General features: G+C 72.2%; 55 protein-coding genes (1 of these 55 only partly in view). 27 read left to right on the top strand and 28 right to left on the bottom strand.

Annotated elements, in window-relative coordinates; all coding sequences use genetic code 11:
* Positions 1–20: 20 nt before the first annotated feature.
* Both ACFVS9_RS31075 and ACFVS9_RS31080 read right to left on the bottom strand, forming a co-directional pair.
* Positions 21–2,246: a flotillin family protein gene (locus ACFVS9_RS31075; RefSeq protein WP_389937772.1), complete on the bottom strand. Its 2,226-nt coding sequence runs from the start codon at positions 2,244–2,246 to the stop codon at positions 21–23.
* A 101-nt stretch (positions 2,247–2,347) separates the two neighbouring features.
* Positions 2,348–2,986, bottom strand: coding sequence for a hypothetical protein (locus ACFVS9_RS31080; RefSeq protein WP_389937776.1), 639 nt, complete (start codon positions 2,984–2,986; stop codon positions 2,348–2,350).
* Positions 2,987–3,268: 282 nt separating this feature from the next.
* Between ACFVS9_RS31080 and ACFVS9_RS31085 the strand changes: the two genes are divergently transcribed.
* Entirely contained in the window at positions 3,269–4,336 is a 1,068-nt protein-coding gene (locus ACFVS9_RS31085; protein ID WP_383113198.1) for a PucR family transcriptional regulator, read from the top strand.
* Between the two features lie 91 nt (positions 4,337–4,427).
* On the opposite strand, the gene ACFVS9_RS31090 is transcribed toward ACFVS9_RS31085, so the two are convergent.
* Positions 4,428–4,883 (bottom strand): tellurite resistance TerB family protein, encoded by a 456-nt coding sequence (locus tag ACFVS9_RS31090; RefSeq protein WP_383113199.1) that lies wholly within the window; start codon positions 4,881–4,883, stop codon positions 4,428–4,430.
* Between the two features lie 135 nt (positions 4,884–5,018).
* On the opposite strand from ACFVS9_RS31090, the gene ACFVS9_RS31095 reads away from it, so the two are divergent.
* Together ACFVS9_RS31095 and ACFVS9_RS31100 are read left to right on the top strand one after the other, a co-directional pair.
* The gene (locus ACFVS9_RS31095) at positions 5,019–5,513 is read left to right on the top strand and encodes a BlaI/MecI/CopY family transcriptional regulator (RefSeq protein ID WP_383113200.1); all 495 of its coding nucleotides are present in this window, start codon (positions 5,019–5,021) and stop codon (positions 5,511–5,513) included.
* Between the two features lie 11 nt (positions 5,514–5,524).
* Positions 5,525–6,478, top strand: a complete 954-nt coding sequence (locus tag ACFVS9_RS31100; protein WP_389937779.1) for a M56 family metallopeptidase — start codon at positions 5,525–5,527, stop codon at positions 6,476–6,478.
* Positions 6,479–6,491: 13 nt separating this feature from the next.
* On the opposite strand, the gene ACFVS9_RS31105 is transcribed toward ACFVS9_RS31100, so the two are convergent.
* The 5 genes from ACFVS9_RS31105 to ACFVS9_RS31125 form a co-directional block, all read right to left on the bottom strand.
* The gene (locus tag ACFVS9_RS31105) at positions 6,492–7,742 is read right to left on the bottom strand and encodes a cation:proton antiporter (protein ID WP_389937782.1); all 1,251 of its coding nucleotides are present in this window, start codon (positions 7,740–7,742) and stop codon (positions 6,492–6,494) included.
* A 2-nt stretch (positions 7,743–7,744) separates the two neighbouring features.
* Positions 7,745–8,215, bottom strand: coding sequence for a cation:proton antiporter regulatory subunit (locus tag ACFVS9_RS31110; RefSeq protein ID WP_277333057.1), 471 nt, complete (start codon positions 8,213–8,215; stop codon positions 7,745–7,747).
* A gap of 172 nt (positions 8,216–8,387) precedes the next feature.
* The gene (locus ACFVS9_RS31115) at positions 8,388–9,821 is read right to left on the bottom strand and encodes a flotillin family protein (RefSeq protein ID WP_389937785.1); all 1,434 of its coding nucleotides are present in this window, start codon (positions 9,819–9,821) and stop codon (positions 8,388–8,390) included.
* 84 nt (positions 9,822–9,905) lie between these two features.
* Positions 9,906–10,427 carry a hypothetical protein gene (locus ACFVS9_RS31120; protein ID WP_383113204.1) on the bottom strand — a complete coding sequence of 174 codons (522 nt, stop codon included), beginning with the start codon at positions 10,425–10,427 and terminating at the stop codon, positions 9,906–9,908.
* A 104-nt stretch (positions 10,428–10,531) separates the two neighbouring features.
* Positions 10,532–11,017: a peroxiredoxin gene (locus ACFVS9_RS31125; protein ID WP_383113205.1), complete on the bottom strand. Its 486-nt coding sequence runs from the start codon at positions 11,015–11,017 to the stop codon at positions 10,532–10,534.
* A 160-nt stretch (positions 11,018–11,177) separates the two neighbouring features.
* On the opposite strand from ACFVS9_RS31125, the gene ACFVS9_RS31130 reads away from it, so the two are divergent.
* From ACFVS9_RS31130 to ACFVS9_RS31140, 3 genes are all read left to right on the top strand, one after another.
* The gene (locus ACFVS9_RS31130; protein ID WP_383113206.1) at positions 11,178–11,921 is read left to right on the top strand and encodes an alpha/beta hydrolase; all 744 of its coding nucleotides are present in this window, start codon (positions 11,178–11,180) and stop codon (positions 11,919–11,921) included.
* 75 nt (positions 11,922–11,996) lie between these two features.
* Complete coding sequence (locus ACFVS9_RS31135) at positions 11,997–13,691, top strand: SpoIIE family protein phosphatase (RefSeq protein WP_389937789.1); 1,695 nt, start codon at positions 11,997–11,999, stop codon at positions 13,689–13,691.
* A 68-nt stretch (positions 13,692–13,759) separates the two neighbouring features.
* Positions 13,760–14,176, top strand: coding sequence for a hypothetical protein (locus ACFVS9_RS31140; protein ID WP_389937792.1), 417 nt, complete (start codon positions 13,760–13,762; stop codon positions 14,174–14,176).
* Positions 14,177–14,188: 12 nt separating this feature from the next.
* Here ACFVS9_RS31140 and ACFVS9_RS31145 read toward each other — a convergent pair whose 3' ends face one another.
* Together ACFVS9_RS31145 and ACFVS9_RS31150 are read right to left on the bottom strand one after the other, a co-directional pair.
* The gene (locus ACFVS9_RS31145) at positions 14,189–14,407 is read right to left on the bottom strand and encodes a hypothetical protein (protein WP_383113209.1); all 219 of its coding nucleotides are present in this window, start codon (positions 14,405–14,407) and stop codon (positions 14,189–14,191) included.
* A 126-nt stretch (positions 14,408–14,533) separates the two neighbouring features.
* Positions 14,534–15,118 (bottom strand): hypothetical protein, encoded by a 585-nt coding sequence (locus ACFVS9_RS31150; RefSeq protein ID WP_389937795.1) that lies wholly within the window; start codon positions 15,116–15,118, stop codon positions 14,534–14,536.
* Positions 15,119–15,461: 343 nt separating this feature from the next.
* On the opposite strand from ACFVS9_RS31150, the gene ACFVS9_RS31155 reads away from it, so the two are divergent.
* The 5 genes from ACFVS9_RS31155 (at position 15,462) to ACFVS9_RS31175 (ending at position 18,942) form a co-directional block, all read left to right on the top strand.
* The gene (locus ACFVS9_RS31155; protein WP_383113211.1) at positions 15,462–15,806 is read left to right on the top strand and encodes a MerR family transcriptional regulator; all 345 of its coding nucleotides are present in this window, start codon (positions 15,462–15,464) and stop codon (positions 15,804–15,806) included.
* 305 nt (positions 15,807–16,111) lie between these two features.
* Positions 16,112–16,315, top strand: coding sequence for a cold-shock protein (locus tag ACFVS9_RS31160; protein WP_356535786.1), 204 nt, complete (start codon positions 16,112–16,114; stop codon positions 16,313–16,315).
* A gap of 298 nt (positions 16,316–16,613) precedes the next feature.
* Positions 16,614–18,176 carry a DEAD/DEAH box helicase gene (locus ACFVS9_RS31165; protein WP_383113212.1) on the top strand — a complete coding sequence of 521 codons (1,563 nt, stop codon included), beginning with the start codon at positions 16,614–16,616 and terminating at the stop codon, positions 18,174–18,176.
* 64 nt (positions 18,177–18,240) lie between these two features.
* Entirely contained in the window at positions 18,241–18,549 is a 309-nt protein-coding gene (locus ACFVS9_RS31170; protein ID WP_389937799.1) for an SCO5918 family protein, read from the top strand.
* A 192-nt stretch (positions 18,550–18,741) separates the two neighbouring features.
* A complete protein-coding gene (locus ACFVS9_RS31175; protein ID WP_389937802.1) occupies positions 18,742–18,942 on the top strand; it encodes a hypothetical protein in 201 nt (66 codons plus the stop codon).
* 51 nt (positions 18,943–18,993) lie between these two features.
* On the opposite strand, the gene ACFVS9_RS31180 is transcribed toward ACFVS9_RS31175, so the two are convergent.
* Both ACFVS9_RS31180 and ACFVS9_RS31185 read right to left on the bottom strand, forming a co-directional pair.
* Positions 18,994–20,070, bottom strand: coding sequence for an acyltransferase family protein (locus ACFVS9_RS31180; protein WP_383113215.1), 1,077 nt, complete (start codon positions 20,068–20,070; stop codon positions 18,994–18,996).
* Positions 20,071–20,224: 154 nt separating this feature from the next.
* Positions 20,225–21,133, bottom strand: a complete 909-nt coding sequence (locus ACFVS9_RS31185; RefSeq protein WP_389937805.1) for a zinc-binding alcohol dehydrogenase family protein — start codon at positions 21,131–21,133, stop codon at positions 20,225–20,227.
* Positions 21,134–21,397: 264 nt separating this feature from the next.
* On the opposite strand from ACFVS9_RS31185, the gene ACFVS9_RS31190 reads away from it, so the two are divergent.
* Positions 21,398–22,162, top strand: a complete 765-nt coding sequence (locus tag ACFVS9_RS31190) for a glucose 1-dehydrogenase (protein WP_389937808.1) — start codon at positions 21,398–21,400, stop codon at positions 22,160–22,162.
* 26 nt (positions 22,163–22,188) lie between these two features.
* Here ACFVS9_RS31190 and ACFVS9_RS31195 read toward each other — a convergent pair whose 3' ends face one another.
* The gene (locus ACFVS9_RS31195) at positions 22,189–23,100 is read right to left on the bottom strand and encodes a ScbA/BarX family gamma-butyrolactone biosynthesis protein (RefSeq protein ID WP_383113218.1); all 912 of its coding nucleotides are present in this window, start codon (positions 23,098–23,100) and stop codon (positions 22,189–22,191) included.
* 105 nt (positions 23,101–23,205) lie between these two features.
* Here ACFVS9_RS31195 and ACFVS9_RS31200 point away from each other — a divergent pair, with 105 nt between their 5' ends.
* Both ACFVS9_RS31200 and ACFVS9_RS31205 read left to right on the top strand, forming a co-directional pair.
* Positions 23,206–23,850: a ScbR family autoregulator-binding transcription factor gene (locus tag ACFVS9_RS31200; RefSeq protein ID WP_383113219.1), complete on the top strand. Its 645-nt coding sequence runs from the start codon at positions 23,206–23,208 to the stop codon at positions 23,848–23,850.
* 92 nt (positions 23,851–23,942) lie between these two features.
* A complete protein-coding gene (locus ACFVS9_RS31205; RefSeq protein ID WP_383113220.1) occupies positions 23,943–24,677 on the top strand; it encodes a peptidoglycan recognition protein in 735 nt (244 codons plus the stop codon).
* An 18-nt stretch (positions 24,678–24,695) separates the two neighbouring features.
* Here ACFVS9_RS31205 and ACFVS9_RS31210 read toward each other — a convergent pair whose 3' ends face one another.
* Complete coding sequence (locus ACFVS9_RS31210) at positions 24,696–25,061, bottom strand: PH domain-containing protein (RefSeq protein ID WP_383113221.1); 366 nt, start codon at positions 25,059–25,061, stop codon at positions 24,696–24,698.
* Positions 25,062–25,186: 125 nt separating this feature from the next.
* Here ACFVS9_RS31210 and ACFVS9_RS31215 point away from each other — a divergent pair, with 125 nt between their 5' ends.
* The gene (locus ACFVS9_RS31215; RefSeq protein ID WP_389937813.1) at positions 25,187–26,023 is read left to right on the top strand and encodes a transglycosylase family protein; all 837 of its coding nucleotides are present in this window, start codon (positions 25,187–25,189) and stop codon (positions 26,021–26,023) included.
* 134 nt (positions 26,024–26,157) lie between these two features.
* On the opposite strand, the gene ACFVS9_RS31220 is transcribed toward ACFVS9_RS31215, so the two are convergent.
* Positions 26,158–26,376 (bottom strand): hypothetical protein, encoded by a 219-nt coding sequence (locus ACFVS9_RS31220; protein ID WP_383113223.1) that lies wholly within the window; start codon positions 26,374–26,376, stop codon positions 26,158–26,160.
* 175 nt (positions 26,377–26,551) lie between these two features.
* Here ACFVS9_RS31220 and ACFVS9_RS31225 point away from each other — a divergent pair, with 175 nt between their 5' ends.
* Both ACFVS9_RS31225 and ACFVS9_RS31230 read left to right on the top strand, forming a co-directional pair.
* Positions 26,552–27,313 (top strand): HAD family hydrolase, encoded by a 762-nt coding sequence (locus tag ACFVS9_RS31225; protein ID WP_383113224.1) that lies wholly within the window; start codon positions 26,552–26,554, stop codon positions 27,311–27,313.
* Positions 27,313–29,742 carry a glycoside hydrolase family 65 protein gene (locus ACFVS9_RS31230; RefSeq protein ID WP_383113225.1) on the top strand — a complete coding sequence of 810 codons (2,430 nt, stop codon included), beginning with the start codon at positions 27,313–27,315 and terminating at the stop codon, positions 29,740–29,742. The genes ACFVS9_RS31225 and ACFVS9_RS31230 overlap by 1 nt, the downstream gene beginning before the upstream one ends.
* Positions 29,743–29,881: 139 nt before the next feature.
* On the opposite strand, the gene ACFVS9_RS31235 is transcribed toward ACFVS9_RS31230, so the two are convergent.
* From ACFVS9_RS31235 to ACFVS9_RS31245, 3 genes are all read right to left on the bottom strand, one after another.
* Positions 29,882–30,559, bottom strand: a complete 678-nt coding sequence (locus tag ACFVS9_RS31235; protein WP_389937817.1) for a class E sortase — start codon at positions 30,557–30,559, stop codon at positions 29,882–29,884.
* Positions 30,560–30,719: 160 nt separating this feature from the next.
* On the bottom strand, positions 30,720–33,668 hold the full coding sequence (locus ACFVS9_RS31240; protein ID WP_389937820.1) for a trypsin-like peptidase domain-containing protein: 2,949 nt from the start codon (positions 33,666–33,668) through the stop codon (positions 30,720–30,722).
* Positions 33,658–33,969: a trypco2 family protein gene (locus ACFVS9_RS31245; protein WP_383113228.1), complete on the bottom strand. Its 312-nt coding sequence runs from the start codon at positions 33,967–33,969 to the stop codon at positions 33,658–33,660. The genes ACFVS9_RS31240 and ACFVS9_RS31245 overlap by 11 nt, the downstream gene beginning before the upstream one ends.
* 196 nt (positions 33,970–34,165) lie before the next feature.
* Here ACFVS9_RS31245 and ACFVS9_RS31250 point away from each other — a divergent pair, with 196 nt between their 5' ends.
* The 3 genes from ACFVS9_RS31250 (at position 34,166) to ACFVS9_RS31260 (ending at position 38,331) form a co-directional block, all read left to right on the top strand.
* Positions 34,166–35,740 carry an SMI1/KNR4 family protein gene (locus tag ACFVS9_RS31250; RefSeq protein WP_389937823.1) on the top strand — a complete coding sequence of 525 codons (1,575 nt, stop codon included), beginning with the start codon at positions 34,166–34,168 and terminating at the stop codon, positions 35,738–35,740.
* Positions 35,741–35,872: 132 nt separating this feature from the next.
* A complete protein-coding gene (locus ACFVS9_RS31255; RefSeq protein ID WP_389937826.1) occupies positions 35,873–36,829 on the top strand; it encodes an SMP-30/gluconolactonase/LRE family protein in 957 nt (318 codons plus the stop codon).
* Positions 36,830–37,119: 290 nt separating this feature from the next.
* Positions 37,120–38,331 carry a S8 family peptidase gene (locus tag ACFVS9_RS31260; RefSeq protein WP_383113231.1) on the top strand — a complete coding sequence of 404 codons (1,212 nt, stop codon included), beginning with the start codon at positions 37,120–37,122 and terminating at the stop codon, positions 38,329–38,331.
* A gap of 112 nt (positions 38,332–38,443) precedes the next feature.
* On the opposite strand, the gene ACFVS9_RS31265 is transcribed toward ACFVS9_RS31260, so the two are convergent.
* Both ACFVS9_RS31265 and ACFVS9_RS31270 read right to left on the bottom strand, forming a co-directional pair.
* Positions 38,444–39,190 (bottom strand): DUF1838 family protein, encoded by a 747-nt coding sequence (locus ACFVS9_RS31265; RefSeq protein ID WP_383113232.1) that lies wholly within the window; start codon positions 39,188–39,190, stop codon positions 38,444–38,446.
* Between the two features lie 213 nt (positions 39,191–39,403).
* Entirely contained in the window at positions 39,404–39,646 is a 243-nt protein-coding gene (locus ACFVS9_RS31270; RefSeq protein ID WP_383113233.1) for a hypothetical protein, read from the bottom strand.
* 1,128 nt (positions 39,647–40,774) lie between these two features.
* Here ACFVS9_RS31270 and ACFVS9_RS31275 point away from each other — a divergent pair.
* Positions 40,775–41,374 carry a hypothetical protein gene (locus tag ACFVS9_RS31275; protein ID WP_383113234.1) on the top strand — a complete coding sequence of 200 codons (600 nt, stop codon included), beginning with the start codon at positions 40,775–40,777 and terminating at the stop codon, positions 41,372–41,374.
* Between the two features lie 335 nt (positions 41,375–41,709).
* Positions 41,710–42,492 carry a polysaccharide deacetylase family protein gene (locus tag ACFVS9_RS31280; RefSeq protein ID WP_383113235.1) on the top strand — a complete coding sequence of 261 codons (783 nt, stop codon included), beginning with the start codon at positions 41,710–41,712 and terminating at the stop codon, positions 42,490–42,492.
* Between the two features lie 69 nt (positions 42,493–42,561).
* On the opposite strand, the gene ACFVS9_RS31285 is transcribed toward ACFVS9_RS31280, so the two are convergent.
* A complete protein-coding gene (locus ACFVS9_RS31285) occupies positions 42,562–43,611 on the bottom strand; it encodes a cytochrome P450 (protein ID WP_389937831.1) in 1,050 nt (349 codons plus the stop codon).
* Positions 43,612–43,737: 126 nt separating this feature from the next.
* The gene (locus ACFVS9_RS31290; protein WP_389937878.1) at positions 43,738–43,818 is read right to left on the bottom strand and encodes a tryptorubin family RiPP precursor; all 81 of its coding nucleotides are present in this window, start codon (positions 43,816–43,818) and stop codon (positions 43,738–43,740) included.
* Positions 43,819–44,209: 391 nt separating this feature from the next.
* Between ACFVS9_RS31290 and ACFVS9_RS31295 the strand changes: the two genes are divergently transcribed.
* The gene (locus tag ACFVS9_RS31295) at positions 44,210–46,621 is read left to right on the top strand and encodes a PA14 domain-containing protein (protein ID WP_389937834.1); all 2,412 of its coding nucleotides are present in this window, start codon (positions 44,210–44,212) and stop codon (positions 46,619–46,621) included.
* Positions 46,622–46,883: 262 nt separating this feature from the next.
* Here the strand turns inward: ACFVS9_RS31295 and ACFVS9_RS31300 are convergent, their stop codons facing one another.
* Entirely contained in the window at positions 46,884–47,717 is an 834-nt protein-coding gene (locus ACFVS9_RS31300) for a PIG-L family deacetylase (RefSeq protein ID WP_383113238.1), read from the bottom strand.
* A gap of 531 nt (positions 47,718–48,248) precedes the next feature.
* Between ACFVS9_RS31300 and ACFVS9_RS31305 the strand changes: the two genes are divergently transcribed.
* Positions 48,249–48,614 carry a DUF6193 family natural product biosynthesis protein gene (locus ACFVS9_RS31305; protein ID WP_389937837.1) on the top strand — a complete coding sequence of 122 codons (366 nt, stop codon included), beginning with the start codon at positions 48,249–48,251 and terminating at the stop codon, positions 48,612–48,614.
* A 232-nt stretch (positions 48,615–48,846) separates the two neighbouring features.
* Here the strand turns inward: ACFVS9_RS31305 and ACFVS9_RS31310 are convergent, their stop codons facing one another.
* Entirely contained in the window at positions 48,847–49,158 is a 312-nt protein-coding gene (locus ACFVS9_RS31310; protein WP_383113240.1) for an NIPSNAP family protein, read from the bottom strand.
* A gap of 213 nt (positions 49,159–49,371) precedes the next feature.
* Positions 49,372–49,767: a winged helix-turn-helix transcriptional regulator gene (locus ACFVS9_RS31315; protein ID WP_389937840.1), complete on the bottom strand. Its 396-nt coding sequence runs from the start codon at positions 49,765–49,767 to the stop codon at positions 49,372–49,374.
* A 158-nt stretch (positions 49,768–49,925) separates the two neighbouring features.
* On the opposite strand from ACFVS9_RS31315, the gene ACFVS9_RS31320 reads away from it, so the two are divergent.
* A complete protein-coding gene (locus ACFVS9_RS31320) occupies positions 49,926–50,657 on the top strand; it encodes an alpha/beta fold hydrolase (protein WP_389937843.1) in 732 nt (243 codons plus the stop codon).
* A gap of 529 nt (positions 50,658–51,186) precedes the next feature.
* Here the strand turns inward: ACFVS9_RS31320 and ACFVS9_RS31325 are convergent.
* Positions 51,187–51,510, bottom strand: coding sequence for a hypothetical protein (locus ACFVS9_RS31325; protein WP_383113243.1), 324 nt, complete (start codon positions 51,508–51,510; stop codon positions 51,187–51,189).
* Between the two features lie 290 nt (positions 51,511–51,800).
* Between ACFVS9_RS31325 and ACFVS9_RS31330 the strand changes: the two genes are divergently transcribed.
* Both ACFVS9_RS31330 and ACFVS9_RS31335 read left to right on the top strand, forming a co-directional pair.
* The gene (locus ACFVS9_RS31330; protein ID WP_389937846.1) at positions 51,801–52,532 is read left to right on the top strand and encodes an XRE family transcriptional regulator; all 732 of its coding nucleotides are present in this window, start codon (positions 51,801–51,803) and stop codon (positions 52,530–52,532) included.
* A gap of 322 nt (positions 52,533–52,854) precedes the next feature.
* Positions 52,855–53,076, top strand: coding sequence for a hypothetical protein (locus ACFVS9_RS31335; RefSeq protein WP_389937849.1), 222 nt, complete (start codon positions 52,855–52,857; stop codon positions 53,074–53,076).
* Positions 53,077–53,412: 336 nt separating this feature from the next.
* Here the strand turns inward: ACFVS9_RS31335 and ACFVS9_RS31340 are convergent, their stop codons facing one another.
* A complete protein-coding gene (locus tag ACFVS9_RS31340; RefSeq protein WP_389937852.1) occupies positions 53,413–53,751 on the bottom strand; it encodes a thioredoxin family protein in 339 nt (112 codons plus the stop codon).
* A 258-nt stretch (positions 53,752–54,009) separates the two neighbouring features.
* Positions 54,010–54,834 carry the 3' portion of a PucR family transcriptional regulator gene (locus tag ACFVS9_RS31345; RefSeq protein ID WP_389937855.1) on the bottom strand. Its footprint extends 315 nt past the window's final position, so the window shows 825 of its 1,140 coding nt (coding positions 316–1,140); the start codon falls outside the window, past its right edge; its stop codon occupies positions 54,010–54,012.

Raw genomic sequence — 54,834 nt, forward strand, 5'->3', positions numbered from 1 at the left:
CGCCGGAAGCCCGCACGGTCCTAGACGGCGGCCGAACCGTTGCGCGCGGACGGTGCCGGAACCACCCCGTTCACCGGCGGGGCCCCCGCCAGCGACGAGACCGTCATCCCCGCCAGCCCCAGCTCCTCCGCCGCGGCGAGCAGCTGCTTCACCTGCCCGGAGGCCGCCCCCGGCGACCGCATGAGCTGCGTCAGCAGGGCCGACACCGTCAGGTTCCGCAGGTCCCCCGAGGTCACGGACCCCAGCACCCGTGTCAGGTCGTCCGTGAACGTCCCCTGTCCGTCGAGCCACGGCCCGGCCAGCGTCCGCGCGGTCTTCGAGTTGTCCACGAACCCGTCCATGCTCTTCCCGAGCGAGACCGACGACACGATGCGGTCGAAGAAGACGGAGTCCCCGCCGACGATGTCGATGTCGGCGTTCTCCAGCCCCGTGGCGAGCACCGTGGCCTGCGCCTCGGCGACCTGGCGCCGCACCTCGAACTCCGCCAGCCTGATCTCCTTCTCCGCGGCCAGCCGCAGCCGGTACTCCTCGTGCCCGCGCGACGCGTCGTCGAGCGCCGCCATCGCGGCGGCCTTCTCGGTGAGACCCGCGGCCTCGGCCTTCAGCTTCTCGCCGATGACCGCCGCGTCGGCGGTCGCCTGGGCCTGCGTCCCCTCCGCGACCGCGAGGGCACCGAGGCGCGCACCCTCCGCCTCGGCCTTCAGCTTCTCGCCGATGACCGCCGCGTCGGCGGTCGCCCGGGCCTGCGTCCCCTCCGCGACCGCGAGGGCCTTCAGGCGCGCACCCTCGGCCTCGGCCCTGAGCCGGGCCTCCGTCGCCTGGGCCTCCGCGAGGCCGGTCTTCTCGATGACCTCGGCCTCCGCCTCCCGGACCTGGACCTCCGCGAGGCCCGCCGCGGCGCTCTCCGCCTGGATGCCTTCCGCCAGCCGCAGCTTCGCCCGCGCGTCGAGGTCGGCGGTCTTCAGCCGGGCGTCCGCCAGCGTGAGCTGCTCCGCCGCCCGGTGCACCGCGGCCGCCTCGGCGGCCTCCGCCGCCTTGATGTCCTTGACGAGCTTCTCCTGCGCCTCGGCCTCCGCCTCGATGATCAGGGACCTGCGGGTGCGCTCCGACTCCTCGACGGCCCGCAGCGTGAGGATCGACTCCTCCTGCTCGGCGACCGTGCGGTCCACCGCGATGCGCTCCCGGATCACGTCCGCGACCTCACGGCGCTCCGCCTCGACCTCCTTCGTCGCCGCGATGCGGTTCAGCTCGGTCTCGCGCTCGCGCCCGATGACCTCCAGCAGCCGGTCCTTCTCGATGCGCTCGTTCTCCACCGCGATGACCCGCTCACGGTTCTTCATCGCGACGGCGACCTCGCGGGCCTGGTTCTCCCGCTGGATGCCGAGCTGCTCCTCGGTGCGGATGAACGCGCTCTGCGCGCCGAACCGCTCCTCCTCCTGCACCCGGGCGGTGGCCGACTCCTCGCGGGCCCGCAGCGTCTCGACCTCGCGGCGCTGCTTGATCTCGGCCTCGGCCTGCCGGCGCTCCAGCTCCAGGATGGTCTCCCGGGCGTCCACGTCCTGCCGGGTGATCTCCTTCTGCTCGGTGCGCTGGAACTCGTTGGTCCGCACGTGCTCGATCGCCGTCAGCTCGGTGATCTTCCGGATGCCCTGCGCGTCCAGGATGTTGGCTCCGTCGAGCTGCGCCATCGGCGTCTGCTCCAGGAAGTCGATCGCGGCGTCGTCGAGGTGGTAGCCGTTCAGATCGGTGCCGATGACCCGGATGATCCGGTCCCGGAACTCCTCACGCTTGGTGTAGAGGTCCACGAAGTCCAGCTGCTTGCCCACGGTCTTCAGCGCCTCGGAGAACTTCGCGGCGAAGAACTCCTGGATGGCGGCCTTGTCGCTCGCCCGCTCGGTGCCGATGGCCTGCGCGACCTTGATGACGTCCTCGACCGTCTTGTTGACCCGGACGAAGAAGGTGATGTGGATGTCGGCGCGGATGTTGTCCTGGCAGATCAGGCCCTCGCGCCCGGTACGGCGGATCTCGATGGTCTTCACCGAGATGTCCATGGTCTCGGCCTTGTGCAGCACGGGCAGGACCACGGCACCGGTGAAGGTGACGTCGACCTTCTTGGTCTTGGAGATGATCAGCGCCTTCCCCTGCTCCACCTTGCGGAAGAGACGGGTGACGACGAAGGCCAGGGCGATGGTGATGAGCAGGACAACGGCGATGAGCACGCCGATGCCCAAGGAGATGGCATCCATGACAGTCCTTGGGGCTGGTGAGACGTACGAGAAGAGTGAGGCGCGCCCGTGTGACGGCACGCGGAACCACGGGCCCGGGGGCCCGGAAGTCTGAAGCCGGGTCAGACGGCCTTGCGCGGCAGCGGGCGCGGGGCGATCGCCGCGTCGTACGGCGAGACCCAGAAGAACTCGCCGTCCGCGTCGTAGGCGTAGAGGAGCCCGGTACTGCCGGAGGTGAACACGTCACCCGGCGCGGACGGCCCCTGCGGCTGCCGTACCTGCACGATGGCGGTCGATCCGTCGGCGGCCGCGACCTCGGCCTGGCCGAAGTCGGCGCTGACGGAACCCGTGCGGATCGTGCAGACCTGACCCACGAAGTCCTCACGCGATGGAGGAGGCTCCGCCGGGAAGTACCGGCGGAATCGGCGTACGAGCATGCGGACCACCCCCCAGGCGATCAGGAGCGCACCCGCCAGGACGGCGAGGTGGAGTACGGCCCGCGGCGTGCCGGTGGCTCCGCCGCGGAGCACCAGGACGGAGCCGGTCAGGCCGGCGAACCAGGAGACGGCGATGAACAGCGACACCGACACGGAGACGGGCACCCCGCCGAATCCGACCGCGTCGGTGTCCAGGTCGGTGTCGAAGGAGTCGTGCCCGGCGGCCCCGGCCAGCACCAGCAGCCAGAAGCAGATGACGACCACCAGGGCGGCGCCCAGGACGACGGCCGGGAAGGAGACCGCCGCGGAAAGGAATTCGGTCATCGTGCCCTGCCCCCGTCCCACCTGTCGCGTACGGCAGGCAGGGGCCGGGGCGCCGGCGCTGCGACACCGTGAACGGTCCCGCAGCAACCGGTTCTTTCCCCCGTGTTCCCCCGTAACCCCCGTACTTCCCCCGTGTGTTGCTGCACTGATCGTGCCAGTCGGGGCGGTCCTGGCGCATTGCCGGAATCCGGCAGGGTTCACGCGTCCGGCCTGCCGGGCACCGGCACCGGCTCCCGCGCGTTGGACGGTTGACATCGCTGTTCATGTACGGAGGAGTGCGCTGTGGCGGAGCCCGAGATCGACGAGAGGTTCCTCGGGGGTTATGCCCGCATTCTGGCCGAGGTCGCGGACACGGGCCGCCGGCTCACCCGGGACGAGCTGGAGACCCGGCGCACCCTGGGCCGTGAGGCCGCGGAGGCCGGACACCAGCTGCGGGCCCTGGTGCGGCGCCACCTCGCGGAGACCCGCTCCCACTGGCCCCGGACGGGGGCGGGGACGGCGCCCACCGATGCCGTGCTGAGCGCCGTGGAACAGGCGGTCGACGCCTTCGCCGAGGGCTTCGAGCGCGCGCAGCGCCTCACCGTGCGGCGGGAGGAGGCGGCACGGCGGGAGTTCATCGACGACCTGCTGTACGGGCGCAGTGACCTGGGCAGGCTCGCCGAGCGCGCCACCCGCTTCGGGCTGCGGCTGTCGCGCGCCCACGCCGTCGCGGTGGCGTCGGGCCCCGAGGCGTACACCGAGTCCGACGCGGTGCCCCGCAGCGTGGAGGCGGCGCTCCTCGCGCGCTTCAGCGGCCGGAAGATCCTGATCACGACGAAGGACGGGCGTCTGGTCTGCATAGCCCCCGGCAGCCAGCCGGACGTCCTGCGCTACTTCGCCAAGCAGGCCCACGCCGCGACCGACGGCCACCAGGTCGCGGTCGGCCGCCCGCACCGCGGTCCGGGCGGGGTGGTCCACTCCTACGACGAGGCGCTGGACGCCCTCGACCTGGCGCAGCGCATGGGACTCGACGACCCCGTGCTGTACGCCGCCGACCTGCTGGTCTACCCGGTGCTGACCAGGGACCGGCAGGCGATGGCCGACCTGGTGCGCAGCGAGCTCGGCCCGCTCAAGGAGGCCAGGGGCGGCCCCGAACCCCTGCTGCGGACGCTGTCCGAGTACTTCGACGCCGGGTGCGTGGCCGCCGAGACGGCGCGCCGGCTGTCGCTGAGCGTGCGCGCGCTGACGTACCGGCTGGAGCGGATACACCAGCTGACCGGATCCGACCCGTCCGACCCGATGCACCGTTACACGCTTCAGACGGCCGTGATCGGCGCCCGGCTGCTGGACTGGCCGGCGAAGGAGCTCTGACGTGCCCCCGGTGCGGGGAGGCGGTACGCCCCGGTGCTCCGCGGGGCGTGCGGTCCCTCGCTCGGGGCCGCACGTCCGCGCGGGCGGGTGCCTACAGGTCGAACTCGTGCGGCGGCAGGTCGAGTGCGAAGCACGCCTCGCGCACGACGGCCCGCTCCGACGCGTCGAAGTCGCCGTCGGCGCCGCCGATCACGATGCCGATCTGGATGACGGCACGCGCCTCGGCGGGCTTCTTCTTCGCCTTGGCGATCTCCTGGAGCACGCTGACCTTGCCGAAGGCGAAGTCCGCGGTCAGCTTGTCCACATAGGAGTTGAACCGGCGCTGAAGGTCGTCGGCCGGGAAGTTCTGCAGCACGTCGTTGGTGCCGATCAGCGTGGCGACGCGCTGCCGCTCGGACGGGTCGATGGAACCGTCGGCGGCGGAGACCAGGGCGCACATGGCCATGCTCGCGTCCCGGAACGCCCCGCTCTTCAGGTCGTTCTTCTTCGCCTCCAGCTGCGTCTGCATCGACGACGCGGATTCCTTGATCCGATCCCAAAGGGCCATGACGTCTCCATGTGTTGCGTTGCCTGTGATGCGCGAACGGATCGAACTCTACAACCGTGTAGAAGCACGGGGGGCGGTGATCGGCGGCACGGCGTCCGGCACGGCCGTTATCGGCCACTCAGTAGGATGCGGCGGATGAACAGGCCCACAGGTACGGACGGCGGCTCCCAGGACGGCCCGCGGCTGCCGCGGCGCGGCCAGGGACAGCTGGAGTCCCAGGTCCTGACCGTGCTGCGCTCGGCGGGCGGCCCGGCGACGGCCGGCTGGGTGCAGGAGCACCTCGACGGAGACCTCGCCTACACCACGGTGATCACGATCCTCTCCCGCCTCTACGCGAAGAAGGCCGTGACCCGCACCCGCCAGGGCCGTTCCTACGCGTGGACCCCGGCCTCCGACGAGGCGGGACTCGCTGCCCTGCGCATGCGCCGCGTGCTGGACGGGGAACACGACCGGGAGGCCGTCCTGGCCCGCTTCGTCTCCGCGCTGTCCCCCGGCGACGAGGCCAGGCTCCGCGCGCTGCTCTCCCGCGCGGACGACGACGGCCAGGACGGCACCGACGGCGGCCCGGACCGCACCGGGTGGCCCGACGACTCCGGCGGCCCCGACGACCGCGCCGCCCCGGAAGGCTGAGAGCCACCACGATGGGCGTCTTCGTCTACCTGCCACTCGTCCTGCCGCTGACCGCGCTGCCCATGGCGCGCCTCGCCGAACAGCATCTGCACCCCAGGAGCGCCACGCTCGTGCTGGCGGCCGTCGGTTCGACGCTGGCCCTGTGCAGCACGCTCTGCCTGGCCCTGCTCATGGTGGTGGGCACGGCCCAGCTCCCCGGCAACCCGCTGCCCGACGGCTGGTCGGACCCCGAGGTGCGCGAGGCGGTGCCGTACGAGCACAAGGCCGGCCAGATCGCGATCGGCGTCCTCGCCGGGGTGCTGGCGGCCTGCGGCAGCACCCTGCTGCGGCACACCAGGACCCGGGCCCGCGCCGCCGACGCGCTGCGGTACGCCACCCGCCACGGCGCCTCGGGGGACATCGCGCTGGTCCCGTCCCCCGACCCGTACGCGTACGCCCTCCCGGGGCGGCGGGGGCGGGACGGCCGGGTCGTCGTCTCGACGGCGATGATGGACTGCCTGGACGACCGCGAACGGCGCGCGCTGGTCGCCCACGAGCGGGCGCACCTGGCCGGCCGCCACCACCGCTATCTGCTGATGACCCAGCTCGCGGCCCGCGCCAACCCGTTCCTGCTGCCCCTGCGCACGGCGGTGGCGTACAGCACCGAACGCTGGGCGGACGAGGAGGCGGCGTACGCGGTCGGCAGCCGCCGGGTGGTCGCCACGGCGGTCGGCAAGGCGGCCCTGTTCTCGCACCGCGGCCGGGGGCCCGCCGTGCTCCCGGCCTTCGCGGCGCCGGGCCCCGTGCCCCGCCGGGTGGCGGCGCTGCTCGACTCCGGGCCCCCGGCCGGGCCCTGGCCCCGGGTCTCCGCCCATCTGGCCGTGGCGGCGGTGACCGCGACGGTGGGGACGGCCGCGTCGGCGCTGTCGTCGCTCAACGCGACGGTGACGCTCGTCGGCATCCTCCACGCGGCCACCCCGCTCTGACCGGCCGCCCGCGTCAGTCGGACTCGCGCCCGGCGTGCTCCGGCGTGAGGTCGTCGTGCGACGGCATCGGCCGCTCGTCCGCGGCGGCGGCGGGCTTCTTGCCCCGGCCGGCCAGGACCGCCTGGAGCTTCGACGCCACCGGTTCCGTCCACCGGGCGGTGAGGGGACCGACGATCACCAGGATCAGCACGTACGCGGTCGCGATGGGACCGATCCGCGGTTCCGTCGCCACGGCCAGACCGGCGATGACGATGGAGAACTCGCCGCGCGCGACGAGCGTGCCGCCCGCGCGCCAGCGGCCCCGCGGCCCGATCCCGGCCCGCCGGGACGCGTACCAGCCGGTGCCGATCTTCGTGAAGACCGTGACGATCGCCAGCAGCGCCGCCGGAAGCAGCACGGGCGGGATCTCCGCCGGATCGGTGGACAGGCCGAAGAAGACGAAGAACACCGCGGCGAACAGGTCCCGCAGCGGCGTCAGCAGCTTGCGGGCGCCCTCCGCGACCTCGCCGGACAGGGCGATGCCCACCAGGAACGCGCCCACGGCCGCGGACACCTGGAGCTGCTGGGCGACCCCGGCCACCAGGACCGTCAGCCCGAGGACGACGAGGAGCAGCATCTCCGGGTTGTCCGAGGACACCGCGCGGCTGATGAGCCTGCCGTGGCGCAGCGCCAGGTACAGCACGAACCCGACGGTGCCGAGCGCGATCAGCAGGGCGATGCTGCCGCCGGCCAGGCCGACGCCGGCCAGCATCGCGGTGAGCAGCGGCAGGTAGACGGCCATCGCGAGGTCCTCGATGACGAGGACACCGAGGATGACGGGCGTCTCACGGTTGCCGAGCCGGCCCATGTCGGTCATGACCTTCGCGATCACGCCGGACGACGAGATCCAGGTGACGCCGGCGAGCGCGACGGCGCCCACCGGCCCCCAGCCGAGCATCAGGCCGGCCGCCGCGCCCGGTGTCGCGTTGAGCACGAAGTCCACCGCCCCGGACGGGTACTGCGTCTTGAGGCTGGTGACGAGTTCCGAGGCGCTGTACTCCAGCCCCAGGAGGAGCAGCAGGAGGATGACACCGATCTCCGCCCCGATGGCGGTGAACTCCTCACTGGCCCCGAGCGGCAGCAGACCGCCCTCCCCGAACGCGAGCCCGGCCAGCAGGTAGAGCGGGATGGGCGAGAGCCCTATCCGCCCGGCGAATCTTCCGATGATGCCGAGCCCCAGGATGACGGAACCCAGCTCCACCAGCAGTGCAGTCGTGTCGTGCACGGTCAGCCCTCCGCAATGATCTCGGAGAGCGTGTCGACGCCCTCACGCGTTCCTACAACTACGAGCGTGTCCCCGATGGCCAGCCGGAAGTCCGGACCCGGCGACGGATGCGCGCTGTGCGTGCGCAGCACCGCCACGATCGAGGCCCCGGTCCGCGTCCGCGCCCGGGTGTCCCCGAGCAGCCGGCCGCCGTACGGGGAGCGGGTGCCGAGCGGGATGTGCTCGGTGACGAGGTCGATGCCCTCGGTCCGCACGGCGTCGATCGGGGCCGCGTCGATGAGGTGCGCGAGCCCGGTGGCCTCCGTGGTGGTCAGGGGTACGGAGAGCAGGCACGAATCTGGGTCGTCCTTCTCGTAGAACCCCAGGAACCGCCGGCCGTCGTGATGTACGACGACGGAGATGTGCTGCCCCGACTCCGTGGTGTAGTCGTACTGGACACCGACTCCGGGCAGTGACGTGCGGTGGGTTCCCATGGCTTCCTCCCGAGGAGCGCGCGGTGGCTGGACGACGCTTTTGATCATCTCTTTAGCTGCTCATTACCCTAACGGGCGTACCTGTCCGGCCGCCGGGGGCGGCGGGACAGGAGCGGACATGGGTGTGCCCGGCCGGTGAACGACCATCGGCCGGGCACGGGGTGGTGCGTGGTCAGTCCCTGATCTCGATCTTCTCGCCGTCGGCCGCGGGGGAGGGGGCCGCGGGTGCGGTGCCCTCCGTCCTGCCCTGGAGGTTCTTGAGCAGCGCGCCCAGGTCGACGCCCGTGGTGGAGTTGAGGAGTTCCAGTCCCTGGGCCACGTTGTCGGTCACCGTGCGCGAGAGCCGGCTGGCTCCGTCCGTCGAGATGACCGTCATCTTGTCGATGGCGCTCAGCGGCTCGGCCGCCTTGGCCACGACCTGCGGGAGCACCTCGACCAGCATCTGGAGCACGGCCGCGTCGCCGTACTGCGCGAAGGCGTCGGCCTTCTTCTGCATGGCCTCGGCCTCGGCCGCGCCCCTCGCGGCGATGGCGGCGGCCTCGGACTCACCCTCGATGCGTACGGCGTCGGCGAGGGCCGAGCGGTGCAGCTTCTCGCCCTGACCGGTGAGGCGGGAGCGCTCCGCGTCGGCCTCCGCCTCCTTCACCTGGGCGATGCGGCGGGCCTCGGCCTCCTGCTCGGCCCGGTAGCGGGCGGCGTCCGCGGGCTTGCGGACCTTGGTGTCGAGCTCGCGGTCGGTCAGGGCCGCCTGGCGTTCGGCGACCTTCTCCTGCTCGGTGAGGACCTCCTGCTGGCGGGCCGCCTCGGCGAGGGGGCCGGCGGCGTTGGCCTTGGCCGCGGCGGCCTCGGTCTCGGCCTTGATCTCGGCCTGCTTCAGGTAGAACGTCCGCTCGGCGACGGCGATCTCCTCGGCCGCCTTCAGACGGGCCTGCTCGGAGGCGCGCCGGGCGATGGCCTCGGCGATGTCGGCCTCCTGCTTGGCGCGGGCGGCCTCGGGACGGCCGAGGTCCTCGAGGTAGGAGCCCTCGGTGGTGATGTCCTGGATCTGGAAGGCGTCCAGGATGAGGCCCTGGCCGGAGAGGCTGGCCTCGGCCTCCTCGGCGACCTGCCCGGCGAACGCGGCCCGGTCGCGGATGATGTCCTCGACGGACATGCGGCCGACGATGGCGCGCAGAGCTCCGGAGAGCACTTCCTGCGTGAAGCCGACGATGCCGTCCTGCTGCTGGAGGAAGCGCTGCGCGGCGGCGCGGATCGCGTCCTCGCTGCCGCCGACCTTGACGATCGCGACGCCTTCGAGGTTGGACTTCACGCCGCGCAGGGTGACGGCGCCGCGCACGGCGACGGGGATGTGCCGGCTGGAGAGGTCCAGGGTGAACTTCTGCTGGACGAACGGCACGACGAAGACGCCGCCGCCGACGACGACCTTCTGGCCGCTGTTGTCGATGCTGGTGCGGCCGGTCACCGGGTCGGTCGACTTCTTGCCGCGGCGGCCCGTGATGATGAAGGCCTGGCTGGGGCCCGCGACCTTGTACCGGGTGATCACGGCCAGGGCCAGGAGCACGAGGAGTACGACGACTCCGACGACGGCGATCACTACTGGACTCATGAGAGGTGTCCCCCTTGCCCTCCCGGTGGGACGGCGGTGTCTTCGGCTGTACGGGTTTCGGACAGACGTATGGCTCTGTGGTGGTCAGCGCTCGACGGGGCGGACCGTGACCGAGGTGGTCGAGAGCGTGGCCTCCACCCAGATCTCGGCGCCGCGCTCGACCGGTACGGCGCTCTTCGCGGCGAACTTCACGGTCTGGCCCGCGAGCCGCAGCAGGACCTCGCCGTAGCCGTCGGCCGGGATCGGCGTGACGACGGACCCCGAGGTGCCGACGAGGTCCTCACCCCGTGGCGTGGCCGCGGTCTGGTCCCGCATCAGGGCCTGGCTGAGCTTCCATGTCAGCCAGGCCGCGACGACACCCGCCGCGGCTCCGGCGGCGACGGCCACCGGGGTGCCCACGTGCGTGGTGCCGAGGACGATCGCCCCGCCGAAGCCCAGCATGGAGAGGAAGCCGGCGATCACGGGCAGGGAGAGCAGACCGTCGAAGAAACCGTTCAGCAGCCCGCCGAGGGCGTCGCCGAGCACCCCTTCGAGGATCCCGTCGAAGATCAGGGAGAGGACGAGAAGGACGATTCCCGCGATGCCCAGACCGAGAAGTACGGTCATGTGATCACTCCCCCCGGTGTTCGGATCCCCCGGTACGCTCCGTCGAACTGGCTGAATGGTCGCATACGGCGCACACCGGGGGCACTGCCGGAGTCCGGCAGTCTTCAGGCCGTTTCGATGCCGGAAAGATGCCCGGCGAGCGTGTCGACCGACTGGAACGTGGCGCCGACCAGGGCGACGTGCTTCCACCGGAGCACGCCGTCCGGCCCGATCAGGAAGACGGAACGGCGCACGCCGATGCCGGGGGCCGCGACCCCGTAGGCCCGGGCGGTCTCCCGTCCCGCGTCGACCAGCAGGGGCATGCGCAGCTCACGGCCGCGGGCGAAGGACTCGTGGCTGTCCAGCCCCTGCGGGCTGATCCCCCACACCTCGGCGTCGAGCCCCTCGAAGGTCTCCAGGCCCGAGGAGTAGGAGCAGAGCTGCCTGGTGCAGACCGCCGTGTTGTCGCCGGGGTAGAACGCGAGGACGACGGCCCGTCCGCGCGCGGCGGAGAGCGTGTAGTCCCGGCGCTGGAAGGTGCCGTCGGCGAGTACGCCGCCGGGCAGGGTGAAGTCCGGTGCGGGCAGGCCGGTCGTGGGTGCTGACGCCATGTCGGTGACTCCTCTGGTGCTGTGCGGGAAGGGGCCGTGCCTCGGGCGGTCGACCGCACTTTCCACGCATCGACACGTTCGACCCATCCGTACCCAGTCCGGCACCGAATATGGAAGGAGTGCGCGGGCACCGGCCCGGCATCCCGATCAGGAGGTACGTGTGGCCGAAACACCGCCGTCGGCAGCGGTGCTCATCCTCCACGGCGGCTACGAGACGGGGCTGGCCGCGCCGGCGCCCGGCGCGCTGAACCTGCCCGGTCTGCGCATGCTGCCCTTCGCGCGCGTGGTCGCCCGCGCGGTGCGCGGGGACCCGGGTGTGCGCGTGCGGCGGGTCCGCTACACCCACCGCGGCTGGAACGGCTCCCGCGAGGACCCGCTGCACGACACCCTGCGCGCGCTGGACGAGCTGCGGCACGAGGCGGGCGACATCCCGGTCGTCCTCCTCGGCCACTCCATGGGAGCCCGTGCGGCCCTGCACGCCGCCGGGCACCCGCTGGTCCGCTCGGTGGTGGGCCTCGCCCCGTGGTGCCCGCCCGGCGATCCGGTGACACAGCTCGCGGGGCGCGACATCGTCCTGCTGCACAGCACCCGGGACCGGGTGACGAGCCCCCTCGCGTCCCAGTCGCTCACGGCCAGGGCACGCAGGGCGGGCGCCCGCACCTGCCTGGTGACGATCCCGGGCAGCGACCACGCGATGATCCGCCGGGCCCCGGCCTGGCACCACCTGGCGGGGCTGCTGGTGACGGGCCTGCTGGGGCTGTCCCCGGTGCCCGGCCGGGTCGAGGAGGCGTTCGGCCTTCCGCCCGGGGCGGCGGCCTCCGAGGGCACGGTGTCGCTGGACGGGCTCGACGCCGGAGCACGGCGTCCGCAGAGATGCGGGGCGGTGCGGGGCGGCAGAGGATGAGGCTCCGGGTGCGCGCCGGCCCGTGGGGGCGGACCGGCCCCCACCCGCCGGGCACGTATCCCTCTGGAGGCTCTGTTGCAGGCCGAAGAGCACGCCGATCCGTCACCCGTCGACAGGGCGGCACTCGCCGCCCTCGTCGGCGCCAGCCCGGCCGGGGTGGCGGTGTTCGACGAGGACCTGCGCTACGTCTACGTGAACCGGGCACTCGAACGGCTCAACGGGGTGCCCGCCGCCGCGCACCTGGGCCGGACCATCGCCGAGGTGCTGCCCGAGGTCGACGTACGGCTGGACGCCCTGCGCCAGGTGCTGGCCGACGGGCGGCCCCGCGAGCTCACCACCAGCGGGCAGACCTGGGCGGACTCCGCCGTGAAGCGGCGCTACTGGCGCGGCGCCTGCCACCGCCTCCAGGAACGGGGACGGGTACGGGGCGTGGTCGTGATCGCCCAGGAGATCACGGCCACCCACGACGAGCAGGAGGAACTGCTGCGGGCCAGGAGCTATCTGACGCTCCTGGACAACGCGGCGTCGAGCATCGGAACGACGCTCGACGCCGGGGCCACCTGCCAGGAACTCGCCGACTTCGTGGTGCCCGTGATGGCCGACGTGGCCGTCGTCGAGATGATCCCGCAGGACGACGGGCGCCCCCGGCGCGACCTGCCGCCCGGAGTGCTGCGCCTGCGGCGGGCCGGCATGGCCACCGTCCCGGAACTCGCCGACGCGCTGGCCCGGTTCGGCGGTCCGGGCGAGGACATCGACTACCAGGAGGACGCGGCCGTGCCCCGCTGCCTGGCCGCCGACGAACCGGTCGTCGAGAACCTGTACGGCGACGAGCAGCTGAGCCGGGCGGCACCCACCCCCGAACGCGTCGCCGCCTACCGCGCCATCGGACTGCACTCGGCCGTCGTCGTCCCGCTCACCGCGCGGGGCCGCCCGCTGGGGGCGCTCAGCCTGCTGCGGGCCGGGGACTCGCCGCCCTTCACCGAAGGGCTGGACGTCGTCGTCGCCCGGACGCTCGCCGGCCGCGCCGCCGTGGACGTGGACCACGCGCAGCGCTACACCCATGAGCACCGCGTCGCCCGGGAGCTCCAGCGGTCCCTGCTCTCCGAGCCGCGCGGGCCGAACGACGGCATCGAGATCGCGTCCCTCTACCTTCCCGCGGGCGAGGGGGCGCTGGTCGGCGGCGACTGGTTCGACGCCATCCCGCTCCAGGGCGGACGCCACCTCAAGGTGATGGGCGACGTGATGGGCCACGGGGTCGAAGCGGCCGTCGCCATGAGCAACTACCGCTCGATGCTGCGCATCATGGCCGAGGACGACCAGCCGCCGCACCGCATCCTGGAGCGCCTCGACAAGGCGGTGGAGCAGTCCGGGCTGGACCGCGCGGCGACCTGCCTGGTCGCGGTCGTCGACCGGCGTGAGGGTGTCTGCGAGGTGGCCAGCGCGGGCCATCCGCCGCCGGTGCTCATCGACCCGGGCGCGTCCGGGGCACGGGTGGCACCGGTGCTGGTGGGGCCGCCGCTGGGCACGGGCCTGGGCGGCTACCGGACGACGGTGGTGCCGTGCGGTCCGGGGACGGTGCTGTTCATGTACACCGACGGGCTGGTGGAGCGCCGGGGCGAGGACATCGACCTCTCGATCGAGCGGCTCACGCGGCTCACCCTGCCGGCCGGCGGACGGCTGGAGGACCTGCTGGAGGAGGTCGTGGACCGCTTCGCGGACACGGCCGAGGACGACATCGCGGTCCTCGTCTCGCGGAGCCGCGGGTACTGAACCGCTCCCCGCGCGCGGGAGCGCGCGGGCCGGCGCCGTCGTCGGTGGCGGCTGCGAGGATGCGCGGCATGGAACCTCTGCTCCTCACCGACATCGAGGCCGCCGTCCGCGACAGCTGGGGCCCGGACACGGCCACGCCCGCGCACCGGCCGCACTGGGATCCGGGGAATCCGGCCCGCGACCAGTGCGGGGTCACCGCCCTCGTGCTCAACGACCTGCTGGGCGGTGAGCTGATCCGGGGCGAGGTGCGGGTCGACGGCGAGCGGGTGGACTTCCACTGGTGGAACCGGCTGGGCCCGGCCCTGGAGATCGACCTGACCCGGGAGCAGTTCGCCCCGCACGAGATCGTGTCCGGCGGTGTGGTCATCGAGCGGCCGGCCGAGATCGTACGGCTCCGCGAGGAGTACGAGCTGCTCGGTGCCCGGGTGCGGGAGAGGCTGCGGACACGGGCCGGGGAGCGGGCCGGGGCGGTCCCGGCCCCCTGACCGGCGGCCCGCTCAGGGGGTCCGCGGCCGGGAGCGCCCGCGCAGCCTGCGCAGGACGAGCAGGGCGGAGGTGACCAGCGGCAGCAGCCCCGCCAGGGTGTTCGCGGTGGTCAGCTTGTCCTGGGTGCCTCTGGCCCGGCGCATCTGCTTGAGGGTGCGCACCACCGCGAGGGCGCTGCTGCCCAGGCTCAGGATCAGGCCGACTCTGGAGTTCGCGGGTTTCCTCGGCATCTGCGTGCCTCCCGGTGACATCGCCGCGTGGCCCCTCGTCCCACGTAACCGGCTCCCGGACGGGCCCGCAATCGGGGCCGTCCGGGGTGTCCGTGCGACGGGAGCGGGCCGCGCGGTCCCGGCGGGTCAGACGAAGAGGAAGCCGGCCGCCGTCGCGGCCCCGGCGGCGGCCCCCGCGACCGTCTGGGCCACCGAGTGGTAACGCAGCGCGACCCTGGACCAGCACACGGCCAGGGCGGGAACACCCGCGCACAGCCACCACGGGGAGTGGACGACGCTGAGCAGGGCGACCACCGCAGAGGCGACCGCCGAGTCGACCGAGATCTTCCAGAACGTGTTGACCGCGAGGAGCACGGTCGTCATGACCCACAGCGAGATCATCGCGATCAGGATGCCGACGGGGGCGTGTCCCAGGACCATGATCAGCACACCGGTGCCGATCGAGCCCAGGATCACCAGGAAGATGGGCGCCCGCTGGGTCCGGTCCACCACGTGGCGGTCGCCCCAGGTGCCGCGCCCGCGCTCCCACTCGATGTAACCGGCGGGGACGAGGCCCGCGCACAGGGCGCCGAGGAAGCCCCAGGGGAGCCCGGTCCAGTCACCCGCGGAGGCCAGCCCGACGGCGAGCATGCCGACGAGCAGCACGTTGCGGGGCTGTAGGACGTCCGTGACCGCGCGGGCCGCCGTGGTGGTCCTGTCCGTGTCGCTCATGCCGTGTGCTTCCTGGTCGCGCGTACCGCGCGGGCAGGGGCCGGCGTCGGCGGCCGCGCGTGAATGTAGCCCTTCACGACGGGGGATGCGTGAAGGGCTACGCGTGCAGTATGACCGTTCGCCGGTCCGCGGACAACTGACCGGTCGGTCAGCCCTGTTGGGCCGGCCGTGTCGCCGCGGCCGGCCCCGGCCGGACACGGTGCGGCGGGGCCGGGCGTCCGGGCGACGCCGGGGGCGGAGGAAACCTGTTCCGGCGGCAATAGACATGACCTATCCGTACGCCTAGGGTTTCTCGTGCAGCCAGGCCATATCAGTGGCCCGGTGCGCAGCAGAAGAGGTGCAGATGCCCCCGGAGTCCCCGTCGCATGCCACGGACCGTCTCGACGACGACGACTACCCCGCGTACACGATGGGGCGGGCCGCCGAGATGATCGGTGCGACGCCAGGCTTCCTCAGGGCCATCGGCGAGGCCCGCCTGATCACCCCGCTGCGCTCCGAGGGCGGGCACCGGCGCTACTCGCGCTACCAGCTCCGCATCGCCGCGCGGGCCCGCGAGCTGGTCGACGGCGGCACACCGATCGAGGCCGCCTGCCGCATCGTGATCCTGGAGGACCAGCTCGAAGAGGCGCTGCGCCTCAACGAGGAACTGCGCAGGCCCGGCGCGGGCCGCGGCGGAGCCGATTCCTGACCGGTGCGCGGGCGCATATCTGTTTCGGCGGGCACAGAAATGCGCGTAATGAGCGGTGAGGGTTTATGTCCTGCGCGGTGGAGCGACGGCGTAGTGATATGACGTACAGCTCACTTGTGCCCGAATCGTGCTACGGTTGATCTCAGTTGCAGTTGTGGTTCCCAAAACTTCAAGTGCACTCGCCGGTTTCACTCCGGCGGGCGCACTTTTGTATTTCCGGTCTCTTCCGGTCGGGGCAATCATTTGCGGCGACGTAGGGCTCGCACGGTGTGAGCCCACGGGCAACGCCCCGAAGGAGATATGACATGGCTACCGGCACCGTGAAGTGGTTCAACGCGGAAAAGGGTTTCGGCTTCATCGAGCAGGAGGGTGGCGGCGCTGACGTCTTCGCCCACTACTCGAACATCGCCGCCACGGGCTTCCGCGAGCTGCAGGAGGGCCAGAAGGTGAACTTCGACGTCACGCAGGGTCAGAAGGGCCCGCAGGCCGAGAACATCACCCCCGCCTGATCGCTCAGGAGTACGACAAGCTGGGGCCCGCACCTTGGGGTGCGGGCCCCAGCTCGTTGCGTTTTTCCCGGCCGTGCCGTGGCCGGTGCACCGAGAAGTAATTCCCGGCGTGTACGGGTCACGGTACGGCGGTCATTTGCAGTCATATGGAGTGCCGAATTCGACCGGTCAACCCGGCGGACGGACTTCGTTCTTCATTATTTCACCGGCTCGTTCTTGCGATTCTTGGCGCCGTACATGGCTGCAGCCGCCCGGAAAGAATCCCTCGATACGTGCCATTCGAGGGAAGGGTTCAGCATTGAACCGCGATCGCACATCTCGCACGAACGACCGATTTTCCCGGACGCGCTCCGGCGGATCCGCCGGCAGCCGGACCGCCAACGGATTCCGCTCGGCGGGGTCCGGCGGCCGGCCCGGCGCGCAGGGCCGCTCCGGCGGGCCGAAGCGCTCCGGCGGCCACGGCCGCCGCTCCTCCGCCGTCACGGGTGAGTTCGCCCTGCCGGTGACCATCACCCCCGCTCTCCCGGCCGCCGAGGCCTTCGCGGACCTGGACATGCCGGAGCCCCTGCTGGCGGCGCTGGCCGCCGAGGGCGTGTCCGTGCCGTTCCCGATCCAGGCGGCCACCCTGCCGAACTCGCTCGCCGGACGGGACGTCCTGGGCCGTGGCCGCACCGGGTCGGGCAAGACGCTCGCCTTCGGCCTCGCCCTGCTCGCCCGTACCGCGGGCAACCGCGCCGACGCGCGCCGCCCGCTGGCCCTGGTCCTCGTCCCCACCCGGGAACTGGCCCAGCAGGTCACCGACGCGCTCACCCCCTACGCCCGGTCCCTCAGGCTCCGGCTGGCCACGGTCGTCGGCGGCATGTCGATCGGCCGTCAGGCCAGCGCGCTGCGCGGCGGCGCCGAAGTCGTGGTGGCCACCCCGGGCCGGCTCAAGGACCTCATCGAGCGTGGCGACTGCAAGCTCGACCGGGTCGCCATCACCGTCCTCGACGAGGCCGACCAGATGGCCGACATGGGCTTCATGCCCCAGGTCACCGAGCTGCTGGACCAGGTCGGACCCGAGGGCCAGCGCATGCTGTTCTCGGCCACCCTGGACCGCAACGTCGACCTGCTGGTCCGCCGCTACCTGCACGACCCGGTCGTCCACTCGGTGGACCCGGCCGCCGGCGCGGTGACGACGATGGAGCACCACGTGCTCTACGTCCAGGGCGCCGACAAGTACGCCACGACCACCGAGATCGCGGCCCGGGAGGGCCGGGTGATCATGTTCCTGGACACCAAGCACGCGGTGGACAAGCTGACCGACCACCTGCTGCACAGCGGTGTGCGGGCGGCCGCGCTGCACGGCGGCAAGTCGCAGCCGCAGCGCACCCGCACCCTGGACCGGTTCAAGACCGGCCACGTCACGGTCCTGGTCGCCACGAACGTCGCCGCCCGCGGCATCCACGTCGACAACCTCGACCTCGTCGTCAACGTCGACCCGCCGAGCGACCACAAGGACTACCTGCACCGCGGCGGCCGTACGGCGCGCGCCGGTGAGTCCGGCAGCGTCGTCACGCTCGTGCTGCCCAACCAGCGCCGCGAGATGACCCGGCTCATGGCCGACGCGGGGATCACCCCGCAGGTCGCCCAGGTCCGCTCCGGCGAGGCCGAGCTGCACCGCATCACGGGGGCCCAGGCGCCCTCGGGCGTGCCCGTGACGATCAGCTCGCCGGTGGCGGAGCGCGGCAAGGGCGGCGGGTCCGGTCCCCGTGGCCGGCGCGGCGCGCGGCCGGGCCAGGGGCGCCGCTCCAACGCCAACACGGCGACGCCCGAGGCGCGTGCCGCCGCGGCGCAGCGCCGGGCCAACAAGGCCGCGTAGTCCCCCGGCCGGGACTCCCGGCCGGTTCCCTTCCCGCCTTCCCCGACGATCTTGACGAGGCACCATGCGCTGTGTCATCGCCCGTTTCCCCTTCGACCTCTTCAAGAACGAGGTGGAGGAATCGATGAAGGGCGTCAAGCCCGAACCCGTCACCGGTGACGCGGTGGTCATCAGCCGCCGTGTCTACCCGGTCAAGCAGGTGGGCGAGATCATCACCCGCCAGGACCGGCGGGACTTCACCGCCGGCGAGGTGACCCGGGCGCTGACGCGTCTCGGTTTCACCTGCCGGCCGGCGGAGGTGCCCGCCCCCGCGGCGCCCCTCAGCCCGCTGGAGAACGCGTCCGCCCTGCTCGGAACGCCCGGCGACGTCTGATCCCGCCGCACAGCCCCGCACACCGCACCCCCGAGGCCCGTCCGGCCCGGGGGTGCGGTGCGCCGGGGCCGGAACGTCTGTAACAGTTCCCCGCCCGGGGCTCGTGTCCGCGCCGTCCCCCGCGCCCGTGCCGGGAAGATCGTTCCGGTGCGGGCCGTGCGGGCCGTGCGGCCGGCGAGAGGACGGGACGACATGAGGAACAGGCTGACCGTGCTCGGTGCGGCCGTGCTGGCGTCGGTGCTTCCGGCCGGGGCGGCCCAGGCCGACGAGACCCACACCGGCTCGCACAACGGGCCGCAGGTGGCGCTGATCGCGACGGGGCAGGTCGACGATCCGCTGGAGGACGTCCTGGAGCACGCCACGGTCCTCGGCACGACGCACGTCATCGGCTGAGCCCCGGCACGGGGCACGCCGGCGCACGGGGCCGAGGCCGCGGTCCGGGCGTCAGGAGGCCGGTACAGGCTTCCTGGCCCGGTCGAGCCGGGGCTCCACTGCGTACCGGAACACCCGTCGGACGGGCGGGGTGCACAGGACCGTGACCATGACGGCCGCGACGACGGACACCAGGACGCGGCCCGGCGGGGTGGAGACGACGGCCGCGTCGAAGAGGCCGAGCTTGACCGCGCCCTTGATGAGGAAGCCGTGCAGCAGGTAGCCGTAGAGCGTGCCCGCGCCCAGCGCGGTCATCCACAGCCTGCGGTTCGGCACCCAGGCGAGGAAGCAGGCGCTGAGCACCAGTGCGCAGCCGAACAGGAACAGGGTCACCAGGGCTCCCGACCAGGCGGGCGAACCGAGCTGCTCGGCGCCGTACCGGCGGAAGAACCACGAGGTCGTGGTGCGCGGCACCGCCCAGTAGGCGGCCGCCAGGGCCACCAGGCAGAGCGGCACGGACGCGACGCGCACGGCGCGGCGCCGTACGAAGTCGAAGTGGGCGGGGCGCAGTTGGAGGCCCAGGACGTAGTACGGCAGGAACTGAAGGATCCGCTGGAGCTGGAGGTCCCCGCCGATGTTGCTGGTCACCGCCCCCATGGCCGCGATCACCAGGGCCACCGCGACGGGCCACCGGACGGTCTGCCAGAAGGGGGTCGTGAGGCGCCAGAGGAACAGCGCGGGCAGGAACCACAGCAGCCAGTAGGGGGTGAGGGGGCTGAGGGGGAACTGCGGGGAGCCGGTGAGGCGTTCGAAGACGGTGTAGGCGATCTCGAATACGGCGTAGGGCACCACCAGGCCGGTGACGAGCTTCCACACCCGGTCGGAGCGCAGTTCGAGGCCGCGGGAGAAGTATCCGGCGATGATGATGAAGACCGGCATGTGGAAGGTGTAGACGAACGTGTAGAACGTCTCCACCACGCGCCCGCTGCCGGGCAGGGGTTCCCAGGAGTGCCCCACCGCGACGAGGACGATGGCCAGGTACTTCGCGTTGTCGAAGAACGGGTCACGGCCGGGGCGGGCCGACGGGGTGACCGGCTTTCCGTCCCCTGCGGCGTCCGGCCCCGTGGGGCGTGAGGTCAGCGAGGGCATCCGGACACCCTAAGGGCTCTCCGGCGGTCCCCGTCGGGCACGGTGCGGCCCCGCGAGGCGCGGTCACGGAGCGCGCGAGCCCGGCGGGCGCGCGTCCGGCGCCCCGCCGCACCCCGCCCCCGGGGCGCGGCCGGCAGGGCCTCCGGCGCCCTGCTCAGGGGGTCAGGACCAGCTTTCCGGTCGTACGGCGCGCGAGCAGGTCCTCGTGGGCGCGGCGGGCGTCGGTGAGCGGGTAGCTGCTGCCGGTCACGGGCTTGAGGCGGCCCTCGGCGGTCAGGGCGAAGAGCTCCTTGAGCGGGCCGCCGACCGCGCCGGGAGCGCTGAGGGCGGGGCGCAGCCAGAACCCGACGACGGAGGCGTTGAGGCGGCCGAGGCGGGCCGGGTCGACCGGGGTGAAGCCGGTGCGGGCGGAGTTGCCGTAGGTCACCAGCCGGCCGAAGGACGCCAGGGAGTCCAGTGCCCGGTCGAAGAGCTCGCCTCCGACGGCGTCCAGGACGACGTCGGCCTTCCGCGCGAGGGGGTAGGAGACCACCGCGTCCGCGCCCAGGTCCAGGGCGAGCCTTTCCTTGGCCGGGGTGGACGCCTGGGCGAGGACCCGGCCCGCCCCGAACTCCCGGGCCAGCTGGACGGCGAGGCTGCCGACGCCGCCCGCCGCCGAGTGCACGACGACGCTCTCGCCCTCGCGCAGCCGTGCGGAGGACCGCAGCAGGTGCCACGCGGTCAGCCCCTGCACCATCAGGGCGAGTGCCCGGGCGGCGTCGAGGTCCTCGGGGATCTCCAGGACGGCGGACTCCTTGGCGGTCACCTGTTCCGCGTACCCGTGCGAGACCCGGGCCAGCACCCGCCTGCCGTCCGGGGTGCGGCCCACGACCTCGCTGCCCGGGACGTGGGGCAGGGCGTCCGCGCCGAGGTAGGAGCCGTCCACCTGATGGGTGTCGGCGAAGTTCACCCCCGCGGCCTCGACGGTGAGGAGCAGCTCCCCGGGGCCGGGCACCGGAGCGGGCAGTTCCACGGGGCGCAGGACTTCGGGACCACCGAAGCGGTCGAACTGGATGGCGAGCATGCCGCACGGTACCGCGCGAGCCCCCGCGGGCACCCGGGGTCCCGCCTTCCGGTGTCGGTCTTTTTGTGAGGACCAGGGCAAAAACAGTACAAACGGTTTGTTATGGCTGTGACTCTGCGTCCGGGGCCGGGGGCATGGAAGGGGCAGCCGCTGCCGTAACGCCCGGCCCGCCCGCACGCACCGCAGCCGCGGCGCGTTCCGGCAGGACCGCGCGGTCGGGAATCAGCCGTGGTCAGGGCCCTGGTGGCCTGCCAGACTGCGGCCATGAGCGATCTTCTCCACGACAGAGTCGTCCTGATCACCGGGGCGAGCAGCGGTATCGGTGCGGCGGCGGCCCGGGTGTTCTCCGCGGAAGGCGCGACGGTCGTCCTGGCCGCGCGCAGGGAGGACCGACTGGCCTCGCTGGTAGCGGAATTGACGGACAAGGGGGCTCAAGCCTCCTATGTCGTCTGCGACGTCACGGTGGCGGAGGACGCGGCCCGGGCCGTCGGCTTCGCGGTCGACACGTACGGCCGGCTGGACTCGGCCTTCAACAACGCGGGCCTCGGCGGCGACCGGACCCCTCTGCACCTCATGGGGGACGACGTCTACGACGCGGTCATGGAGGTGAACGTGCGCGGCGTCTGGAACTGCCTCCGGCACGAGATCGCGGCCATGCTGCCGAACTCCGGGGGCTGCTCGATCGTGAACAACAGCAGTGTGGGCGGGCTGGTGGCCATACCGGCGGCCGCGCCCTACATAGCCGCCAAGCACGCGGTCGTCGGGCTGACGCGGGCCGCCGCGGACGAGTACGCCCAACAGGGCATAAGGATCAACGCCGTCGCGCCGGGCACCACCCGCAGCGAGATCACGGCGGACTGGTTCGGACGCAACCCGGGTCTGGAGGAGATGGTCAACAGCCGTACCCCGCAGGGACGTACGGCCGAGCCCGAGGAGGTCGCCCACGCGGTGGCCTGGCTGCTCAGCGACCGCTGCCCCTTCCTCACGGGAACGGTCCTCCCGGTCGACGGCGGCTTCGTCAACCAGTAGGAGAATCCCGGCCCCCGGGCCCCGTCCTAGCCGCGGGGGCCGCTCAGCCGGCCCCGGAAGACCGTTTCTTCATCCTGCGTCGCCGTGACCAGGACCGAGGTCTCACCGGGGGCGGCGGGCAGGATCTCCGCCTCGATCCAGCAGGGCCGGTCGAACTCGGCGTACCGCTCGAACGCGCTGGTGACGGTGGTCGCTTCGAAGGAGTCGGGGTACACGGCGGCGTTGGCGGCCTGGTGGGCGGCCTCCATCAGGACGAGCCCCGGGACGTGGTCGACCGGGTGGTCGTACAGCACCGTGTTGTCCACGTCGTTGCGCAGTCGCCAGTGGAGCGGACGGTCGCCGGGGGCCAGGACGACATCGGCCGGGGCGGGCCGTCCGACGGTGCGGGGTTCGACCGGAGCGGGCAGCGGCCAGGCGTTCCAGTCGACCGCGAGGTGGTCGCCGCGCAGCCTGCGGTAGGCGCGTGGAGAGATCCAGCCGAACTCGGAGTCGGCTCTGGCCATCATGGTGCCGCCCTGGTGGACACGGACGTCCATACCGAGTGAACTGACGGTCCGGCCACGCTTCTTGGGCTCGGTGACCGACACCTCGACGGTGAGGTCGCCGGATCCCCCGGGAGGCACGGCGAACCCGGGAGTGACGGTGAAGTCGAAGTAGTGCAGCAGGGTTTGATCGGAGAGAGGGACGCCGTACGCCGCGTGCGCGATGACCAGGCCGCTCTGCCGGATGGTCTGGGTGAGCACCCGGGGGTCGTACGGGAGCCCGGAAAGAGGTGCGGGCCATCTCGCGGAGAGCGAGAACTCGCCATCTTCCCGTCTTCGCCATGCGGTCAGGAACACCATGTCGGAACGTCCCAGGTGGACGTACTCCTTAGGGACCCCGTGCAGGTCCTCCGCCGTGGTGTGCGGCGGGTGCGGAACAGCAGGTATGTCGGGCACGGCCCTCCCGGACATGGCGCAAAATGGTCATTACGGCGCTGATATGATACCGGTTCACCGGTACTTTTTGAAGAAGCGTCAGGCCACGTTCAAGGGGAGCGCGAGTTGGCACGACAGCAACGGGCGATCCGCACGCGCAGAATCTTCCTGGAAGCCGCGGCAGAGGTGTTCGACGAGCACGGCTACGACGCCGCGACGATCGCCGCGATCCTCGACCGGGCCGGCCTGACGAGGGGCGCCCTCTACTTCCACTTCACGTCGAAGGAGGAGCTGGCCCGCGGTGTCCTCCAGGAGGCGGTGACCTCGGACGGGGTCACCCCGCAGACCTTCAAGCTCCAGGAATGGGTGGACATAGCCCTCCTGCTCGCCTACCGGCTGCCCAGGGAACCCCTGCTCAGCGCCTCGATCAGGCTCTCCGTCGACCCACGGGCGCGCGGACTCTTCGGCACCCGCTGGCCGGACTGGATCGCCCTCGGCACGGAGATCCTCACCGAGGCGAAGGAGCGCGGCGAGCTCCTTCCGCACGTCGATCCGGGCGCCACGTCCCGGCTCTTCGTGGGGGCGTGGACCGGGGTCCAGCTGGTGACCGAGTCCATGGCCGAGCCGCCCGACCTGGTGGCGGAGATCTCCGCCCTCTTCGAGCTCATCCTCCCCAACAACGCGGTCCCGGGCGTGCTCGCCCGGCTCGACACCTCCCCGCACCGCGCGGCACGCATCATCGAACAGCAGCGGGCGGTCGCCGTTTCCTGACCGCCGGGGGCGGCCGCGGACCGCGCTGCCGGGCGTCACCCGATCGGGCGCCGGTGCCTGCGAAGGGGCTGGTCGGCGCGCATGGTGGCCCTATGTGGCTTCGCCGAACAGCCGTGTGCGCCATGGTCGTGCCGCTGGCCTTCCTGGTGCTCAGGGACGCGCCGGTGCGGCCGGCCACGCCCGACGGCGCGACGGCGGAGCGGGCGGCGCCGGCCGGGGTCCCGCGGCCCGCGATCGTCAGCCGGGCGCAGTGGCACGCGGACGAGAACCTCGTCAGGGAGGACGCGGTGTACACGGGGGCGGTGAAGGCCGTCTTCGTCCACCACACCGGCCACACCAACGGATACGACTGCGCCGACGCCCCGGAGATGCTCCGGGCGATGGAGCGGACCCACGTCCAGGGCGAGGGCTGGGACGACATCGGCTACAACTTCGTCGTCGACCGCTGCGGGACCATCTACGAGGGCCGGGCGGGCGGGGTCGGGCGCTCGGTGCGCGGGGCCCACACCACCGGGTTCAACGCGCACAGTGTGGGGATCGCGGCCCTCGGCACCTTCGACGCCGGTGTGCCGGTGCCGAAGGCGCTCATCGAGGGGATCGCGAAGGTCGGCGCCTGGAAGCTGGACCGGAGCATCGACCCGCGCGGCATCGTGCGGATGGTCTCGACGAACGGCGAGAGCCGCTACAAGCGCGGCGAGGTGGTCTACCTCCACGCGGTGGCGGGCCACCGCGACACCTATCAGACGTACTGTCCCGGCGAGGCGCTCTACGCCCGACTCCCCGCGATCCGGGCCGAGATGGCCGGACTGCGGGACCGCGCGCGCTGACCGGGCGCCCCTGGCCGGCTACCGGGCGACGTACTGGGTGAGGACGGCCTGCACCTCGTAGATGTCGACGCCCTTGGTGAACGTCTTCTGGATCGGGGTGGAGGAACCGGAAAGCCAGATCTTGAGCTCGGCGTCCAGATCGAAGGTTCCCGCGGTCTCCACCGCGAAGTGCGTGATGCTCCGGTACGGAATGGAGTGGTACTCCACCTTCTTGCCGGTGATCCCCTGCTTGTCGATGAGGACGAGCCTGCGGTCGGTGAACAGGATCGTGTCGCGGATCAGCAGGTACGCGGCGTGCACCTGCTCGCCCGGCCCGAGCAGACGCGCGTAGTCACGCTGCGCAGCGGCCGGATCGACGGTGTGCGCGTTACCGAACAGTGCCATGGGAGACCCTCCACCCGAGTGAATGTGCGGACGTCGGACGCGTCGAAGCCCGAAGAAAAGAATATCGGCGGCTTATCTGTTCGTGCCCTCGCACATTCCCGGAGCACAGCGGAGGAAATACCGTCATGCCGGCATCACCCCTCGCCAAGCGGCCCGTCGAATCGGTGCTCGCCCTTCTGCTCGTCCTCCTGAGCGTGCTCGGCCTCGCGGGCCGCGCCGCCGCCGCCCCCGCCCAGGCCCCCGCCAAGGCCCCCGCCCGGACGGTGCCGGCCCTGGCCGCCCCCGCCCGGGCCGCCGTCGCGCCGACCGTCACGGCGGTCACCACGGGCACGGACTGGGACCGCATCGCCGAGTGCGAGAGCAGCGGCCGCTGGAACACGAACACCGGCAACGGCTACCACGGCGGACTTCAGTTCGCACCCTCGACCTGGAAGGCCTACGGCGGCGGACAGTACGCACCCCGCGCCGACCTCGCCACCCGGTCCGAGCAGATCGCCGTCGGTGAACGCGTCGCCCGCTCGCAGGGCATGGGCGCCTGGCCCACCTGCGGCCGCCTCGGCGCGAGCGGTACGTCGCACTCCTCCTCCGGGAAGCACTCCTCGTCGGGTGACAGCGCGCAGAGCGCCCCCCAGCGCCAGTCGTCCGGCGGCTCGGGCAACGGTTCCTCCGGCAGCTCGTCCTCCGGCAGCTCGTCCTCCGGCGGTTCCCCGTCCGGCGCCTCCTCGTCCGGCACCTCCGTCTCCGGCAGCGCGAACGACGACGACAGCACCGTGACGCACCACTCCGAGGACCTCGTCGACGCGGACACCTACGTCGTCCAGCCGGGGGACTGCCTGTCGGTGATCGCCGAGCGCGCGGACGTGTCCGGTGGCTGGCACGCGCTGTACGAGATGAACCGTGACGTCCTGGACCAGGGTCCGCACCTCATCTTCCCCGGTCAGCGCCTTCAGCTGAAGGCCTGAGCATCCGGGCTCCCCGGATCCCCGCCCCCCTGAACGCCTGAACGCGAACGTCCGAACCGCGACGGTCCGAGGAGTGACGAGCAGTGTCCCCCCAAGCCCCGCCGGTCCACACCGGCCACGGTGCCGGCCCCCGCTCAGCGGCTGACGGAGCCCGCGCCCCGCGCGCCGGACGCCTTCCCGGAATCGGCCTCGTAGCGGCGGCACTCAGGGTGGTGACACGGCCCGGGACCCCACTGCGGGACGAAGATGCCGAGAGTCTTGTGCCGCGCCAGCACGGTCGCGACGGGCTGCTCGCAGGCCGGGCACACGTACTCCGCCGTCCGCCGGCCGGTCTGACGCTCGGTTCTGGTCATGCTTTTACGGTAGTACCGAAAGGCGCATCAAGGAATATCACAGACTTTTCACCGGAGCTCGCGCCCGAGCCGGTTCCGGGCGCCGGGGGACCCGCGCCCGAGCCACGAGGGGCGGTCCCGGCCGGAACCTGGTGCCATGGAGCGGGGGACGCCTCGACGAAGGGACCACCCGGTCATGGCACGCGCACCGTCACCGGCCGCAGTCCTGCTCTCCGTGCACGCCGTCGTCTTCGACACCGACGGGGTGATCACCGACTCCGCTCCGGCACACGCCGCGGCCTGGAAACTCGCGTTCGACGCCTGTCTCGCCTCCTACGACGGCCAGCCGCCCTTCGACGAGGCGGAGGACTACCGGCGCCATGTCGACGGCAGATCACGCCGGGACGGTGCGGCGGCCTTCCTGGAGTCCAGGGGCATCGACCTCCCCGAGGGACGCCCCGACGACCCCCCGGGCACCGGGACGGTGTGGGCCGTCGCCGCACGCAAGGACGAGGCGTTCACGCGGAGCCTGCGCACCGAACCGATCGCGGTGTGGCCGGGGACGGTCCGCCTCCTGCGGGTACTGCACGACGCGCGGGTGCCGCTCGCCGCCGCGTCCGCGTCCCGGCACGCGACCGAGCTGCTGGCGGGTGCGGGGCTGCTGGACCTGTTCACGGCGGTGGTCGACGGCAACGAGGCGCGCCGCCTGGAACTGCCCGGCAAACCCGACCCCGCGCTGTTCACCGAGGCGGCACGGCGCCTGGGGGTCCCGGTCGGGGAGACCGCCGTGGTGGAGGACGCGCTGGCCGGGGTGGAAGCGGGCCGTAGGGGCGGCTTCGGACTGGTCGTCGGCGTGGACCGGTCGGACAGCCCCGAGGGTGCCGGGGACCTGCGCCGCCACGGCGCGGACCTCGTGGTGGCCGATCCGGGGGACCTGCTGATCACCGGGGAGGACTGATGCCGCGTGGCTGGACCTGGGCGTACGAGGGGTACGAGCCGGAGAAGGAGCGTCTGCGCGAGGCGCTGTGCACCCTCGGCAACGGCTACTTCGCCACCCGGGGAGCCGCGCCCGAGACCCCTGCGGGAGGGACGCACTACCCGGGTACGTACGTGGCGGGCTGCTACAACCGGCTGACCTCCTCCGTCCAGGGACGCCAGGTCGAGAACGAGGACATGGTCAACCTCCCGGACTGGCTGCCGCTGCGCTACCGCATCCGCCCCGGCGGCACGCGGCCCGGTCCGTGGCTGACCCCCGACCACGTCTTCCTCGTCGACCACCGGCAGTCGCTGGACCTGCGGGGCGGGACGCTGACCCGCCGCTCGGTGTACGAGGACGGGGCAGGGCGCCGGCTCACGGTGGAGCAGGAACGCCTGGTGCACATGGGCGATCCCCATCTCGCCGCGCTGCACACGGTGTTCAGCGTGGAAGGGTGGTCGGGCGAGCTGGAGGTGGAGGCGGGGATCGACGGTGACGTCCGCAACCGCGGCGTCGCGCGCTACAGCGAACTGGCCGACCGGCACCTGACCGGCTGGGAGACCGGCACGGAGCCGGGCTCCATGGTGTGGCTGCGCTGCCGCACGGTGGAGTCGGACATCGGCGTCGCCCTCGCCGCACGCACCGTGGCCTCCTGCGGCCCGGAACACGACGGTGACCACCGGGCCGAACCGGAGCAGCTGCCCCGGGCGGTGCACCAGACGCTGCTGCTTCCGGTCGCCCCGGGCTGCGGCGCCGTCGTCGACAAGACGGTGGGCCTCTACACCTCCCGCGACCCGGCGATCGGCAGCCCGCTGCGGGCCGCCGTGTCCGCGGTGGGCGCGGCCCCGGCGTACGCGCGGCTGCTGGCCTCGCACCGCCGGGCCTGGGCGGACCTGTGGCAGCAGGTGAAGCTGGAGGTGCCGGGGGAGCCCGGGCGCATCCTGCGGCTGCACCTCTTCCACGTCCTCCAGACGCTCTCCCCGCACACCGCGGAACTCGATGTCGGGGTGCCGGCCAGGGGCCTGCACGGCGAGGCGTACCGGGGGCACGTCTTCTGGGACGAACTGTTCGTCCTGCCCTTCCTCAACCTCCATCTCCCTGAGGTGTCCCGGGGGTTGCTCGACTACCGCCACCGCCGGCTCCCCGCGGCGTGCGCGGCCGCCCGTGCGGCGGGCAGGGCGGGGGCGATGTACCCGTGGCAGAGCGCCGACGAGGGGCGTGAGGAGACCCAGGAGGTCCACCTCAACCCGCGTTCGGGGCGCTGGCTGCCGGACCGCTCCCGTCTTCAGCACCACGTCGGCTCGGCGGTGGCGTACAACGTGTGGCAGTACTGCCAGGCCACCGGGGACACCGAGTACCTGTACTCCAAGGGCGCCGAGATGCTGATGCAGATCGCCCGCTTCTGGGCGGACAGCGCCGAGTGGGACGACTCCCTGGGGCGGTACCGCATCCGGGGCGTCGTCGGGCCCGACGAGTACCACGACGCCTACCCGGACTCCGCGACGGCGGGGCTCGACGACAACACGTACACCAACGTCACGGCGGCCTGGGTGCTGGCACGGGCCGGGGAGCTCTGCCGTGACCTGCCCGGGAGCCGGTGCCGGCAGCTCCTCGAGCGGATCCGGATGGACCCGGCGGAGATGGAGCGCTGGGACGACGTCTCCCGGCGGCTGTACGTGCCCCACCACCAGGGCGTCATCAGCCAGTTCGCCGGATACGGAGACCTGGAGGAGCTGGACTGGGAGGGGTACCGGGAGCGGTACGGCGACATCCGGCGGCTCGACCGGATCCTGGAGGCGGAGGACGACACGGTCAACCGCTACCAGGCGTCCAAGCAGGCCGACGTGCTGATGCTCGGCTACCTCTTCTCCCCGAAGGAACTCGCCGCGCTGTTCCGCCGGCTGGGCCACGGGCTCGACGACGAGGCATGGCGGGCCACCGTCGACTACTACGTGCGCCGCACCAGCCACGGCTCCACCCTCAGCTCCCTCGTCCACGCCTGGGTGCTGGCCAGGGTGCACCGCGACGACGCCTGGGCGTACTGCGAGGAGGCGCTGATCGGCGACGTGGCCGACATCCAGGGCGGGACGACCGAGGAGGGCATCCACCTGGGCGCCATGGCGGGCACCCTCGACTTCGTGCAGCGCGGGATGACGGGGCTGGAGACCCGCGACGACGCCCTGTGGCTCGCTCCGGCCACACTGCCCCAGCTCTCCAAGTTCCGGATGCGGCTGCGTTTCCGGCGGCACTGGGACGTGGACCTGCGCCTTCGCGCGGAGCGGCTGCGGATCGCCGTGCCGGACTCGGGGCGGCCGGGCGTCCGGGTCAGGCTGGACGGCAGCGCGTACGTCGTCGACCCGGGCACGGCACGGTGGCTGGAGCTGCCGACGGACATGCCCGGGGGATCGTGAACGTCCGCTTTCCGTCCGCCTGGTGAGGCCGTCGATCCCGTACCGGGCTTCCGGGGCGCCCTGTTCACACCGGTCCGGCCGTCCGGACCGGTGCGGCGGGCCGGTTGGCACCGTGCCGCGCACGCGGACCGGTCCGGGTTCAGGCCGGGCGGGAGGAGACCAGCACGCCCACCTTGTCGATGCGGTGCTCGGGATTGTGGTGGGCGTCGCGCCAGAAGTTGCCCGCCGCGTCGTCCTCCGGGGTGGCGCAGGTGGAGAGCGTGATCATCGCCCGGGACGGCCTCTCGCCCGGCTTGCCCGGCACCTCGGCCCGCTGCTCGGCGAGCGAGCGCACGGACCGGAAGGACGTCCGCCGGGTGCCGGTGATCCGGTACTCGTACACCGTGCCGCCCTCCGTGACGAGGACCGTGCCGCCCCGGGCCAGCGACGGCAGGTCGCGGAGCGGGCCTCCGGCGAAGATCCGGTGGGCCGTCACCAGGTAGTTCCCGGTCAGGCCCGGGCCGACGCCGCCGTGCGGGCCGTAGGGGCTGGCGGCCACACCGCGGTCCTGGACACGGGTCCCCGGCCCGTCGTCCGTCGTCCCCCGGTACGGGACGACGGGCAGGTCCTTCACGCCGATCGACGGGACGGTGAGCTCGGCCGTCTCCGTACGCGGAGTGGTCCGGCCGGACGGGAGTCCGGTGGCCGGAGCGGACGCCGCCACGGCGGGGGCAGGCGCGGCGGCGTCCGCCGCGGCCGGTCCCGCTGCCACGAGCAGGACGGCGGCCGCGCTCGTGAGGGCTCGGGAAACGCCTCGGAGTCTGTGGGAAGGGTGCATGGCGGGATCCGGATCACTGGCCTGTGGTGCCTGGGGCGGGCCGTGCAGCGCGGCCCGCACCCCTCCAGTACACCACCGCTCACCCGATCGCGTCGGGTGCGCCGGGAGCTCCGCCAGGGGGAGCGGTGACCGTTCCCGCGGGGCGGCCGCCCGCGCCGCCTCAGGCTCCGCGCAGGCGGTCCGCCTCCTCGACGAGCCAGGCCGGCCGGACCATCTCGACGTTGCGTCCGGTGGCTCCGGCGGCCCGCACCAGCGCGTCGGCCGCCGCCCCGGGGTCGGGCTCCGGCCGTGCGAGCGCCGTGGCCGCCTCGGCGAGCGCCTGCGCGGCGGCGGTCTCCGCCGCTCCGGCGATCCGCAGCGAGACGGCCGCGCGCTCGGCCGCCTCGGCCGCGGGTGCGTACTGTCCCCCGGCCCAGTGGACCCAGGCGGTGTTGTAGAGGCAGACGCCCTCGGTACGCGGGTTCTCCATCTGGGACGCCGCGCGCAGCGCCCCTTCGAGGGGTTCCAGCGCCTCCGCCGGGCGGCCCAGCGCGAGCAGGGCCACCCCCTTGGCGTTCAGCGCGTAGTCGGTGGCCTCCTGGATGCCCGCCTCCCGGTAGGCCAGCACCGCCTTCTCGCCCGCCTCGACGGTCTCCTCCCAGCGGCCCAGCGTCAGCAGGGCCGTGAAGCGGGCGTTGTACGAACGGGCTTCGGTGAGCATGTCCCCGGACGTACGGGCGAGCGCGTGCAGCCGGTCCGCGCCCGCCAGCGCCGCTTTGCCGTCGCCCAGGGTGCTGTGGGCGAGGCTGACGTCCAGGAGGGCGTGCACCTCGGCCTCCGTGTCGCCGTTCTCCCGGGCGAGGTCACCGGCCCGGGACAGCGGCTCCATGGCGTCCTCCAGCCGGCCGAGCTGCCGCCGGGCGTCGCCCAGGCCGAACAGGGCCCTCTGCAGGGCCTGCCGGTCCCCGAGGTCCTCGGCCAGAGCGGCCGCCTCGGTGAACAGGGCTTCCGCGTCGGCCAGCGGGCCGCCGCTGAGGCGGGCCTGCCCGAAGCTGACGAGGTGCGCGAGGCGGGCACTGTCTTCGGTCACGTGGTCCTCCAGCGTCAGATGCATCGAGAGGGCGGCGAGCACCGAGCCGTGCCAGACCAGCCACTCACTGATCGTGCCGAGTACGCGGGCCGCGCCGTTCATGTCCCCGGCGCGCACCAGGTGGTCGAAGGCCCGCCGGTGCGTCCGGACGTCGTCCAGGTCCTTCCAGTCCTGGCGCGGTGGGGCGGTGCGCGCGTACCAGGCGGCGGCGCGGCGCTCCACGGCCGGCCGCCCCAGGGAACCTTCCCGTGGCATGGCCCCGTACGCGAGATCGGCGTCCATCGGGTGCAGCGCGAAGGTCCTGCTGGCACGGTCCACCGAGAGCATGCGCGTCCGCAGCAGCCCCGACAGGACGGGGCCGACGGCCAGGCCGGGGTCGAGCCCCGCCACGACCCACTCGACCGCCTCCCGGGGCACGGGCGTACGGAGCACGGCCAGGACGTTCAGCACGGTGCGGCCGTCGGGGCCGAGCCGCCGGTAGCGGTCCTGGGCGAGGCCCGCGACCACGTCGCCGCGCAGCGCGAAGTCCTCCAGGACCTCCCGCAGCGTGGGCAGGGTCAGCATGTCGTCCGCCATGACGCCCACGAGCAGCTCCAGTGCGCGCGGGACGCCGTGCACATGGACGGCCGCCTCCAGCAGCTCCTCGTCGGACAGGTTCCCCACGCCGATGCTGCCGTCCTGGTCGAGTTCGCGCAGGAGCGCGACGGACTCGGCGGGCGGCAGCCCGTCGGACAGCTCCACCTCCACCGCGAAACGGCGCAGCTCCGGTGCGAGGCGCGGCGGGATTCCGGAGGTGGCCAGCAGCCGGGGGGTGGACCGGGTGCGGAACAGGCAGTCCAGGAACACGGCGAGTTCGTCCTCCGGGTCGAGGCCGCCGTCGTCCTGGAGCCGGTCGTCCAGGTCGTCCATCAGGATGACGAACAGGTCGTCGCGCATCGCCGCGAACAGCTCACCGATCTTGTCCCGCAGCGGCCGCTCCGTGGCCCAGACCTCCAGCAGCCGTCCTCTCTCGTCGCCGCCCAGGGCCTCGGCACAGTCGAAGTAGAGGCGTTCCAGGGAGACGCCCGACGTACGGGTGCTGAGGTTGACCAGGCCCCGGGGCAGCGGCGCCCTCGGCCGACCTGGCCACTCCCCCTGCTCCAGCGTCTCCATGACCTTCGCCGCGACGGAGCTCTTGCCCATGCCCCGGCGGCCGGTGACGGTCACCATGCGGACCGCGGGATCGGCCAGGTGGCGGCCGATGGCGTCCCGTACCTCGACCCGGTCCTTGAACAGTTCGAGGCCGTGGGCGACCGGGAGCCCGACGGCCCTGGAGGCGGGGCCGCCGGAACGGCCCGCGCCGGGCAGCGCCTCCGGGTCGTCGACGGCGAGCAGCCGCGCCAGTTCGGCCCGCCGGGGCGCGGAGACCCGGGCCAGGACGTGGTCGATCCGGGCCGCGGTGAGCCGGGCCATGCCCTCCCCCCGGTGGTGCTCGGCGACCACGCCGACGACGCGGCTCCCCGACCACACGGCGGCGCCCGACATCCCCGACCACGGCGAGACCTCGGGGTCGGGGTCCGCGGCGGCCGCCCGCACCGTGATCTCCAGGGTGCCGGTGCGCAGATTGGACAGCGCCGCGACGGTCCCGTCCGCCTGGTGCAGCTCCCGGAACTGCCGTCCGTCGGCCCCCCGCCGCCGCTTCCACAGCGGGAATCCGGCCGCGTGCACCGCGACGACGGCGTGACGGTCGTCGTCCACCCGCCCGAACGGCACGGGGCGTACGGCGGCCACGCCCTGCGGGGGAGCGAAGGCCAGCACCGCCACATCGGTCCCCTCGTCCGACCAGGCCACCTCCGCCGCCGCCGACCACTGCCCGGGCCGGTCGGCGTCGAAGCGCACCTGTACGCCGCCGGCTCCGGCCACCACGTGCCGTGCGGTCAGCACCACCGTGTCGCCGACCCGGTAGCCGGAACCGCGCCGCCGCCCGCCGGCGGCCGTGGTGACGATGATCTCCGCGATGCGGTGCGGGTCCAGGCCGCCCGTCGCCCGGTCAGTCCTCACCGAGCAGCTCGTCCCCGGAGATCAGCGCCATCCGGTCCGGGGCGTCCGCCCGCACCGGTTGCAGGGTCAGGGTGAGGCGCTGGGTGACCGCGGACGAACGCTTCGCCGCCGCGCCGGCGTCGAGCACCCAGAACCGCACCTTCACCCCCGGCTCCACGCTCCGCTCCACGCCCACCGTCAGCTCCAGCTCGACCCGCTCCGCCTTGAAGCGCAGACCGGAGTCCTCCCCTTCGGTCATGGCACGGCTCAGCTCCTGACGCAGCTGCACGATCATGTCCGCCAGCTCGACCGCATCGTTCACAACCAGATCCCCCACAGACTCGTTCGCCAACTACCCTTGGAACAGGCCCACATCATCACGCACGAGCCCCCTGGGACGTCCAGCCGGCGGAGCTCCCGCGGGTCCGGGCCGCTCCGGGCCGGCCCGGAGGCGATGGGTGCGGTGCGCCGGCCGGGGTGATCGGCCGCACCGGAGACGGCGGGCAGGGGAGCGGAGCATGGTGGAACAGCGGGTGCGGGCCGTCGTCGAGGTGCTGGCGGCGAAGGCGCCCGCCGGCTGGTCCCAGGCGGTGCTGCACTGCCGGGCCGACCGGGGCGGCATGTCACTGGCCGGCGGCTACCTCCGCGCGGACGGCTCCCCGGGCGTGTCTCTGCCGCGGTTCCACCCGGAGCTCCGGGCGCTGACGGCGGCCCTGTCCGAGGACCGCGGCCGGGAGGCCCTCAGCCTCGAACTGCGGACGCGGCCGTCGGGGGAGTACCGGCTCGTCGTCTGCGAGGACGCCGTCCACCGGGTGACCGGTTCGGGCAGCGGGTTCCGGGTGGTGCTGGACCCCGCCGCCCGGCTGTCCCGGCCCGGCGCGCGCCAGGAGGCCGGTACGGCCGGACCGGCGGGCGACCCGGAGCTGGCCGTGGCCAGGTTCCGCGCCTACATGGAGCGGCGTGCCGCCGTCCTCGGGCACCCCGAGAAGCTTCCCCCGCCCGCCTCCGCGGCCGCGATCGACGAGGCCGAACGACGTCTCGGCAGGCGCCTGCCCGAGGACCTGAGGGCGCTGTACGCGCTGGCGGACGGCGACCGCACCGGCCCCCGTCCCGGCTACCTGTTCCAGGGCAGCACCTGGCTCCCGCTGGAACACCTCGTCACGGCGAGCACCGCCTACGGGGCCGCCGAACAGCCCTGGGCCGGCTGGGGCCTCGAATGGGACGCCGTGATCCTCGACGCGGACCCCGCCGAGACCGTCCGGCGTTGCGGAGGGCACCCCGGCTGGCTGCGCTTCGCCTCCGGGGAGGACGGCAACTACCTGGCCGTGGACATGGCTCCGGCCCGGCACGGCCGGCCGGGACAGATCATCCGCACCGGCCGCGACCACGACGGCGGGCCGGTCCACGTCGCCGATTCGGTCACCTCCCTCCTGGGCCGCTACCTGGAGTTGCTGGACCAGGGGGCGTACGAGAAGGGGGAGGGCCACCTGCGGGTGCGCGAGCCGGGCCGCGCCCGGGGCCACCGGGAGATCATCGGCAGCGTCCCCGAGCAGGTCCCGGAGGCTCTCCAGGCCGTCCACATCAACGACGCCGACGGCCCCGTCGACCTCCGGCCCCTCACCGCGGCCCGCGGCCTGCGCAGCATCCACCTCAACCGCTCCAGCACCGCCGACCTGACACCCCTGCGTGAACTGCCGGTCGAGTCGCTGCGCGTCACCCTCGACGGGGGCAGCGGTCTGGCCCCGCTGGCGGGCCACCCGCACCTCGCGTCCCTCGGCCTCGTCACGGCCGGTCCGGTCGATCTGACCCCGCTGCGCACCGTCCCCCGCCTGCACGGTCTCGACCTCTCGGAGGCCGGGGCGCCCGATCCGGCCGTCCTGTCCGAACTCCACGGCCTCCGCTACCTCTCGCTGACCCGGAGCCAGTGGGACACGCTGCTGGACGCGGGCGGCGCGCCACCCGGCCTCGCCGCCGCCCGCGTGACCGACACCGGCTCCACCCTCGACGAGGCCCTGGCCTGGTCGGCGCGCCTCGGCCTCGACACCGCCCACGCCTTCCGGCTCACCGGCTCCGTGGAGACCGGCGGAGGGTGACGCGCGGGACGGAAGGCGGGGTCGAACGGCTGTCCCCGGCACACCCGGTCAGCACTTGATCTCCCGCCGTGCCGTCCCGCAGTCTGCGGCGGACGCCGAAGCGTTCGGTGTCCGCCGAAGGGATGGATGTCCATGACCAGCGAGCACCCCGGCCTCTACGAGAGCTTCGACGACCGCTTCCGCGAGGGGCGGTGCGCGAGCGGCGACGACGCCGTCGAGGTCCTGTACACCGGCTGCCGCTGGGCGGAGGGCCCCGTCTACGTGCCGGCCTGGCGGCAGCTGGTCTGGAGCGACATCCCGAACGACCGGCTGCTGCGCTGGGACGAGGAGACCGGCGCGGTGAGCGTCTTCCGCCGTGCGGCGGGGCACACCAACGGCAACACCCTGGACCGTGAGGGGCGGCTCATCACCTGCGAGCAGGGCAACCGGCGGGTGACGCGGACCGAACACGACGGCACGGTGACGGTGGTGGCCGACCGCTGGCAGGGCAGGCGTCTGAACAGCCCGAACGACGCGACGGTGAAGTCCGACGGCTCGATCTGGTTCTCCGACCCGGACTTCGGTATCACCAGCGACTACGAGGGCCACCGCGCGGAGAGCGAGATCGGCTCGAACAACGTCTACCGCGCCGATCCGTCCACCGGTGAGGTGCGCCTGGTCGCCGACTGCTTCGGCGCGCCGAACGGGCTGGTCTTCTCGGCGGACGAACGGAGGCTGTTCGTCTCCGACACGGGGGCGGGCCTCGTCCGGGTCTTCGACGTACGGGACGACGGAACGCTGTCGGACGGCGCGGTGTTCGCCGAGGCCGGGGCCCGCGAGGCCGCCCGGTTCGACAACATCCGTTTCGACGACGCGGGGCGGCTCTGGGTGGCCGCCATGGACGACGGGGTGCACTGCTACGACCCGGACGGCACGCTGATCGGCCGGCTCGTCGTGCCCGAGACGGTCGCCAACATCTCCTGGGGCGGCGTGAAACGCAACCGCCTCTTCCTCACGGCCGGGACCAGCCTCTACTCGGTCGTCATGGGTGTCACGGGGACCCACCCGACCGGTCCGGGGCGCAGGCCCTGGCTGGACACCGCCCGCTGAACCGGGCCCGGGACGGCGGTGGCCGGTCCCCGGCTGTCGTGCGTGCGGCCGTACCTGACGGAGGGTGAGGCCGCGCCGGGATCGTGGACCCCGTGCGAAGCGCGTGTTGCCGTGTGTGACGCCGGATGGACGCGCCGTCAACAGTATGGCGCGACCATGACAGCCTGCGGGGTTTCCTTGCCCGGCCCGGACACCCCACGCCATCGTCGGACGCGGCGTACGAACCCCGTACGCCGCATCCCCCGGCGCGTCGGACCCCTGGCGCGCCACCGTTCGAGGAGGACCTCTCGATGGCAGCAGTGCGCAACACCAAGAGGCGGATCGCCACGGCGATCGCGGCCGCCACGACCGTGGCGCTGGCGGTCGGCGCCGGTGCGGCCTTACCCGCCCAGGCGGCCCAGCCCGAGGGCAGAGTCCTGCACGCCGGTGCGGCCGAGGCGGTGCCCGGGAGCTACATCGTCACGCTGGAGCCGACCGCCGGGTTCAAGGCCTCCGCGGCACGCGGCAAGCAGCTGATAGCCGATCACGGGGGCACGGTCACACGCACCTACACGTCGGCGCTGAACGGCTACGCCGCGAAGCTCAGCGGCACCGAGGCCAAGCGGCTCGCCGCCGACCCGGCGGTCGCCTCGGTCGAGCAGGACCAGAAGGTCCACTCGACGGCCACCCAGACGAGCGCGCCCTGGGGCCTCGACCGCATCGACCAGGCCGGCCTCCCGCTGAGCGGCACGTACACCTACCCGGACACGGCCGGCGGCGGCGCGACCGTGTACATCCTCGACACCGGCGTGCGCATCACGCACCAGGAGATCGCCGGACGCGCCTCCTACGGCTACGACTTCGTCGACAACGACAGCACCGCCCAGGACGGCGCGGGCCACGGCACGCACGTCGCCACCACCGTCGCCGGAAGCACCTACGGCGTGGCGAAGAAGGCGAAGATCGTCGCGGTGCGGGTGCTCGGCAACGACGGCTCCGGCACCACCGCGGGGGTCATCGCCGGTGTCGACTGGATCACCGCCAACCACGTCGCCTCCTCGGTCGCCAACGTCTCGCTCGGCGGCGGGGCCAGCACCACGCTGGACAACGCGGTGCGCCGGTCGATCGAGTCCGGGGTCACCTACTCCATCGCGGCCGGCAACGCGGGGGCCCTGGCCTCCTCCTACTCGCCGGCCCGGGTGACCACCGCCCTCACGGTGGGTGCCACGACCAGGACCGACGCGAGGGCCTCCTACTCGAACTACGGCCCCGCCGTGGACATCTTCGCGCCCGGCTCCGACATCACGGCCGGCTGGAACACCTCGGACAGCGCGACCTACACCGGCAGCGGCACCTCGTTCGCCGCCCCGCACGTCTCCGGCGCCGCGGCGGTCTACCTGACGAGCCACCCGGGCGCCTCCCCGGCGACGGTGGCCTCGGCACTGGTGAACGGCGCCACCTCCGGCGTCCTCACCGGCATCGGAACCGGCTCGCCGAACAAGCTCCTCAAGCTCGTCCCGTAGTCCTCTCCCCACCGGTCCCTCACCGCGGGACGGCCGGGGGCACGTACGGGGCGATCCCCCGTACGTGCCCCCGGCCCACGCCGTTCCGGGCGCGCCCGGAACGGCCACCGGGTCACCGCGGCGGGTTGAGCCTGCGGAAGTACGTCCAGCTGGTCTCGTTCGGCTCGCTCCACCGCTCCGGGGCGTGGGCGAACTCCGGCTGGTGGTCCGCGATGTAGGCGCGGGTGCGCTCCGGGACCTCGGCGTACGAGGCGAGCTTGCGGCCCCGGCAGTGGAAGGTGAGCCCACCGGGCCGCTGACCTCGGGCCATCCACGGGAGCCACGGGGACATGCGGGTCCAGGACATGGTGGCCGGGACGCTCGGAGCCGGACCGGCCAGATCGGCGCGGGCGGCGAAGAACTGGAAGAGCTCCAGCGCCTCGTACGTGTCGCCGGCCGAGTGGTCGGGGTACTGGGCCACCGGCAGGGGCGAGGGGTAGGCGAGCGGGATCTCCAGGCTGAAGCAGACCTGGCCGCCCAGCTCGGTCGTCGGGACCGGGAAGGGGCGCCACTTCTGGTTCGCCGGGTCGTTCCACACGTGCGTCACGGGCAGGTCCTGCCAGGTCTCCAGGATCTCGCGCGTGGCGGGGTCGAGGTAGAAGGCGGCCTCACGGGTGAGCAACCGGTAGGCGTCCGGGCCTGCTTCGGGGTCCTGGACCAGACGTGCGACGTTGAGTCCCTCGAAGCCGAAGACGCGCCGGTAGGGCTCGTCCGGCGCCCAGGAGTACACGTCTCCCGACCACCAGTACGTGACCTCCTCGCCGTCGAGCGAGGCGCGGGTGCGTGCGAGGGAACGGAGCAGCTCTGCGGGTGTCGTCATACCGACCACTGTGCGCCCGCCACCACCCCCGCCGGGCGGAGAACGCTCCGGGCGGTGCCCCACGGGCCTCCGCCGGGCCTCCGCGGTGGGCGCGCTCCACCGCGGAGGCCGGGTGGCCGGCCGCGAAGGGGTACGCCGGGAAGGCGCGGCCCCTGGCCTCCGGGAAAGGCCGTCGGCCTCCCCCGGAGGGGGCCCCGCACGCGCGGCGGGGGCTCAGCTCGCGTAGAAGGGGGTCAGCTCGTAGGTGTGGGGCTCCGAGCCCACCATGCACGCGTAGTCCACGATCACGCCGTCGCTCTTCAGGGCCTTGCCCCAGGCGCCGCAGTCGTCAAGGGTGCCGACGCCCTTGATGTCCTCACCCTGCCTGACATCCGCCTGGGCCGCTCCGGCGGCGATACCGGTGAGCGCCAGGACACCGACGCCGACAACCGCGGCCTTCTTGAGGGTCGTGAGCATTTTTCGCTTCCTTTCGCCTGGGGGCACGCACGCCATGGGCGTACGGCCACTGGGTGGAGACGGACGCGGTACTCCACGCGAACCGTCCTGCCGCCCCGGCCCGCGATGGCCTGGAGGCCGGGGGGACGACGCAGGTGATACGCCTCGCACCCGGCACGGCCGTGGATGCAGACCGCACAAAGCACTGGTGCGCACCGGAGGTTGTCCGGGCTCCCGTCATCTGATCACACCTGCAACGGCCGTCCCAAGCGTCATGGCGCCCTGTTACACGGACCTGACGAACCCCGGAAGTGGGGGTTACCCAGGGTGTTCCCACCGGGCGTCGGCGGGCCGGGGCGGACGTGCGCGTCGCCGTGCTTGCAGATGTCACCGGCGAAGACGGACGGTCTCCGTGGCGGTCCGCCTGCCGCCGGGAGCGCCCCGTCCGCCGGGCCGGACGGCGGGACCGGCGCTCCGGGGGCGGAGGGGCGATCGGGTCGCCGTCCGGCCCGAGGAGGCGGCCCCTCGCCCCGACGGCGGGCCGCACCGGCGGTCCGCCCTTTCCCGGTTTCCGGATTTGCATTTCGTACGCCTCTGAATTCGAAACGTACGTTCTCCGATGTTCCGCACGCCGACGGATTCACCATCCGGTGCCGGTGTTCCGGGTGGATCCCATGGCGAGCGGATGACCGGCCCGGCCGTGAACGGAAAAGCGCTCCCGTCGGGCCCGCGGTGCGGTCCGATGGCTTTTTCCTTCCCTGTACCCTCGCTATTCGCTATTGCGTGAAAGGGGAGAGGCGGGGTGCCCCCGAGGGCGCCTTTCCTTCCGGCGCCGGCGGCCGGTGCCGCCGTCGGCCGGGCTCGGGCGCCCGCCGGTGACCTCGTCGCGGAAGGCACTCGATGCCACAACTCCCGACCAGGTCACAGCGTTGGGCGAGCGTCCGGCCGCGGCGGCGTCCGGTCCGCCCGCCGCTCGTCGCCGCGCCGCCCGTGGCGCGAGCAGATTTGTCCCCTTTCCTATCGGATGGAATTAATCGGTGGATTGGCTGCACTGTCGTGGGCATGAAGGTATGTGAAAGGGATCAGGTGTCGGTTTTCGTGATATAGTCCCAACGGATTTACAGGACGCCGCGAAAAAAGGGGAATGGCGTGAACACCGAGAAGGTCACGGCTCGACGTCTTACGGCCGGAGAGGTTTCGGAGTTGGGCCTCCAGGACGGAATCTTCGTCTCGGCAGAGATGGACGGCCTTCCTCTCGACTGCTACGCCCCGGCTTTCCTCACGGAGCCGGGCAAGAACTTCGAGGGAGGGTCCTTCGTCGCGCGTACGATCTTCGGTGAGCAGATACACGTCCTCCCGGACAATGCCGAGGAGCGCGGGATCTGGGTCGCCGACAAGGCGGGGGAGGAGATCGAGGTCCTCCGGAGCGCCGGTGTCCTCCTGAACCTCGCCCTCTTCGTGCCCGACGGGGGCAAGGAGTCCCTGGAGGCGCTCTACGCCGCCGCCCGGGACGCGTTCGGCGCGGGGATCGTCCAGCGCTGGAGCGAGGAGACCGCCGCGGTGCCGGACGTCAAGGTCGACCTGTACGAGGAGCCGGCCCGCGGGCGGAAGAACACGAACGGTCAGAACCGCGACCGCCGTGCCATGGACATCTACCCGACCCGCGTGCGCTTCCTGGAGCCCAGCGAGGGCTGGAAGTTCATCGTCGAGCCGCACAAGGAGATCGTGGACGAGACGCCGACGATCTGACCTGATCCCAGGTCGAGTCGCGGTTTCCCGGTGGAGCCCGTCAGCTTGCTGACGGGCTCCTCTCCGTGTGCGGGGCACGGGCCCACCCCGGACGTGCGAACCCGCCGGCGGCCCGGCCGTGACGTGAGCGGCGTCCGGCCGGAACCCGCAGCTCAGCGCCTGTCGCCGGTGCCTCCTGGGGCCCGTCGGGCCCCGTCTCTGTCGCGGAATCCCCGCGTTTGTCGCCGGCCCCCTGCGGGTTCGTCCGCGATCGGTAACAGAGGCACCGTCAGGGGGCCTTCGTGTGGCTTGATGAGGGCACGGCGACGGCGGAATCAGCAAAGGGGCGGGCGGACATGGCGAAGCACAAGGGAAAGGGATGGCACAGCCGGCTCCTCGCGGCAGGGCTCGGGATCACGGCGCTGGCCGCCGCCACGTCGGTGTGGACCGCGCAGGCCGACCCCGCGGGTGCCCGGCAGCCGCAGGCAGGTGCCTCGGTGCCGGACGGCCGGTCCGGGGACGGGGCCGTGGCCGAGGTGGCGGCCGACATCGTGCACGCGTCGGACAAGGGCGCACGGGGCGTCAACATCACCATCGACGACGGACCGGACCCGGTCTGGACGCCGCAGGTGCTGCGACTGCTCAAGGAGAACGGCGTGAAGGCCGTCTTCTGCATGGTGGGCACCCAGGCGAAGGCCTACCCCGACCTGGTCAAGCAGGTCGTGGCGGACGGGCACCGGCTCTGCGACCACACGATCACGCACGACACCGCCATGGACTCCAAGCCCGAGGCCTACCAGTCCCAGGAGATCCTGGACGCCGAACGCATGATCACGGAGGCCTCCGGAGGTGTCCGGCCGCAGTACTACCGGGCCCCGGGCGGTGCCTTCACCCCGTACAGCCGTCAGCTCGCCGCGTCCCGGGGGATGCGTCCGCTCGGCTGGAACGTCGACTCCAAGGACTTCGAACACCCCGGTGTGGAGACCATGGTCGCCACCGTGAAGAGCGAGATCTCCAACGGGCCGACCGTCCTCTTCCACGACGCGGGCGGGGAACGCTCCCAGACGGTGGCCGCGCTGCGCGAGGTCCTGCCCTGGCTGAAGGAGCAGGGGTACACCTTCGGCTTCCCCGTACGGTGAGCGGATCCTTCCCCTCCGGACGCTGATCCGCCCCGGCCCGGGCCCCTGCCCGGCGGGCGGGCCCGTCCGTCACGCCCTGTGGTGGGTCAGCCGTACGTCCTCCACGCCCAACAGGCCCAGCAGCGGCACCTTTCCGACCCGCTGGGCCGGATCGACCACCAGCCCGGCACCGCGGACGAGGTCCAGCAGCAGCTCGGCCAGCGGCAGCACCATGTGCCGGCCCCAGCAGCGCTCCGACGCGTGCCCGAAGGGCAGGTAGCCCGGAGCGGTGTCGGGGTCGAGGTCCTTCCAGCGCTCGGGGCGGAAGCTGTCCGGGTCGTCCCACAGACCGGGGTCCCGGTGCGACAGCAACGGCAGCAGCAGGACGTCGTCGTGCTCGCCGATCCGGTCGTCGACGGCGGGGTACTCGGGCGACGCGTTGCGCAGGATGTTCCAGGAGGGCGGCAGCAGGCGCAGTGACTCGTGGATGATGTGCCGGTTGGGCGTGCTGTCGTCGAAGGGTGAGCCGAGCCAGAGGGCGTTGGCGACGAGCGTCGAGATGGTGAAGCAGACCGGCGCGGCCGCCCTGCGGTACATGCCCATCGCGTAGCGGCGCCCCTGGTAGCCGGTGGCCTCCGCCGCCCGCCCCGCGAGCCCGGTGAGCCGTTCGCCGGGCCGGGGCCAGCCGGGCAGGGCCGCGCCGAGCGCGATGACCGTCCAGGTGAGCTTGGGCGTCAGTTCGAGGTTGCGGCTCATGAGCAGGCGCAGCCGGTAGGGGTCCTGCCCCAGGATGAGGTCCCGCAGGAAGAGGTGGCCCTTCGACGGCCAGGAGCCCGAGAGGTCCACGTCCCGTGGTGCGGGTCCGGCGAGCGCTGCGCGCACGTCGTTGCCGATCGTGCGGGTGACGCCCGACGCCTCACCACGGGAGATGGAGTGCCCGTGCAGCGGTTTGAAGGTGGGGCGTTCCGTCTCGGTGGCCCGGCGCGCGGCCAGGACGCGGTCGGCGACCTCGTACCCGGCGACCCCGATCGTGTCCGGCTCAAGACGGAAGACGTCCTGGCCCACGTGGTCGTCGAGGAGGGCGGCCAGACGGGGCGAGAACACGGTGGTGCGCGGGCGCACTGCTGATGGCGGCGGCATCGTGGCTCCGGTGCGGGAGGGAGGGGGCCGGGCGGGAGACCGCGCGGCCGGGCGTTGTCCGGCAGCCACCTGGGCAGGCGGGGTGCCGGACAACGATGTCTCCGCAGCCGAGCGGCGGCGGCGCCCTCAGTACCAGATGTACCAGGCGTTCGCCTTGAGACTCTTGGTGGCCGCGACCTTGTTACGGATGGCGAAGAGAAGCTTCATCACTGCACCTCCTCTCGGGGGACGTGACACGTCCCGGCGGTACCGGCGAGCCGTGAAGTGATCCACGGCTTCGACAACGCGCGGAAGCTACCCCGACGGACGGCGCGGTAACCACCGGCGGCGGCAAAGCCCGACAGGCGCCGGGGGCACCGGAGTTGGCGAGAAGCACCGGCTGCTCCGCCGTGTCGCACCCCTCCGGCACTCCGCCGTACCAGGCCCCCGCCCCGCACATCCGGCGCCGGACACCGCGGTCCCCACCCCGGACGGCCGGGCCGGAACCGCCGTGGGCGACCGGGGCCCGCCCCACTCGTACAACCAATCGAACCCGTGGGCGGTCCTGTTCAGCGACGTCTGTATCGACGTACGTCGCCGGACAGGACTGAAGGACTTGATGAACCCAGCCAGACGCACCACCGCCACCGCCCTGGTCCTGGCCGCGGCAGGCGGAGTGCTCCACGCCGCGGCCGTACCCGCCTCCGCCGCCGTGAACTGCGCCTCCCCCGTCTTCACACGGCAGGTCTTCGCGAACACGTCGTTCTCGGGCACACCGAAGAAGAAGGACTGCGACTCCACGATCGACGAGAACTGGGGCACCCGCGCACCCGTGTCCGGGGTGCCGTCCGACAACTTCGGCGTCCGCTGGTCGGTGACCCGCGACTTCGGCTCCGGCGGACCCTTCACGTTCACGGTCGCCGCCCAGGACGGCATCCGGGTCTACCTGGACGGCGCCCGCAAGGTCAGCCTGTGGAAGAACGTCTCGGCCACCGTCAGAAAGACGGTCAACGTGACGGTCCCCAGCGGCAAGCACACGCTCCGCGTCGACTTCGTCAACTGGACGGGACCCGCGAACGTCAGGTTCGCCTACACACCGCGCACGTCCGCCGGTGTGGACAAGGTCAAGCCCCTCGTCCCGACGGGCACCGCCGTCTCCTACAGCACCTCCACCGGTGCGGCCAGGCTCACCTGGGCCAGGAACAAGGAGATGGACCTCGCGAACTACCGGGTGTTCCGGCGGCTGAAGGGATCCTCGTACGGCAGCAAGCCGCTCGCGACGACCACCGCCACGTCGTACACCGACAGCACCCTGCCGAAGACCGGCGCGGGCTACTACTACGAGGTCCGAGCCGTCGACAAGGCGGGCAACGCCTCCGGCGGCAGCGCCGACAAGCTCGTCACCACGATCGACAGGACGCCGCCCGCCGCGCCCTTCCTCGAATGGGACGCCTGCCCGGCCGGCCGGCCCTACGCGGCCCCCGAGCTGGTCACCACCGCGAAGAACGCCGCCGACATCGCCTGGTACGAGATGCAGCGTCTCGACACCGCCACGAACCGCTGGAACACCGTCTACTCGGGCGCCAAGGGCGCGATCTGCGACACCGGCCAGCCGGCCGACGGCAGCAAGGTCACCTACCGGGGCCGGGCCCGGGACGCCGCCGGGAACTGGTCGGCGTACTCGGCCGCCAGGACGTTCACCACCCCCGACCTGACCCCGCCGGCCGCCGTCACCCAGGTGCGCGTCGACTACCGTGCCGGCGTGCCGCACCTGGTGTGGACGCCCGTCACCGGGGCCGCCTCGTACCAGGTCCTCCAGTACGACCCGGCGACCGGCGGCTACGTCGACGCCCGGCCCGGGGAGGGCACCTCAGCGCGGACCGACGTGGTGCCGCGCCAGTTGGCGGCCGTCGCCGACAGCTACCGGTACGCGGTGCGCTCCGTCGACGCCAAGGGGAACGCGGCCGCGCCCGCCGGGATCACGCTGACGATGGCCGACCGGCCGGAGTCGATCGGTGCGTTCAAGACCACCGCCGTCAGGTTCGACGAGGGCGTGATGGTCGCGTGGAGCAGCGTCGACCCGTGGACCGTCGACGAGAAGCCGCTCCCCACGTACCGGATCCTGCGCACGGACACCGCCACCGGCGAGACCAGCACCGTGGACAAGTGCAAGCCGTTCACCTCGCACGACCAGCCGCTGTCGGACCCGGCCACCTACTGGACCTGGGCCGGCTCCGACGCCCCGCTGTCCGCCCGCAAGCAGGTCAACGGGACCTGCTGGGACGTCCAGGGCGCGTCGCAGACGACGTACGAGTACCGGGTCGTCACGACGGACCGGTACGGGCACGACTCCGCGCCCGGCCCGGCCGCCACGGAGACCACCCCGGACACCGAACGCCCGGCCCCGGTGGAGGACCTGAGCGCGGAACCCGTCCCGCTCGGTGTCCGGCTGACCTGGACGCCGCCCGCCGACACCGACGTCACCGGCTACCACGTGTGGCAGGGCGTCACGGACCCGGAGAGCGGCGAGACGGTCTTCAAGGAGAACTGCTGGACCAGCAGTTCCATGGCCAGGACCGAGATCCTCTGCCCGACTGTCCATGACGGCGCCACCCACGTCTACAAGGTGGCCGCGACGGACGACCGGCTCCTGCACGACGACGTGCCCCTGGACGTCCTCCACCCCGCCGAGGTCCAGGTCACCCTGCCCGACACCCGCCCGCCGGGCTGGACGGGGACCGAGGTCCGTGAGGGCCAGTACCCGAACCTGTACGTCGGCTGCTCCGAGAGCTCCGGCCTCGGGGACTGCTCACGCTTCGCGAGCTACCGCGTGGAGCGCTGGGACCCGGCCACGGCCGCCTACGTCACCCTGGCCGAGGGCGCGATGGGCTCGGCCTCGTCCTTCATGGACCTCACGGTGAACGAGGACCCGCTGGGTCTGTACTACTACCGCGTCGTACGCCTGGACGCCACGGGCGCCGAGGCCGCGACCCGGTCGACGGCGTACGGCATCTGGGACTCCTGGCTCTGACGGAGGCCGGACACGGAAGGGGGCCGGAGAATTCTCCGGCCCCCTTCCGTGTCTTCCGGTCCGGTCACCTTCCCGGGATCGTCCGGCTCCCTCTCCTGTGACCGGGACGGGGGAAGGCGGCCCGGTGCCGGCGGCTTTTCTCACCGGGACCGGGAGAGGCGGCCCGGGGCCGGCGACTCCTCTGGCCGGGACGGGCGAAGGCGGCCCGGTGCGTCCGAGGAGCCCCGCGCTCGCGCGCCGGGGCCGGACCGGGTGGGTGGGATCAGCGCAGGCCGGCGAAGAGATCGGTCTCGGGTGTGGCCGCGCCGGTGGCGTCCTTGACGCGTACGAAGGTCTCCGTGCCCATCAGCTCACCGAACCTCTCCCTGCCCATCTTGAGGAAGAAGATGTTCTCGCCCTGGCTGGCGTGCGCGGCCAGCGCGTCGAACTTCTGACCGCTGAACGCGGTGGTGTCCACCCAGGTGGTGATCTCGTCGTCGGGCAGACCGATCTCGGCCATCGCCGCGGCCTCCGCGGGATCCGGCTCCGGCATGTCCTCCCCGAACTCGCGCATGGTCTCCCCGAACCGCTGCATCATCGAGCGGGGCATCGTGGTCCAGTACACCTTCGGTGTCAGCGCGGTCATCTCCAGCGCCGCCATCGTGATGCGGTGGGCCTGGATGTGGTCGGGGTGGCCGTAGAAGCCGTTCTCGTCGTAGGTGACGACCACATCGGGGCGATAGTGCCGCATGAGTTCCGCGAGCCGGGCGGCGCCCTCCTCCACGGGGGTCTGCCAGAAGGACCCGGGGGCGTCGTTGCTCGGCCAGCCGATCATCCCGGAGTCGGCGTAGTCGAGCATCTCCAGGTCGCTGATCTTCAGGACCTCGCGACTCGCATCCAGCTCGCGGCGGCGCATCCGGGCCACGGCCGCCGGGTCGTGCCCGGGATCGCCCGGCTTGACACCCCCCGGTCCGTCCCCGCATCCGCCGTCGGTACAGGTCACGAGGACCGTGCGGATGCCTTCCGCCGCGTACCGCGCGAGGACCCCGCCGGTTCCGGTGGCCTCGTCGTCGGGGTGGGCGTGTACCGCCATGAGCGTCAGGGGCCGGTCAGTCATGGAAAACAGTCCTCCTGCAGAAAACTACGTCTCGGTCCGAGTGCGCGGCGGGCGTACCGCGTCCCGGGCCCGGATCCTGGTGGGGGCGGACGGCCTGGTCGCCTCCGTGTCCCCGCGTGCGGCGCCGGTCCCTCGGTTGGAACCCTGCCGGCCCGACCGGTTGTTCCCGGACCGGCGGCCCGCGCTTCCGGAGGCGCGTGTCTCCTCGTGGATCCGGACACCCTGCGTGGGCCCGGTGCCGGGACACGACGGCCCGCAGGCGCTGCGGTACACGGCCGCGCCCGGTCGTGCCCGGCCGTCATGGCGGCGCCCGGCCGTCATGGCCGAGGAGACGTGGAGGCCTCGCCCGCCGTGATCCTGGCCCTGCCCCCCCGCCCCACCTGGCGCCGTTCGCTGTGGGTGCTGTGGGTGCTGTGGGTGCTGCTGGGCTGTGGGTGCGAGGACGCTGCGGTTGCCATGGATGCGGCATCGCAGGGGTGCACGGACGGGGAGAGCTTGCCGGCGGCCCGCCGGATGCGGGATCGTACGACCATGCCCGAGGCCCCTGACGTCGAGACCGCGTGGACATGGCTGCTGGAGCGCCGGCCAGGTACCCGCGGCTGGTTCGACGACACACTGCCGCCCGTCGCGGCCGCCGCACACGCGGAACCCAGACTGCGCAGGTTCTTCCCTTTCCACACCCACGGCACGCTCAAGTTCTGCCGTGACGCGCCTCCGTGGTACGAGCCCCCGGTCGACGATCTGCCGTACGTCGTCCTGGGCGAACCGCCGTACAGCGTCTACACGGCCGACATCACCCGCCTCGGAGTGGTGAGCACGGCTGAGGACGCCATCGCCCTGGTGGTGGCGCACCTGCCCCCGGATACGGGCGGCGACGGAGCGGGCCGGCCGTCCTGAAATCCGTCGCGGCAGCGAGGACGCGACAGGTCCGACCCGCCCTGGCCGCCCGCTCGGTGAACGGTGCCGCCTTGGGGCTGGAGAGGGCCCGAGTCGCGCGTGGGATGTCCGTGCGGGGGTGTGCGCCGCGGGGCTCAGGGCATGGCATGCTGGCCCTCGACAGCAACGGTCACCGAAGTGCCGGTACAGCCGCGCGGCGGATCGTGGCGTATGCCCCTCATGCCCCGTATGCCTAGGACAGGTCGTCGAGCGGCCTGAGGAACCGGCGCTCGTAGCGCTTGATGCAGCGGGTCTCACGGGCCAGTTCGAACGCCTGCTGGCACTCCGGGTCGGACATGCTGTCCGACCGGTACTGCTCGTACGCGGCCAGACTGGGGAAGGAGAACAGGGCGTACGCAATGTCGCTGTCGCCCTCACTCGGCAGGAAGTAGCCGTGGTGCGTCCCGCCGAACCGGTTGACGAGCCGGACCCAGCGGCGGCCGTACTCCTCGAAATCATCGAGTTTGTCGGCGTCGATCTCGTACGTGAGGTGAATGGTGACCATGCCCGCATGATGCCGTGTCACGAGGGCCCCTCGGTGCGACCGGGGCTGTGGCCGGACCATCCGGCACGGACAGGGTCCGGCGGACACCCATGAGCCGACAGCGCGCGGGCCCCGGGCTTTCACGTCGGAGGTGTGGAGCGGGTGACGAGGGTCAGACGTGCCCTCCGGGCTGTGTGGCCGACCATGATCGCCGGGTCCGGCCGCGGAGTGGGGTCAGGCGGGCGGGGTGTCGGGGCGGCCGTCGTACGCGGCTCGGGCGGTGTCGATGTGGGTCAGATGGGCGATGCTCCACTCCAGGAGGGGCGCGGCGGCTTCGCGGAGGGTCCTGCCCATCGGGGTGAGTTCGTAACTGACGTGCGGCGGCATGACGTTGAGGACGGTCCGGGTGAGGATCCCATCGCGTTCCAGGCCGCGCAGGGTGACGGTGAGCATGCGCTGGCTGATCCCGTCCACGGCCCGCTTGAGTTCGGTGAAGCGGCGCGGCCCCTGGCTGAGGTTGCGCACGATCAGCAGCGACCACTTGTCGCCGACGATGCCGAGCACTTCACGGGCCTGGCACGGGTCCTCCGACCGTGCTGCCCGCGGCTCGCCGTCCGCTGTGCCGTTCATGGTTACCTCCAGAGAACCAGGGCACGTAAATGTGCCTTATTGATCGGGGTGCGGCAGATGCCGCACGATGATGACGGTTCCCAAAGAGTACCGAGGCACAAACAGGAACCGTCATGTTCCCGTGCCGTCACACCCCGAAGAGGAAGAGAAATCCCCTCATGGCAACTTTTCTGCTGGTACACGGCGCCTGGCACAGCGGCCGGTGCTGGGAGCGGGTGGTCCCCCTGCTGGAGTCGGCCGGACACCGCGTGTACGCGCCCTCACTGACCGGATACGGCGACAAGGCACACCTGCTCGGCCCCGAGGTGGGGCTCGACACCCACGTCGAGGACGTCCTGAAGCTGATCCACGAGGAGGACCTGAGCGAGGTGGTGCTCGTGGGCCACAGCTACGCGGGGCTGGTCGTCTCGTCCGTGGCCAACGAGGTGCCGGAGCGGATCGCGCATCTGGTGTACCTGGACGCGATGGTCCCGGAGCACGGCGAGACGGCCGTCGACGTGCAGCCCATGACCCAGAACCTCATCGACCTGGCCGAGAAGTCCGACAACGGCTGGCGCATCCCGCCGCTGCCCGAGATGCCTCCGCCCTTCGGCCTGTTCGGGGTCACCGACCCGGTGGACATCGCATGGCTGCGTGCGATGCTCTCCGACCAGCCGGCGCGCTGCCTGCGGCAACCGGTCCGGCTGGACAACCCGGCCGTGGACTCGATTCCGCGTACGCACATCCACTGTGTCGGCGCAGAGCCGGAAGGCATCGTCCGGCGGCCGGTCCCCGCGACACAGCCCAACGGCTCCCCGGCACGTATACGGCACCTGCCGACCGGCCACGACTGCATGATCACCATGCCGTCGGACCTGAGTGAACTGCTGCTCGAATCCGCTCCTCGTTAGCGTCCGGACCGTGACCGCGGTAGCGAGCGAGACGGGACGCCACGGTCAGAGGTCGTCCGGGGTGCCGACGGCAGCGGGTCCGAGGGGCGTGCGGTGTCCGCCGCAGTGGGCAGGTCGTAGTCCGCCATTCCCCTGTCGTTGACCGCGACGTCCCCCGAGAGCCGGTCGATGGCTGACGAGGTGCAGGCCGTTCCGCCCCGGGCAGCCGAAGCCGCGCTGAGCGGGGCGGTTCTTCAGCGCGCCGCTTGACGAGAGAGCAGCGTGGGAGGCTCCGGCGGTCGAGCGCGGGCAGGCGGCGTCGGTGCCGGGAGCGGCTTCAGCGGTCGGAGGGGAGGCTCGCGTCCGGTGCGACGGCGGTGGGTAGGTGGCTGAAGCCGTGGAGCCGACCGCCCCAGCCACAGCGCGGTTTCTCCCCACCCTGGTGCTTGCTTCAGCCGCGCGACCGGCGTAGCCGGGGAGCGCGCGGCGAGCGGTGCGAGCCGCCTTGATGAAGTAGAGAAAGGTTTGTCGCCTCCCCGGGAGGGTGCTCTCACGCGTCGCACTTCTGAGCTCGGGGCGGCACCTGCCTTTCTGCTGCCGTGGCCTCGGGGGACGTCGTGTCAGTGGCCCGGTCCTCGCGGCGGTTTGGGCCTGTGGGGGAATGCTGAAGCGCTGTGATGATCGATTCGACGTCTGCTGCGCTCATGATTCCGAGGTAGACGTAGGGCCTGCCGGTGGAGGTCACCGCCGGTCGGATGCCGCGGTAGTGGCGCTCCTGGATGCCCAGGCCGGCGAGGGCAGTCTTCAACTCTTCGCTCGCCGTCACGGCGGCTGCGTGGTGCTCGCGCCATCGTGGGAGGTCGACGCCGGTCACCGGACCTCTTCATCTGCATGGGGGTGCCTGCGGATCAGCACGGAGGCGTCAGTAGCGCGCGAGTAGTCTCCTTCGGCTCTGGCGGTCTGCCGTAGTTCCACCAGGTCGGAGCAGACGTCGCAGCCGAGGGGTGCCGGCGGTGGGGGTGGCAGCAGGAGGGGCTCGAATGGCGTGGAGCCTGCGGCTTCGGGGGTCTTCATGGTGTCGAGGGTGGCCACCCCTGAAGGACGTATCTCCGCGTACTCCACGGACAGTTGGGTCGTCTGCCGCTACGGTCCAGGAAGTCGGCTATGTCGGATGCCCGGTTGTCGCCGCGCGGCCTTGCGGTTCGCATCGGGGTGACGCCCAAGACCGTTGAGCGGTGGTTGGCGGACGCCGAGTTGCTACCCCACGCAAGGAATCGTACGGACGCTTGTCAGGCGCTGAAGGTGGATGAACAGATGATCTGGCCGAAGGCTGTGCAGGACCGGGTGAAGTCGGGACACGACCGAGAGCTCGTGCAGGCATATCCCTATCGGTCTGCGTGTCCGTCGACCGTGTGGGGTGAACTGGTCGAACGCGCGACGGAGCAGATCTGCCTGGCCGGGTACACGAACTACTTCTTCTGGCTCGAGCAGCCGGCCTTCGTCGAGACCCTTCGGAGAAAGATCGATGCGGGGTGCCGCGTCCGCTTCCTGATCGGAGATCCGGACGGCGAGGTGACCAGGCAGCGCGAGACGGTCGAGAATGTCGCTCTCAGCGTCTCCACGCGCATCCGCATCACCATGGAGCACCTGGAGCGTCTGGGTCCTGCCGACGGCCTGGAGGCGCGTTTCAGCAGCCACGAGGATGCGGCGAATCACGTATCCCTGTCGGTGTTCCGATTCGATCAGCAGGTGATGGTGACGCCGCACCTGGCGAGGCTCGTCGGACACGACTCACCATTGCTCCACCTGCGACGCCAAGGTGACGGCGGGATGTTCGACCGGTTCGTCGAGCATGCCGAAGAGCTCTGGACGAGGGGCCTCCCGGTCACTGCCTGAGCCGTCGATGAGGTCCGTGACTGCTGGAGCGGTGCGGAGCTGGTGTGCGACGTCTGAAGTGGTCCAGACAACGAAGAAGCCCCCGGCCGCCGGCCTGGGCCGTCATCGTGGAGCGGCCGACGAGAATCGAACTCGCGCTCTGAGCTTGGAAATCACGGATCGCTTGAGGGGAACCGAGGCACTGAACTGCGGAAACGGCTCCACCCAGAGTGAGCTGAGTAGGGCCCGAGCGGCTCGTGGTGACCGTTGTTGACCGGTCATTCCGGTGCGAATCCGGTGCACTACGGTTCGTCCTCGACGGGTTCGGAAGGGGGGGGCGGTCGTGGACATCGAGGAACTCATGGAGTGGTTGGCCGGGCGAGGATGCTCGGTGGTCTTCAAGGCTGACGGCGAGCGTGGGGAGGGGCACCGTTGGATGGTGATCGTCTCCGGCGGCGTCCTGGGGGCGGAGGGGTTCTTCAGGACTGACCTGTCGTCCGTCGAAGCGTGCGTCGAAGCCACTCTCGAGCACTTGGCGAGTCGGCAGATCTCCCCCTTCACCTGAGCTTGGGAAGCGACGCTCCTCCAGCTCTTTGTGCCGCCTCGACCAGCAACGGCGGGCGTCGAGGGGCCTTCCGGGGCAGACCCCTTTCGGCGCCCGCCATCTACCGGGGCTGACCGCCCCTCCGGGCACGGATCGGGCATGGCGTTGAGTGCTGACCTGTTCGTCCCGAAGCAACTAGGGCAGACATGGCGCCCTGGGGGACTTGTCGTTCACCTGCGCTGATGGTCCGCGGACTCCACGCTCGTCCGCTGTTGTGCGTCTGCGTCTCCGCGCAGTCAGGCACTCACCCGGAGCCAACGCGACGAGAAGAGGCGGTCCGGGCGCCGCGGCGGCCGCTCAGAGGTGATCGTCCAGCAACTTCCGTATCTCGTCGATGGTCATGGGCCCCGTGCTGTGCGCCACCGCCGCTCCCTCCTTCAGCAGGAGGCAGGACGGGGCTCCGGTGATCCCGTATCGCTCGGTTGCCGCCGGGCAACGCGTGATGTCGGTGCGGACGACCATCAGGCGGCCCGTGTAGGCGGCGGCGATGTCGCCCGCGACGAGATCCATCGCCCGACAGGGTTCGATTGCCTTGGGCCATGCCCCGGTGAAGTAGGTGAGAACCGGAACCTTGCTTCTCCCGAGGATGAAATCGAACTCCGCGTCCTCACGAGGTCGGTGAACCAGCTGTGTCATGGGAGCTCCTGACCTCAGGTTTCGTACTCCATCCCATCATCCCCCGCGCGGTGTGCCAGGACGGCCCCGGCCGGTCGTCCGGCCGGCTGCCGGGAGGGAGGTACGGGCTGTCGCGGGACGGCGGTGGTCCCCGGGACGAGCGGGCCCGGCCCCTTGTCACGACGACCGGAATGCCGTTTCCGGGGTCATAGCGGTTCGGCACCGGGAGCGAGCACGATCTCCGGACGCTCGCGGACGCGGCGGTGGACGGGTGACGCGTCAGCGGACCCGGAGACCGACCGCCAGCGTCAGTTCGAGGACCCGGTGTGGTGAGGCGAGATCGGGAAACAGCTCCCGCAGCTGCGACATCCGGTATCGAACCGTCTGGGGATGGACGAACAACGCCGCCGCGACCTCGTCCCGCCTGCCCTGGTGCAGCAGCCACGCCCGCAACGTCTCCTCCAGCCGTCGTGCGGTTGCGGCAGGCAGGGTCTGCAACGGTGCGAGGGCCCGTGCGCGCAGGTCCGCGAACGCGTCCACGTCGGCGCTGAGCACCAGGTCGGGCAGGTGGTCCTCGGTGTCGCGAATGTCAGAGGAAAGGGAGCGCGCGCGTAGGGCTCGTGCGTACGAGGCGGACGCGCGGGTCCAGGGCCGGGCCGGGCCGACCACGGCGGCGCGGTCGGTCAGCTGCCGTAGGAGGCGTGACCGGTCGGCGTCGGGGACGAGGAGTACACCGGTGGCATCCGGCAGATCGTCGAGGACGAGGGTGCTCGGGTCGAGTGTCCGGTAGGCGGGCCGGGCCTGGGCGGCGGGCAGCAGGACGGCGGTCAGTGAAACCGGAGGCTGCCACCTGGCCCGTTGGCCGGAGGCCAGCAGCACGTCCGGGCCCGCGCCGGCGAGGAGGTCGCGGGCCAGGTGTTCCAGGTGGCGCTCGTGGGCTCTGCCCCGGGCGGCGAGTTCGTCGGCGTGGCCCGCGGCGCTCGCGGCGGAGAGCTCGTCGATGTAGGCGAAGGTCAGCTCGGCGAACTTCGCGACCTCGGCGGCGGGCAGACCCGCGGGTACGGCACCCGCTGCCAGACATCGCCAGGCGACCCGTGCGCCGAC

Source organism: Streptomyces sp. NPDC058008, assembly GCF_042886395.1.
Lineage (GTDB): Bacteria > Actinomycetota > Actinomycetes > Streptomycetales > Streptomycetaceae > Streptomyces.

Coding starts and splice junctions, on each gene's coding strand:
- ACFVS9_RS31075 (WP_389937772.1), bottom strand. CDS start 2,246: ATGGATGCCATCTCCTTGGGCATCGGCGTGCTCATCGCCGTTGTCCTG.
- ACFVS9_RS31080 (WP_389937776.1), bottom strand. CDS start 2,986: ATGACCGAATTCCTTTCCGCGGCGGTCTCCTTCCCGGCCGTCGTCCTG.
- ACFVS9_RS31090 (WP_383113199.1), bottom strand. CDS start 4,883: ATGGCCCTTTGGGATCGGATCAAGGAATCCGCGTCGTCGATGCAGACG.
- ACFVS9_RS31095 (WP_383113200.1), top strand. CDS start 5,019: ATGAACAGGCCCACAGGTACGGACGGCGGCTCCCAGGACGGCCCGCGG.
- ACFVS9_RS31100 (WP_389937779.1), top strand. CDS start 5,525: ATGGGCGTCTTCGTCTACCTGCCACTCGTCCTGCCGCTGACCGCGCTG.
- ACFVS9_RS31110 (WP_277333057.1), bottom strand. CDS start 8,215: ATGGGAACCCACCGCACGTCACTGCCCGGAGTCGGTGTCCAGTACGAC.
- ACFVS9_RS31115 (WP_389937785.1), bottom strand. CDS start 9,821: ATGAGTCCAGTAGTGATCGCCGTCGTCGGAGTCGTCGTACTCCTCGTG.
- ACFVS9_RS31120 (WP_383113204.1), bottom strand. CDS start 10,427: ATGACCGTACTTCTCGGTCTGGGCATCGCGGGAATCGTCCTTCTCGTC.
- ACFVS9_RS31125 (WP_383113205.1), bottom strand. CDS start 11,017: ATGGCGTCAGCACCCACGACCGGCCTGCCCGCACCGGACTTCACCCTG.
- ACFVS9_RS31140 (WP_389937792.1), top strand. CDS start 13,760: ATGGAACCTCTGCTCCTCACCGACATCGAGGCCGCCGTCCGCGACAGC.
- ACFVS9_RS31145 (WP_383113209.1), bottom strand. CDS start 14,407: ATGCCGAGGAAACCCGCGAACTCCAGAGTCGGCCTGATCCTGAGCCTG.
- ACFVS9_RS31150 (WP_389937795.1), bottom strand. CDS start 15,118: ATGAGCGACACGGACAGGACCACCACGGCGGCCCGCGCGGTCACGGAC.
- ACFVS9_RS31155 (WP_383113211.1), top strand. CDS start 15,462: ATGCCCCCGGAGTCCCCGTCGCATGCCACGGACCGTCTCGACGACGAC.
- ACFVS9_RS31160 (WP_356535786.1), top strand. CDS start 16,112: ATGGCTACCGGCACCGTGAAGTGGTTCAACGCGGAAAAGGGTTTCGGC.
- ACFVS9_RS31170 (WP_389937799.1), top strand. CDS start 18,241: ATGCGCTGTGTCATCGCCCGTTTCCCCTTCGACCTCTTCAAGAACGAG.
- ACFVS9_RS31175 (WP_389937802.1), top strand. CDS start 18,742: ATGAGGAACAGGCTGACCGTGCTCGGTGCGGCCGTGCTGGCGTCGGTG.
- ACFVS9_RS31180 (WP_383113215.1), bottom strand. CDS start 20,070: ATGCCCTCGCTGACCTCACGCCCCACGGGGCCGGACGCCGCAGGGGAC.
- ACFVS9_RS31185 (WP_389937805.1), bottom strand. CDS start 21,133: ATGCTCGCCATCCAGTTCGACCGCTTCGGTGGTCCCGAAGTCCTGCGC.
- ACFVS9_RS31190 (WP_389937808.1), top strand. CDS start 21,398: ATGAGCGATCTTCTCCACGACAGAGTCGTCCTGATCACCGGGGCGAGC.
- ACFVS9_RS31205 (WP_383113220.1), top strand. CDS start 23,943: ATGTGGCTTCGCCGAACAGCCGTGTGCGCCATGGTCGTGCCGCTGGCC.
- ACFVS9_RS31210 (WP_383113221.1), bottom strand. CDS start 25,061: ATGGCACTGTTCGGTAACGCGCACACCGTCGATCCGGCCGCTGCGCAG.
- ACFVS9_RS31215 (WP_389937813.1), top strand. CDS start 25,187: ATGCCGGCATCACCCCTCGCCAAGCGGCCCGTCGAATCGGTGCTCGCC.
- ACFVS9_RS31220 (WP_383113223.1), bottom strand. CDS start 26,376: ATGACCAGAACCGAGCGTCAGACCGGCCGGCGGACGGCGGAGTACGTG.
- ACFVS9_RS31225 (WP_383113224.1), top strand. CDS start 26,552: ATGGCACGCGCACCGTCACCGGCCGCAGTCCTGCTCTCCGTGCACGCC.
- ACFVS9_RS31230 (WP_383113225.1), top strand. CDS start 27,313: ATGCCGCGTGGCTGGACCTGGGCGTACGAGGGGTACGAGCCGGAGAAG.
- ACFVS9_RS31235 (WP_389937817.1), bottom strand. CDS start 30,559: ATGCACCCTTCCCACAGACTCCGAGGCGTTTCCCGAGCCCTCACGAGC.
- ACFVS9_RS31250 (WP_389937823.1), top strand. CDS start 34,166: ATGGTGGAACAGCGGGTGCGGGCCGTCGTCGAGGTGCTGGCGGCGAAG.
- ACFVS9_RS31255 (WP_389937826.1), top strand. CDS start 35,873: ATGACCAGCGAGCACCCCGGCCTCTACGAGAGCTTCGACGACCGCTTC.
- ACFVS9_RS31260 (WP_383113231.1), top strand. CDS start 37,120: ATGGCAGCAGTGCGCAACACCAAGAGGCGGATCGCCACGGCGATCGCG.
- ACFVS9_RS31265 (WP_383113232.1), bottom strand. CDS start 39,190: ATGACGACACCCGCAGAGCTGCTCCGTTCCCTCGCACGCACCCGCGCC.
- ACFVS9_RS31270 (WP_383113233.1), bottom strand. CDS start 39,646: ATGCTCACGACCCTCAAGAAGGCCGCGGTTGTCGGCGTCGGTGTCCTG.
- ACFVS9_RS31280 (WP_383113235.1), top strand. CDS start 41,710: ATGGCGAAGCACAAGGGAAAGGGATGGCACAGCCGGCTCCTCGCGGCA.
- ACFVS9_RS31285 (WP_389937831.1), bottom strand. CDS start 43,611: ATGCCGCCGCCATCAGCAGTGCGCCCGCGCACCACCGTGTTCTCGCCC.
- ACFVS9_RS31290 (WP_389937878.1), bottom strand. CDS start 43,818: ATGAAGCTTCTCTTCGCCATCCGTAACAAGGTCGCGGCCACCAAGAGT.
- ACFVS9_RS31295 (WP_389937834.1), top strand. CDS start 44,210: ATGAACCCAGCCAGACGCACCACCGCCACCGCCCTGGTCCTGGCCGCG.
- ACFVS9_RS31300 (WP_383113238.1), bottom strand. CDS start 47,717: ATGACTGACCGGCCCCTGACGCTCATGGCGGTACACGCCCACCCCGAC.
- ACFVS9_RS31305 (WP_389937837.1), top strand. CDS start 48,249: ATGCCCGAGGCCCCTGACGTCGAGACCGCGTGGACATGGCTGCTGGAG.
- ACFVS9_RS31310 (WP_383113240.1), bottom strand. CDS start 49,158: ATGGTCACCATTCACCTCACGTACGAGATCGACGCCGACAAACTCGAT.
- ACFVS9_RS31315 (WP_389937840.1), bottom strand. CDS start 49,767: ATGAACGGCACAGCGGACGGCGAGCCGCGGGCAGCACGGTCGGAGGAC.
- ACFVS9_RS31320 (WP_389937843.1), top strand. CDS start 49,926: ATGGCAACTTTTCTGCTGGTACACGGCGCCTGGCACAGCGGCCGGTGC.
- ACFVS9_RS31330 (WP_389937846.1), top strand. CDS start 51,801: ATGTCGGATGCCCGGTTGTCGCCGCGCGGCCTTGCGGTTCGCATCGGG.
- ACFVS9_RS31340 (WP_389937852.1), bottom strand. CDS start 53,751: ATGACACAGCTGGTTCACCGACCTCGTGAGGACGCGGAGTTCGATTTC.